Annotated in this window: 41 protein-coding genes (2 of these 41 running past the window's edge); 33 read left to right on the top strand and 8 right to left on the bottom strand. The window is 67.2% G+C overall.

From position 1 onward, the window contains the following. On the top strand, positions 1-206 hold the end of the coding sequence (locus tag ACVOKU_RS04835; protein WP_481559271.1) for a T6SS effector BTH_I2691 family protein. Its footprint begins 2809 nt before the window's first position; 206 of the gene's 3015 nt are visible here — the last part of the coding sequence; its start codon lies beyond the left edge, outside the window; it ends in the stop codon at positions 204-206. After that, positions 206-1147, top strand: a complete 942-nt coding sequence (locus ACVOKU_RS04830; RefSeq protein WP_481559270.1) for a DUF6708 domain-containing protein — start codon at positions 206-208, stop codon at positions 1145-1147. The genes ACVOKU_RS04835 and ACVOKU_RS04830 overlap by 1 nt, the downstream gene beginning before the upstream one ends. A 50-nt stretch (positions 1148-1197) precedes the next feature. Here ACVOKU_RS04830 and ACVOKU_RS04825 read toward each other — a convergent pair whose 3' ends face one another. Then, complete coding sequence (locus tag ACVOKU_RS04825) at positions 1198-1947, bottom strand: hypothetical protein (protein WP_481559269.1); 750 nt, start codon at positions 1945-1947, stop codon at positions 1198-1200. 137 nt (positions 1948-2084) lie between these two features. Between ACVOKU_RS04825 and ACVOKU_RS04820 the strand changes: the two genes are divergently transcribed. From ACVOKU_RS04820 to ACVOKU_RS04795, 6 genes are all read left to right on the top strand, one after another. Continuing rightward, positions 2085-3026 carry a M15 family metallopeptidase gene (locus ACVOKU_RS04820; protein WP_481559268.1) on the top strand — a complete coding sequence of 314 codons (942 nt, stop codon included), beginning with the start codon at positions 2085-2087 and terminating at the stop codon, positions 3024-3026. A gap of 105 nt (positions 3027-3131) precedes the next feature. After that, on the top strand, positions 3132-3392 hold the full coding sequence (locus ACVOKU_RS04815; protein WP_053518398.1) for a PAAR domain-containing protein: 261 nt from the start codon (positions 3132-3134) through the stop codon (positions 3390-3392). 42 nt (positions 3393-3434) lie between these two features. Further along, on the top strand, positions 3435-4868 hold the full coding sequence (locus ACVOKU_RS04810) for a hypothetical protein (RefSeq protein WP_481559267.1): 1434 nt from the start codon (positions 3435-3437) through the stop codon (positions 4866-4868). A gap of 16 nt (positions 4869-4884) precedes the next feature. Beyond that, a complete protein-coding gene (gene tssM, locus ACVOKU_RS04805) occupies positions 4885-8586 on the top strand; it encodes a type VI secretion system membrane subunit TssM (protein WP_193395928.1) in 3702 nt (1233 codons plus the stop codon). Beyond that, positions 8583-9566: a type VI secretion system-associated protein TagF gene (gene tagF, locus ACVOKU_RS04800; RefSeq protein WP_053518394.1), complete on the top strand. Its 984-nt coding sequence runs from the start codon at positions 8583-8585 to the stop codon at positions 9564-9566. The genes tssM and tagF overlap by 4 nt, the downstream gene beginning before the upstream one ends. Before the next feature lie 2 nt (positions 9567-9568). Further along, positions 9569-10354, top strand: coding sequence for an OmpA family protein (locus ACVOKU_RS04795; RefSeq protein WP_262100768.1), 786 nt, complete (start codon positions 9569-9571; stop codon positions 10352-10354). Between the two features lie 56 nt (positions 10355-10410). Here ACVOKU_RS04795 and tssA read toward each other — a convergent pair whose 3' ends face one another. Then, positions 10411-11469: a type VI secretion system protein TssA gene (gene tssA / locus ACVOKU_RS04790; protein WP_074899139.1), complete on the bottom strand. Its 1059-nt coding sequence runs from the start codon at positions 11467-11469 to the stop codon at positions 10411-10413. Between the two features lie 233 nt (positions 11470-11702). Between tssA and ACVOKU_RS04785 the strand changes: the two genes are divergently transcribed. From ACVOKU_RS04785 to ACVOKU_RS04730, 12 genes are all read left to right on the top strand, one after another. Then, positions 11703-14486 carry a type VI secretion system Vgr family protein gene (locus ACVOKU_RS04785; protein WP_481559266.1) on the top strand — a complete coding sequence of 928 codons (2784 nt, stop codon included), beginning with the start codon at positions 11703-11705 and terminating at the stop codon, positions 14484-14486. Then, positions 14483-15379, top strand: coding sequence for a DUF4123 domain-containing protein (locus ACVOKU_RS04780; RefSeq protein WP_481559265.1), 897 nt, complete (start codon positions 14483-14485; stop codon positions 15377-15379). The genes ACVOKU_RS04785 and ACVOKU_RS04780 overlap by 4 nt, the downstream gene beginning before the upstream one ends. Before the next feature lie 10 nt (positions 15380-15389). Beyond that, the gene (locus ACVOKU_RS04775; protein ID WP_481559264.1) at positions 15390-15869 is read left to right on the top strand and encodes a DUF3304 domain-containing protein; all 480 of its coding nucleotides are present in this window, start codon (positions 15390-15392) and stop codon (positions 15867-15869) included. Positions 15870-15974: 105 nt separating this feature from the next. Continuing rightward, positions 15975-17807 (top strand): T6SS phospholipase effector Tle1-like catalytic domain-containing protein, encoded by a 1833-nt coding sequence (locus ACVOKU_RS04770; RefSeq protein WP_229765839.1) that lies wholly within the window; start codon positions 15975-15977, stop codon positions 17805-17807. Between the two features lie 92 nt (positions 17808-17899). Beyond that, a complete protein-coding gene (locus ACVOKU_RS04765; RefSeq protein ID WP_053518388.1) occupies positions 17900-18490 on the top strand; it encodes a hypothetical protein in 591 nt (196 codons plus the stop codon). Between the two features lie 91 nt (positions 18491-18581). Then, entirely contained in the window at positions 18582-19190 is a 609-nt protein-coding gene (locus tag ACVOKU_RS04760) for a hypothetical protein (RefSeq protein WP_481559263.1), read from the top strand. A gap of 126 nt (positions 19191-19316) precedes the next feature. Next, positions 19317-19934 (top strand): decarboxylase, encoded by a 618-nt coding sequence (locus ACVOKU_RS04755; RefSeq protein WP_481559262.1) that lies wholly within the window; start codon positions 19317-19319, stop codon positions 19932-19934. Positions 19935-20056: 122 nt separating this feature from the next. Next, positions 20057-22831, top strand: a complete 2775-nt coding sequence (locus ACVOKU_RS04750) for a type VI secretion system Vgr family protein (RefSeq protein WP_481559261.1) — start codon at positions 20057-20059, stop codon at positions 22829-22831. A 2-nt stretch (positions 22832-22833) separates the two neighbouring features. Further along, positions 22834-23697, top strand: coding sequence for a DUF4123 domain-containing protein (locus tag ACVOKU_RS04745; RefSeq protein WP_481559260.1), 864 nt, complete (start codon positions 22834-22836; stop codon positions 23695-23697). Positions 23698-23713: 16 nt separating this feature from the next. Continuing rightward, on the top strand, positions 23714-24214 hold the full coding sequence (locus ACVOKU_RS04740; protein WP_481559259.1) for a hypothetical protein: 501 nt from the start codon (positions 23714-23716) through the stop codon (positions 24212-24214). Then, positions 24201-25898 carry a T6SS phospholipase effector Tle1-like catalytic domain-containing protein gene (locus ACVOKU_RS04735; protein WP_481559258.1) on the top strand — a complete coding sequence of 566 codons (1698 nt, stop codon included), beginning with the start codon at positions 24201-24203 and terminating at the stop codon, positions 25896-25898. Before ACVOKU_RS04740 ends, ACVOKU_RS04735 begins: the two co-directional genes overlap by 14 nt. Before the next feature lie 55 nt (positions 25899-25953). Continuing rightward, complete coding sequence (locus tag ACVOKU_RS04730) at positions 25954-26730, top strand: CDP-diacylglycerol diphosphatase (protein WP_481559257.1); 777 nt, start codon at positions 25954-25956, stop codon at positions 26728-26730. Here ACVOKU_RS04730 and ACVOKU_RS04725 read toward each other — a convergent pair. Beyond that, a complete protein-coding gene (locus ACVOKU_RS04725) occupies positions 26727-27278 on the bottom strand; it encodes a GNAT family N-acetyltransferase (RefSeq protein ID WP_481559256.1) in 552 nt (183 codons plus the stop codon). The genes ACVOKU_RS04730 and ACVOKU_RS04725 overlap by 4 nt on opposite strands. Before the next feature lie 262 nt (positions 27279-27540). On the opposite strand from ACVOKU_RS04725, the gene ACVOKU_RS04720 reads away from it, so the two are divergent. After that, complete coding sequence (locus ACVOKU_RS04720; protein ID WP_481559255.1) at positions 27541-30267, top strand: TonB-dependent receptor plug domain-containing protein; 2727 nt, start codon at positions 27541-27543, stop codon at positions 30265-30267. Between the two features lie 108 nt (positions 30268-30375). On the opposite strand, the gene ACVOKU_RS04715 is transcribed toward ACVOKU_RS04720, so the two are convergent. Continuing rightward, on the bottom strand, positions 30376-31017 hold the full coding sequence (locus ACVOKU_RS04715; RefSeq protein ID WP_481559254.1) for a hypothetical protein: 642 nt from the start codon (positions 31015-31017) through the stop codon (positions 30376-30378). 99 nt (positions 31018-31116) lie between these two features. After that, the gene (locus ACVOKU_RS04710) at positions 31117-31998 is read right to left on the bottom strand and encodes a LysR substrate-binding domain-containing protein (RefSeq protein ID WP_481559253.1); all 882 of its coding nucleotides are present in this window, start codon (positions 31996-31998) and stop codon (positions 31117-31119) included. Positions 31999-32090: 92 nt separating this feature from the next. On the opposite strand from ACVOKU_RS04710, the gene ACVOKU_RS04705 reads away from it, so the two are divergent. The 6 genes from ACVOKU_RS04705 to ACVOKU_RS04680 all read left to right on the top strand — a co-directional run bounded on the left by ACVOKU_RS04705 (position 32091) and on the right by ACVOKU_RS04680 (position 48891). After that, the gene (locus ACVOKU_RS04705) at positions 32091-32795 is read left to right on the top strand and encodes an ankyrin repeat domain-containing protein (RefSeq protein WP_481559252.1); all 705 of its coding nucleotides are present in this window, start codon (positions 32091-32093) and stop codon (positions 32793-32795) included. A 52-nt stretch (positions 32796-32847) separates the two neighbouring features. After that, positions 32848-34314, top strand: a complete 1467-nt coding sequence (locus ACVOKU_RS04700) for an amidohydrolase family protein (protein WP_481559251.1) — start codon at positions 32848-32850, stop codon at positions 34312-34314. Positions 34315-34907: 593 nt separating this feature from the next. Continuing rightward, positions 34908-44288, top strand: coding sequence for an Ig-like domain-containing protein (locus ACVOKU_RS04695; protein WP_481559250.1), 9381 nt, complete (start codon positions 34908-34910; stop codon positions 44286-44288). A gap of 104 nt (positions 44289-44392) precedes the next feature. Then, positions 44393-45562 (top strand): TolC family protein, encoded by a 1170-nt coding sequence (locus ACVOKU_RS04690; protein ID WP_481559249.1) that lies wholly within the window; start codon positions 44393-44395, stop codon positions 45560-45562. Beyond that, the gene (locus ACVOKU_RS04685) at positions 45543-47708 is read left to right on the top strand and encodes a type I secretion system permease/ATPase (RefSeq protein WP_481559248.1); all 2166 of its coding nucleotides are present in this window, start codon (positions 45543-45545) and stop codon (positions 47706-47708) included. Before ACVOKU_RS04690 ends, ACVOKU_RS04685 begins: the two co-directional genes overlap by 20 nt. Next, complete coding sequence (locus ACVOKU_RS04680) at positions 47701-48891, top strand: beta-barrel domain-containing protein (protein WP_481559247.1); 1191 nt, start codon at positions 47701-47703, stop codon at positions 48889-48891. The genes ACVOKU_RS04685 and ACVOKU_RS04680 overlap by 8 nt, the downstream gene beginning before the upstream one ends. Here the strand turns inward: ACVOKU_RS04680 and ACVOKU_RS04675 are convergent. Continuing rightward, entirely contained in the window at positions 48872-49819 is a 948-nt protein-coding gene (locus ACVOKU_RS04675) for a LysR family transcriptional regulator (RefSeq protein WP_481559285.1), read from the bottom strand. The two genes, ACVOKU_RS04680 and ACVOKU_RS04675, sit on opposite strands and share 20 nt — an antisense overlap. 94 nt (positions 49820-49913) lie before the next feature. Here ACVOKU_RS04675 and ACVOKU_RS04670 point away from each other — a divergent pair, with 94 nt between their 5' ends. Further along, positions 49914-51107 carry an MFS transporter gene (locus tag ACVOKU_RS04670; RefSeq protein ID WP_481559246.1) on the top strand — a complete coding sequence of 398 codons (1194 nt, stop codon included), beginning with the start codon at positions 49914-49916 and terminating at the stop codon, positions 51105-51107. Positions 51108-51129: 22 nt separating this feature from the next. Here the strand turns inward: ACVOKU_RS04670 and ACVOKU_RS04665 are convergent, their stop codons facing one another. Further along, positions 51130-51783, bottom strand: coding sequence for a response regulator (locus tag ACVOKU_RS04665; RefSeq protein WP_481559245.1), 654 nt, complete (start codon positions 51781-51783; stop codon positions 51130-51132). Further along, entirely contained in the window at positions 51776-54805 is a 3030-nt protein-coding gene (locus ACVOKU_RS04660) for a sensor histidine kinase (RefSeq protein ID WP_481559244.1), read from the bottom strand. Before ACVOKU_RS04660 ends, ACVOKU_RS04665 begins: the two co-directional genes overlap by 8 nt. Positions 54806-54901: 96 nt before the next feature. Between ACVOKU_RS04660 and ACVOKU_RS04655 the strand changes: the two genes are divergently transcribed. From ACVOKU_RS04655 to ACVOKU_RS04635, 5 genes are all read left to right on the top strand, one after another. After that, positions 54902-55234 (top strand): hypothetical protein, encoded by a 333-nt coding sequence (locus ACVOKU_RS04655; protein ID WP_481559243.1) that lies wholly within the window; start codon positions 54902-54904, stop codon positions 55232-55234. 78 nt (positions 55235-55312) lie between these two features. Then, positions 55313-55729 carry a helix-turn-helix transcriptional regulator gene (locus ACVOKU_RS04650; RefSeq protein ID WP_065175261.1) on the top strand — a complete coding sequence of 139 codons (417 nt, stop codon included), beginning with the start codon at positions 55313-55315 and terminating at the stop codon, positions 55727-55729. Then, positions 55726-56382 (top strand): hydrolase, encoded by a 657-nt coding sequence (locus ACVOKU_RS04645; RefSeq protein ID WP_262100526.1) that lies wholly within the window; start codon positions 55726-55728, stop codon positions 56380-56382. Before ACVOKU_RS04650 ends, ACVOKU_RS04645 begins: the two co-directional genes overlap by 4 nt. A gap of 2 nt (positions 56383-56384) precedes the next feature. Beyond that, the gene (locus tag ACVOKU_RS04640) at positions 56385-56804 is read left to right on the top strand and encodes a DoxX family protein (protein WP_481559242.1); all 420 of its coding nucleotides are present in this window, start codon (positions 56385-56387) and stop codon (positions 56802-56804) included. A 119-nt stretch (positions 56805-56923) separates the two neighbouring features. After that, positions 56924-57671, top strand: partial view of an amidohydrolase gene (locus tag ACVOKU_RS04635; protein WP_481559284.1) — the beginning only. The gene runs 1100 nt beyond the window's last position; the window shows 748 of its 1848 coding nt (coding positions 1-748); the start codon lies at positions 56924-56926; the stop codon falls past the right edge of the window.

Genomic DNA, 57671 nt, shown 5'->3' with positions numbered 1-57671 from the left:
CCATCCTGCTGTTCACCACCTTCGCCTTTGTCGGCTTGATCATCGGCCTGGTGGTCGCGATCATCACGTTGATTGTCGGCTACTTCAAGCCGACGAAGATACAGAAGTGGCTTGATGCCTGCTATTTCGGAAAGCACAAGAGCAAGAAATTCGAGGGTCTCCAGCAGGAGACAGAAGGCTTGAAGGCACTGAGTGAGGCGGATTGATGTACAGCGGCTGGATGCGCAGTTTCCCGACGGATCGCTTTCTCTCGGCACAGGAGAGCGCCTCGCGTTTCGATCCTCGGATCGCCGAGGATGTCGCACCTGACGAACGTGCGTCGTTGGTTCATTTCAACTCGACCTACATCGATCTGATCGACCGAAGGTTCCGCCTGCGCGGAATGGTCTCGACCACCATGGTCCTGCTGGGGACGCTGGCCCTGTTCCTGTTCGGTTTCTTTCTGCTTTTCACGCTGGTGATCCCGAACCTGGAAGGCGACTTCTGGGACTGGGTGATGTACGCCATGGTCGGCGTGTGCGTGGTCGGTGCCCCGGTGCTGTTCTGGCACACGACGCTGCGCTATGAGTTCTTCACCTATGTCTGGTATCCGACACGGTTCAACCGGCGCAACCGGACGGTCTATTTCTTCACGGGCGGGGAAGAGGGCGCTGTATCCGTCCCATGGGATGAGGCCGTGTTCTACATCGGGCAGGGAACCAGCCAGGTGTTCCTGCGCGACCTGCGCTGCAGCATCCTCGAAGATCGGGTGATCAAGCGCACCTTCGCGGTGGGCCATTACTTCGACGACGAACAGAAGATCCGCGGCATCTGGGAGTTCATTCGCCGCTACATGGAGCAGGGGCCGGCAGAGGTGGTCGATACCATCGAGGGTCGCCAGATGAACCTGTCCGTGACGCCGTCATGGCGCAACTGCTACCTGTTCGTGGTGGCCAGTCTCGGTCCCAGCCTGCTGGGCGCACGCTTCATCCTGATGCCCTTGCTGCTGCCCTTGGTGCTGTGCCGATGGCTGGTCCTTCGATCCTGCCGCGCGCCCGTGTGGCCACAGTGGGTGGAAGACGAGTGCGCAATCGATGCCAACGATCCTCTTCGGCTCGTGGAACCCGAGGTGATGGCGCAGTTCGAGCCTGATCGGCGTCCGCTCTGAGCGGGCCTCTGCGGCAGCTCCCTGCCTGCGTCAGCAGGCAGGGCTGAGGATCACATCGCCGGGCAGGCCGGATCCTTGCCGCTCACCGCCGCACAGATCCTGCGCCGGCAGTCCACGCCTTTCAGTGAGGTGGGGCTGGGACAGCTGCGCAGCTGCGCCTGGATGTTGGATTCGGTCGAGGCGGACTTCTTGCTGGCCACGCGCTCGAACGCGGCGCGCTCGTCTTCGGCGCGTTTGCGCTGGTCTGCTTCGATCTGGGCGATCAGATCATCCATGCTCTGAGGCTGGGCCTTGGCTTTCGCCTTGGCCTTGTCCTCTTCCTTGATGATGCCGAGCAGGGTGCCGAGCAGATTTTCATCGCCCTTGCCTGCGGTACCGGCGGCGCGACTGCTGCGTTCACCCGGCTGGGCGCCCCGTGCCCGTGTCGTTGCAGCGGTGCCGGTGGCTGCGGCAGCGCCTGCAGCAGCGGTTGCCGCGTCAGCGGCAGGCGCGGGCGGGCTCCCGGTGGTGGCCGGCAGCGCCGGCTCAGTCGGAGAAGCGGGTGCATCGACGATCATCGCGGCACCTTCACCCGGTGCCACCGACGGGGCGTCCGGGTGCCCGGTCACATGGCCGGTGTCGGGTGTCAGTGAATACTCGGACGGGTCGCTGTAGTCATTACTACCTGACAGACCCCAGGCGGTCAGCCCGGCGATGACGACCACGGCACTGGCCAATGCCAGCCACAGGACCGTACGGCGTTTGCCGCTGGACGGCGCGCGTGCGGCACGTGGCGACGCGGTTGCCTGCCGGCCCTCCATGTCTGCCAGAATACGGCCCGAATTCGGGGCCTGGCCCTTTGCCTGCGCTCCCCCTGAGAGCAGACTTGGCCGATTGATTCCGCCATTATTCAAGTGCATCCAGCCCTTGGTTTGAGTCGGCAACTGCCGAAGCGAATTTGCGCATTCTTAGTGAAAGCGGTTGGGGCGTCAACCAGATCGCGTGTCAGGGAGGACCGGTGTTGCCAATCGTGGTTGCTGCCATTGCCGTCGTACTGTTGGTGGCCGGCGTGTGCTGGGTGCTGTTGTTCCCCGAGACGGTCGAATCGCTGCGTCAGGCGATCGCGAAGCGTCTGGGCGGATTCCGCCGTCGGGCGGGGCAGGTGGGTGACCGGGTCGGCCACGGCGCCACCCGCGTGCGCAGTGGGGTTCGTGAAGAGGTCGGAGCCGTGCACGGCGCGCTGCGGCGTCACTGGCTCATTCTGGTTGTCGCCGCAGCGTTGCTGCTGATTCCTCCAATTGTGATATTCGTCACGCGGCAGACCGTGGTGCTGGAGGATTTCAGGGGCGATGATCTGGCGGAATCGAGTTCGATGGTCGCCCAGCTGCTACGCGGGGAGCGGCTGACGCCGCCGCCGCCGCCGCCGCCGGAGGTGTTCACCACTGCCGAAGTGCGTCGTCTGCGGCCCGAAATCGTCACGGCTGATCGCAAATGGGATCAGATCGATCCCGATCTGCAGCAGCGCGTGCTGGCCATCTATGAGGTCATGCGACGCCAGTACGGTTACGAAATGGTGCTGATCGAAGGCTATCGCAGTCCGCAGCGGCAGGCCGAACTGATGGCCGGTGGCAAGGCGACCCGGGCCGGTGCGTGGCAGAGCTGCCACCAGTATGGGCTGGGCGTGGACAGCGCACCGATCCGCGATGGCAAGCTGCAATGGGACATGGAAGATCCGTGGACCCGGCGTGGGTACTTCCTCTACGGCGAGCTGGCTGAACAGGCGGGCCTGGACTGGGGCGGAAACTGGCGGAGCATCAAGGACTATGTTCACGTGGAAATGACGGACCGCTGCCGCGCCGCCCGGGTGGCAAAGCGCGAGGAACTGTCCCGTCAAGGGTGATAACCGCACGGCGGTACTGGTATGGTTACGCCGATGGCCTGCGTCGTCGGGGGAACCGGGGGGCGATGGAACGCCGGGTCACACATGGATCAAGGAGCATGATGGATGGCACGACCGTTTATCGTCGTCGGTGACCCGCTCAGCCACGGAGGGACCGTGGTGGCCGGCACCGGACAGACCGACATCAATGGCAGGCCGGTGGCGCGCGTCGGCGATCGTGCGTTGTGCGCCGTGCACGGCGCCACCACGATTGTCAGTGGCGACGCGACAGTGCTCATCGACGGTCAGCCGGTGGCGCGCGACGGCGACCGCACCGCGTGTGGAGCGACGCTGGTCGCTTCGCAGGCCATGACCGGTCTGCGTTGACCTGCACGGTCGACAGGAGCAGCGCATGGAGCAGGGCAACTGATGACAGGATGGCTGGGCAAAGCAGCTTCGGTGGTGATGATCTTCGTCGCCACCTGGGGCGCGACGATTCTCTACTGGCGCAACAGCGGCACGGTACCGACCGGCATGCAGATGCTGGCCTACCTGGGCCTGCTGCCCGTCGGCCTGAGCGGTGCCGGCTTCATGCTGCGTGGCGCCGCGCGCCGTGGCGTCGATGCGGCGCTGGACAAGGCTGCGGCCAACGATGGGGAGCCGGTCAAGGGCAAAGGCGAAGCCGTCGCGACGAAGGTGATGGTGCCGCCATCGGTGGCGTTGATTGCCGGTGGCCTCAGGCTGGGTGTGGATCTGGATGCCCAATCATGGCTGGCTGCTGCCGCTGCGCCGCCGCGTCCGACGCTCGATGGCCGCTTCCGCGACAACTACAACCTGCCGGTGCGCATGAGCGCGGCGCAGGACCTCGATGAGTTCCTGGTGCTGCAGGCCCGTCAGGACGGCATCGACACCGCAGCCCACGAACGGCGTGCGCTTGCCCTGCTGCAGCCGGTGCTGGAGGAACTGCTGGAGGCAGCATCCGCGGTGCTGCCGGAAATCATGGCTTCCGAGGAAGTGGTGGTGGCCGGTCTGCGGCGTCGCGACGAACAGCGCGTGGAGAACGTACTGAGCGTCGAGCTGCTGGTGCCGGGCAGCTGGTCCGATGCGCTGCGGCCCTGGGTGCAGACATGGCTGCTGGAGCAGGCGCGGATGGCAGGCATCGATGCGCGCCGCTTCGATGTCCGGGTCACCTCGCTGGACGGCGCACGCGAGGTGTGGCCGCACCTGCAACGGGTGATCGACGCACTGGATCAGGGGGAGCCACGCTGGCACCTGCTGGTGTCCGCGTCTTCTTCGATCGATCCCGGCATCGTTTCCTCATGGCAGTCCTCCGGTGTGCTGGCAACCGCACAGAATCCGGATGGCCGCATACCAGGCGAAGGTGCCGCCGGCGTCCTGCTGGCGAGTCGGGGCGTTGCCCATGAAGGCGACGCGCGGCTGTGGCGCCCGCAACTGGTACGCGCCGAGCAGATCGAGGCAACCCGGCCGGCCGAACAGCGCCGTCAGCTGGCGACGCTCGCTGCGCAGTGGCAGCAGACGCTGGGCCTGGAGGGCGCACAGGCCCAGTTCGTGCTGCATGATGCCGATCACCGGGGCGATCTGATGGTCGATGCCGCCGCCATCACGGCGTCGCTGGCTCCCGACCTGGACTTCAGTCCGCAGAGCCTAGCGCTGGCGATCAGCGCAGGCGAACTGGGCCCGGTGCTGCCGTTGGCGCAGCTGGCACTGGCCCGCGCACAGCTTGACCGCCAGGCCGAGCCGGTGCTGTTGCTCGGCGTGGCCGACAACCAGCAGCGACTGTTCGGCCTCGTCGACCCTCTTCCTTCCCCGACGCAGGCGGCCGATGCGCCGTCGGCCCCCTGACTTCCTGGATCCCTGCATGAGTTTGAGCAATTTCAGCTACTACCTGCGCGACTACCGTCTCTGGATGGTGCTCGGCCTGGTCGGTGCCGCTGCGCTGGCCCACTACGGTGAGGCCGAAGCACGGCAGATCGGCATCTGGGTGGCCATCGTGCTGGCCGGCCTGCTGGTGCTGGCGCTGCTGGTCTGGATCGTGAAGCGGATCCTGGCCCGTCGCGCGGCCAAGCGCGTGGAGGCGATGGTCAAGGATGAGGCGGACAAGGCGGTAGCCACCGCTCAACCCGCCCAGCGTGCCGATACCGAGGCGCTGCGCACGCGCATGATGGACGCGGTCAAGCAGATCAAGTCCTCGCGGATGGGCGTGCTGAAGGGCAACGCCGCGCTGTACGAGCTGCCGTGGTACGTGATCATCGGCAATCCGGCTGCGGGCAAGAGTACGGCCATCCTCAATTCCGGCCTGCAGTTCCCGTTCGAGGACAACCGCGGCAACGTGGTGCAGGGCATCGGTGGTACCCGCAACTGCGACTGGTACTTCACCACCAACGGTATCGTGCTCGACACCGCTGGCCGCTACTCGGTCAGCGTCGAGGACCGCATGGAGTGGCTGACCTTCCTCGGCCTGCTGAAGAAGAACCGCCCGCGCGCACCGATCAACGGCGTGATCATCGCCGCCAGCCTGGCCGAGCTGTCCGGCAGCAAGCCGGAGTTCGCGATCGAGCTGGCCAAGAACCTGCGCCAGCGCGTGCAGGAAATCACCGAGCGGCTGGAAGTGTTCGCGCCGGTGTACGTGCTGTTCACCAAGGCCGACCTCATCGCCGGTTTCAGCGAGTTCTTCCGCAACCTCGATCCCGGCGAGCGCGAGCATGTGTGGGGTGCGACGCTGCCGTTCGACGTGCATCAGCAGGGCGACGCGCTGGCGGCATTCGACAGCCATTTCGACGAGCTGGCCGAAGGCATCAAGGAAATGAGCCTGACCCACATGGCGATGCAGCGTGGCCGTGAAGTCTCGCCTGGGTTGCTGTCGTTGCCGCTGGAGTTCGTCGGCATCAAGCCGGCGCTGCGCACCTTCATCGCTACGCTGTTCGAGGACAACCCCTACCAGTTCAAGCCGGTGTTCCGTGGCTTCTACTTCTCCAGCGCACTGCAGGAAGGCCGTTCGGTGCATCACGCGTCTGAGCGCGTCGGCCGCCAGTTCAACCTGGAGCGCGGGTCCAATGTCGACGAGGCGCCGACCGGCCATACCGCGTTCTTCCTCAAGGACCTGTTCCGCAAGGTGATCTTCGCCGACAAGGAACTGGTCCGGCAGTATTCCAGCCCGCACCAGAACCGGCTGCGCTATGGCGTGTTCCTGGGCGCAGTGGGTGTGCTGGCACTGGCGCTGGGCCTGTGGACCTGGTCGTACACCACCAATGCCCAGCTGGTGGCCAATGCCACCAAGGACCTGGATCAGGCCGTGCGCGTGCAGAAGGACCGCATGGACCTGAAGTCGCGCATCGACGCCTTGCTTCTGCTGCAGGATCGCATGGAGCAGCTGGACCGTTATGGCAAGGAGGGCGGCATCACCACCCACCTGGGCCTGTACCAGGGCACCGCGATCCGCGAGAAGCTGCTGCGTGAGTACAACCACGGTATGCAGCAGGTGATGCTGGCGCCGACCGTCTCCAATCTGGAGAACTATCTCGGCCAGGTGGTCGCCGAGCGCGACAAGCTCGGCCAGGGCGGCAGCGCTGCTGCCGAGAGCGAGGTGCTGTATCAGAACGCATCGCCGACCAGTACCAACGATGCGTACAACGCACTGAAGACCTACCTGATGCTGGGTAACCCGAAGTACGTCGAAGGTGCTCACCTGTCGCAGCAGCTGACCCTGTTCTGGCGCACCTGGCTGGAGGCCAACCGCGGCCAGATGAGCCGTGAGGAGATGGTGCGCGCGGCCGAGAAGCTGATGACCTTCTACGTGGCGCAGGCGGGCCAGCCCAGCTGGCCGCAGATACAGAACAAGGTCACGCTGGTGTCCGACACGCGCCAGGCGCTGGGGCAGGTGATGAAGGGGCAGCCGGCGATGGAGCGCGTGTACGCGCAGATCAAGGCACGTGCCGGCGCCCGCTTCGGAACCACCACCGTCGACAGCCTGGTGGGTGTGGAGCGCAACGGGCGCCTGATCAACGGCAGCTATGCGATTTCCGGTGCGTTCTCGCGCAAGGCGTGGGAAGAGTACGTAAAGGATGCGATCAAGGAAGCGGCCAATACCCAGCTGAGCACCACCGACTGGGTGCTGGGTACCACCGAGCAGAGCGATCTGTCGCTGGCCGGCAGCCCCGAGCATGTCTCGCGCGAGCTGGTGACCCTGTACAAGAACGACTACGCGCGCGAGTGGAGCAAGTTCGTGCAGGGCCTGAGCGTGGCCGAGTTCAGTACGTTCGACGAGGCGGTGGCCCGCATCAACAAGCTGGGTGATCCCGGCAACTCGCCGCTCCGTGTTCTGCTGGAGCGCATCAACGAGGAGACGGTATGGGACAACCCGCCGGCGCAGGCGCGTTCGAGCAAGGCGCGCAAGGGCTTCGTCGCCTGGTTCCAGCGCACCATCCTGCGCAAGGACCCGGCAGCGACGGCCGCCGCACAGCCGGTGGGTCCGATCGGCAAGGCGTTCGAAGGCATCGCGCGGCTCACCAGTGAGCGCGGCGATCAGCCGGCGGTGATCACGGCCTACTTCGAGACACTGGGCAAACTGCGTGCGCGCCTGAATGCGATCAAGAGCCAGGGCGAAATCGGCGTGGGCACCCGCAAGCTGATGCAGGACACCTTCAGCAATGAAGGCTCCGAACTGAGCGCGGGCCTGGCGCTGGTCGACGAGCAGGTGCTGACCGGGCTGGACGAGAAGCAGCGTGAAGCCCTGCGCCCGCTGCTGCTGCGCCCGTTGACCCAGACCTTCAGCGCCCTGATCCCGCCGACCGAAGATGAGGTCAACAAGACCTGGAAGGCGCAGGTCTACGACCCGTTCAAGGCGCGCATCGGACAGCAGTACCCATTCAACCTCAACTCGGATGTGGATGCCGCACCGAGCGACATCGCGGGCATCTTCGGTGCCAGTGGCAGTATTGCCGCCTTCAACAAGGACGCGCTCGGCACGCTGGTGATCCAGCGCGGTCCGCTGCTGGAGACCCGCCGCTGGGCAGGGCAGGGTGTGAACCTGTCGGCTGAGCTGGTTGCCAACTATGGCAACTGGGTGAGCGGCTCTGCCGCCGGCGCGGCGCAGGACACCACGATCTTCGAGATCCTGCCGTCGCCGGCTGCTGGCGCGCTGGAGTACAGCATCGAGATCGATGGCCAGGTGCTTCGTTATCGCAATACCCCGCCGCAGTGGACCACCATGCAGTACCCGAACGCGGGTCAGGTGCCGGGCGTGAAGATCACGGCGGTGACCGGCGATGGACGTACCGTGGAGGTATTCAGTGCACCGGGCGCGAACGGCTTCAACCGCCTGATGGCCGAAGGCGAATACGAGCGCCTGGATGATTCCAGCCGTATCACCTGGAACGGCAATGGTGTGGCCGTGACGGTGGAAATGCGCATCGTCCGCCGGGCCGGCAGCGGCAGCGAGGGCGGCGGTGACTGGCAGCGCGGCCTGCAGCTTCCCGAGCGGGTGGCCGGTGGTACCCCTGCCGCGCCCGCGCCGGCGGCCACCGCGCCTGCTGCGGCACAGACCACGGGAGGTGCGCAATGAGCCGTGTCGTCAGTGCCGGAGTTTCGTACTTCGGCAAGGTGCCCTCGCGCGGTGATTTCGTCCGTGCGGCCGACAATCACCAACTGCTGGGCTGGCTGGACCGGTGGGCAGGCGAGAGCCTGGAACTGTTGAGCCAGAGCCCGGACTGGAAGCAGCGCTACGACGAGGCACCGGAGATCCACTACGCGTTCCTGGGTTCTCGCAGCAAGATGGTGCTGTGCGGGCACTTCCTGGCCAGCCGCGATTCCTCCGAACGCCGCTTCCCGCTGCTGTCCGCGCTGCGCCTGGATGCGCCGGAACCGTTGCCGTTCATCGGCCGCAGCCCGCTGGCGATGTCCAACGCCTGGTCCGGACTGGCCCGCCTGGCACGCCAGGCCTACCAGGAAAGCGACGCGGCGCAGGCGCTGGCGCAGCTGGCGGACGCACGTTTCAGCATCAGCACCGATCCCGGTGACTACAACGGTAGCTTCCAGGACTTCCTGGAGAGCACCTCCGTGGCAGACCTCGAGTCGCGCCTGCGCGATTCCGGTCACGGCGAGGTGGCGCTGCGACAGGTGCTGCCGGCACTGGGCCTGCTGCTGCAGCCGGTGCTCAGCGGGGGCGATGTCAACATCGACAAGGCGCTGGTGTTCCCGCTGGTCCGTGACCCGGCCTATCGCCCACTGGTGGCGGCTTTCTGGCTGGATCTGCTGTCCAGCTTCGTCTCCCGCGGCGATTTCGAACTGGCGGTGCTGATCCGCAACGACGCTGCGCCGAGCATGATCGTCGGTTTCAACGGCGCCGACCGCCAGGTGCTGCGTGCGGTGCTGGACCCGGCGGAAGCCGGCGACTTCCTGATCCGGATTCAGCATTCGGAGTGGGTGGACGACTATCTGCGCGGCGATTACAACCTCAACCGCTTCGGCAGCTTCCTCGACCGTGACGATCTGGCCCTGGCCACCGCACGCAAGCTGTTCGGCGAGACTTTCCTGGGAACCTGATGATGCGTCTGTGCAACCCTCTCTCCCTTGCGTTGCCGCTGCTGCTCGCAGCCGCGCCGCTGGCCGCGCAGAACGCGCCTGCTGCGGCACAGGCTGCCACCGAACGACCGGTGGTGATCGAAGGCGTGGTGCCTGACCAGGCGACCAAGGCCAAGCTGCTGAACAATCTGCGTGCCGTGTATGGCGCCGAGCGCGTGGTCGACCGCATCCAGGTCGAGACGATCGCGACCCCGCCGAACTGGGGCGATTACGTGGCGGGCATGATCAATCCCGGCTTGAAGCGGGTGTCGCCCGGCAAGCTGGAAGTGAACGGACAGGCAGTGCGGATCACCGGTGAGGTCGGCAACGAAGCGCTGCGGCAGCAGGTGGCCAGCGACCTGAGTCTGGCCAGCAATACCAGTTACACCGTGACCAACGCGCTGAAGGTCGGCTCGCAGCAGAACGTGCTGGACCAGACGCTGGCCAACCGCATCATCGAGTTCCAGAGTGGCAGTGCGCGCCTGACCCCGTTCGGCATGAGCATCCTCGACGAGATGGTCGCCAAGATGGCGCAGATGCCGGACAGCCGTTTCCTGATCATCGGCCATACCGACAATGTCGGGCAGCGCGAATCGAACCTGGCGCTCAGCCACGCGCGTGCGCTGTCGGTGAAGAACTACATGGTGTCCAAGGGCATTCCGGGCAGCCACATGGATGTCGTCGGCAAGGGACCGGACGAGCCGGTGGCGGACAACACCAGCAACGATGGCCGCGCACGCAATCGGCGCATCGAGTTCAAGATCCAGTAAACATGACGGGGATCGGGCCAGACCCGATCCCCGCATGAGCGTGATCCGCAGGCAGATCAGTCTTCTGGATTGACGTCCAGCATCTCTTCCATCTGTTCCAGCGTGCCGTGGTCCTTGATGACGCGCTTGAGCCAGACATGCAGCGGCATCTCGCCCCAGCGTGCGGCCTTCTCGGCGAGATAGGCCACGGGGCTGTGCGGTTCGGTCCGACGGAAGAACTCAGCGACCTGGCGCAGCTGCTGCAGCGCTTCCTTGCGCGAACCGGGTGCACCCGCAGGGCCACGCGGTGCTGTCACCGGGGCCGCTTCGGACGCCGGCGCCTCATGGCCGAACGATGCATCTTCAAAATCGTCTGAGGAGGCTTCGGTTTCGCCATCGAGCAACACCCCGGCTTCGCGTGCGAAGCGCAGCACGGTGCGCTGCAGGTGTTCAAGCTGCTCACGCACCGCGCTGAAGCTTGGGCCATCCAGCCCCAGGCGGTTGTCGACCGCGGCCTGCAGTTCGGCCAGGGCCTGGCTGCAGTCGGGCAGGTCGTCGGCCAGCTGCCGGTAGAACCCGTGCTGGGTATCGCGGCGGGCGGCAGTGAGAATGTCCAGGCCAGGGCGGCCGTCATCCTCTTCGCCGCTGTTGGCACGGGCATGGGCATGCTCGAAGTCGGCGAGGCTGAAACGCCCCTGCGGCGCGACGGCAATCGGCACGGAGCGCAGCCATTGCAGCGAGTTGGTCAGCAACCAGCTCAGGTTGCCGATGCGCTCTTCAAAATCGCCGTCAGGTGCCTGCGGATGCACGTCATCCCAGTAGCGGTCGCACAGGCCGGCGGTGAGCCGGTAGCCAGCGGCGAGGCCCTGGAATCCTTCCAGCTGGGTGGCGGCTTCGCTGAGCCACCCTGCCAGCCGCAGGTCCTTGGTCCGGGTCTGCAGCAGGTCGGTGGCATCGCGCAGCACGCTGCTCCAGTCAGCGTACTTGATGTCGGTCTGCCACGCCCCCTGGTCCAGGGTCGGGTCGTCGGCACGACGGTTTTCGATGATCCGATCGAATTCAGCCGAGAACGACAGGTCTTCACCGGTCGGGGCGTGTTCCGAAATCGGGGCCAGCAGGGCTTCCTGATCCAGCATGGCGGGTCTCGTTGGGGACTGTGGGCGATTCTAGCCCGCCGATGTGAACGCGGTCGCGGGATTGGTCCGTCCAAGCATGCCTGAATACGGAACGCCGTCAGTTATGTGACGAACAACGCACTTCCATGGCGGTAGAGGCGTCGTGATTTTGACGAACACCGCAATCTGGTAGATTTGATGGCTGGAATCCGACGCCGCCGGGTAGGTGCAGGCGTCTTCACACTGGAATTGGCATGGATCAGCTGAACTACGTGATGACCCAGGTTGCCGGGCTCGGTGAGGCGCAACGCCTGTATCGACTGCGGTCCGATGCACTGGAAGGGTGCACGGTGGAGCGGTGGCGCGGCGGTGATGCGCTCGGCCAACATGCCTGGACCGATGTCGATGTACTCGCCACGCGCGCTGATATCGCGCTGGACGCCCTGCCGGGCACGCGTGCGACACTGGTCGCGCAGATGGCCGATGGTGGTCAATGGCAGCGCAGCGGCCTGATCGCGGATGCTTCCTGCCTGGGCGGCGACGGTGGCCTGGTGCGCTACCGGCTGCAGCTGGTGTCGTGGACGTGGTGGCTGCAGCATGCGCGGCACAGCCGCGTGTTTCAGGAACAGGGCGTGCGTGCGGTCGTCGATGCCGTACTGGCAGGGCACGCTGGCATCGCGCGCTGGCGCTTTGCCGAGGGCGTCGATGCCTTCCTTGGCCAGCGCGTGCGCAGCTATTGCGTGCAGTACCGCGAGAGTGACCTGGATTTCCTGCAGCGCGTGCTCGCCGAAGAAGGCCTGGGCTGGCGTCTGTACGCCGATGAGGAAGCGCCATGCGGCAATGGCATGGAGATCTTCGCCGACAGCGTCGCGCTGCCGGAAGATGCCACCAGCGCGGCTGCAGGCGTGCGGTTCCATCGCAGTGACGCCACCGAATCCAGTGACAGCGTGCAGGCCATCGGCCTGCGTCGGCGCCTGGCCAGTACCTCGATCAGCCTGCAGAGCGATGATTACCGCCAGGTACGCGCACTGGTGGCACAGTCGCCGATGGAGGGCGGAGGTGGCCAATCGTCGCGCGAAGACTACGATGCGGTAGGTGCCTACGCCTTCAGTGACAGTACCGCCGGTGCGCGCCAGGCCCGCCTGCAGGCGCAGGCGCGCGAATCCCACAGCCGTGGCTGGCAGGGGTCGGGTACGGTTCGCGGCTTCCAGTCCGGACAATGGCTGCGGCTGCAGCAGGCCCCCGGTGCGACACCGCCTGAGCTGCTGCTGGTGGCCGTCGAACATGCCGGCATCAACAATCTCCCTACCGATCTGCGACGAAGCCTCGATGACGCGCTTGGCGTGGCGCCGATCGATCCGGCCGACGCTGCGCTCTGGCAGCAGGCCGAAGCAACCGGGTATGGCAACCGTTTCGACGCGGTGGATCGCACCCTGCCGTGGCGCCCGCTGCTGCAGGACGGTAGTGGCGCACGGCTGAATCCGCGCCCGACCGTGCCGGGTTACCAGACCGCTGTCGTGGTTGCCGGCGACGGAGGCGCCAGCAAGGACCTGCATGCAGACAGCCATGGCCGCGTGCGCGTGCGTTTCCACTTCCAGGAAGGCGAGGGCGGCGGAGCCAACGACAGCGCATGGTTGCGCGTGGCACAGCGCTATGCCGGACCCGGCGTGGGCAGCCAGTTCCTGCCGCGCATCGGCCAGGAAGTGCTGGTGGGCTTCCTCGACGGCGATATTGATCGGCCACTGGTGCTGGGCACCCTGTACAACGGACGTGGCGAGGCGGGCGTGGCACCGACGCCAGCCGGCGGAAGCGGCCAGAGCGACGTATCGCTGTATGGCCAGGCTGCGGACATGCGCGGCAGCGCGCAGGCCAACCTCAGTGGCGGCCAGGCGCCGGCCTGGCATGCTGCCGGCATGGGGGACCAGGCGCATCGGCAGGGTGGTGCGCTGTGGGGTATCCGCTCGCGCGAGTGGGAAGGCGGGCAGGGCGCCAACCATCTGCTGTTCGATGACTCGAACCAGCAACTGCGCGCGCAGCTGGCCAGCAGCCAGCAGGTGTCACAACTGACCCTGGGGCATCTGCGTCACCAGGCAGACAATTATGTCGGCAGCCTGCGCGGCACCGGTTTTGAACTGCGCAGCGACGCGTGGGGCGCGGTGCGCGCCACGGCCGGTGCCTGGTTCACAGCGTACGGGCATCGGTCGACGGCACCTGCGGGCGAGGCGGTGCAGCCCGCAGCCTTGCTCACGCAGTTGCAGGCATTGGGCGAACGCTTCACCCAGGCCGCGCGCACACACCTGACCAGCCCGTTGGCGTTGCAGGAGGGGGCGCGCGCGCCAAAGCGCTCCGAGCTGGTTCCCGATCAGTCGCCGGTTCCCGCGCTGCTGGCGAGCGTACGCACCACCACGGGCGGTGATGGATTCGATATCGGCAAGAGTGGTGCGACCGAGCGCAAGTCGGATGCAGGGCAGGATCGCGTGCCTCATTCGGGTGATCCACTGCTTGGACTGGCCGCACCGCAGGGACTGGTGCAGGTGGCAGGCCAGGGAGTGCACTGGGGGAGCGGTGAAGGCCTGGTGTTGGCCAGTGGCGGTCATAGCGACACGGTCACCATGGGGCAGACCCGTCTGCATGCGGGGCAGGCGATCGGCGTGCTTGCGTCCGTGGTCGAAGGTGCAGCGGCCGCACCCACCGCGCTTGACGTCGTGGCCGGTACTGAAATGCTCGATATCCAGTCCCAGGCGGATGGGGTGCGCGTGCAGTCGCGTGGCGCTCTGCGCGGGGCCAGCGCGCAGGCGCCGGTGGAACTCGCCGCGGCCAATACGATTCACGTGGCGACGTCCGGGGGGGCCAGCCTGACCATTGCCGGTGGCAACATCACCATCGCCTGTCCGGGCACGATCAAGGTGCATGCGGGCAGCAAGTCATTCGTCGGCCCGGCGCAGCAGGGCTATCCGCTTCCCCAGTTCCCGCGCAGCAGCTGCAAGAGCTGCATTCTCGACGCCATGCGCCAGGGCACGCCGGGAGTGCTGGTGTGAATCGTTACGCTGTGATCGACAGCGCGCAGCGGTCGCACTTCCATGTGCGGCTGGACCGTCTTGGCGCGCGCTATCGCTCGCTGTTCGAAGGCACGGCCGAGGCCGGCCTGCTGGATATTGCCCCTTTGCTGGTGTCCTGGACGGACAGGGACGTGCACGCGCAGCTGGATGCGGAGATCCAGCAGATGGGGGCGCAAAGGCCGGGCGTGACCCTGCTGTGGAGTGCACTGGAACTGGACGATCTCGCGAAGCGGTTGCGTGCTTTCCATCTGGTGAAGGTGCCCGAGAAGGGCGGTCGTGAGATGCTGTTGCGCTGGTACGACACCCGTATCCTGCCTGCACTGCTGGATCTGTTGTTGCCTGCGCAGCGTGCCGCCCTGCTGGAGGGCGTGCAGCGCCTGCAGTACTTCGATCGCTACGGCGATCTGCAGGAATGGCCGCTGGCCGAGATGCTGGCCGGAATGGATGATGCCGGCCTACCTGCGCTTCCGCCATTGCGCCTGGACGAAGACCAGTACACGCGCCTGCTGGACGCGTGCGAGCCGGATGTGGCCATTGCCCAGCTTCGCAGGGTCATCCCCGATGAGATCAAGCGGGTGCCGTATCGATCGCTGTACCCGTTCGTCGTCGACCTTATGCAGGATACGATCGCCCACGGTGTGAACCAGGTGGACGATCACGTGCAGTACCTGTTGCTGGCGTTGTACACCTCCGGCGCGTGCCGCGGCCATCCTGCCGTGCAGGCGCGTTTCGCGCAGCCTGCCGGGAGCTGTGAGGTGCCGTTCGCGGACTGGGCATCAGCACTGCCGGAAGATATCTGGACGACGGGCGTCCCGCTGTGGGACCACACCGCCTCGCCTTTGCAGGCCGAGCCTGCACCCTCGTGGACGTGAAGGAAGAATCATGCGTTTGATGCGGACCCATCTGCTGGCGGCCCTGGCGTTGCTGCTCCTGTTGCCGGCATTGGCGGCCTGCAAGGTACGGACGGCCTCCACGCCGGTGGCCGTGCTCGGCTACAACCATACGGATGCATATATTGCGCAGTTCCTCGTGAATGGCGGCAGTGGCGGGTCGGCCGATTCTCACTCGGAAGGCGGAACTGTCTGCTGCGTCGTGCTGCCTGATCGATGGACGCCGGACATGAAGGTGGAGATCGAATGGACCACGGATCTGGAAACGTTCCAGAAGAAGACCGTTGCGATTCCGAAGTACAACCAGCTCGGAAACCTGGCCGTCCATTTCCTGCGCAATGGCGAGATCAAGGTCTTCGTCACCAATCTTGTGCTCGGTCATCCCGACTATCCATTGACCGGCCCCGAGGCGCCCTTGCGCGAGGGCGAGAATCCAGTCTGGGAGCACCTTCGGCGCCCGACTGAAAAGTGATCACGGGGCCCGGTCGCTCACCGGGCATCCGATCCGAATGCTTGGCGTGGGTGACAAGGACAACGATCCCGGCGGGGACCAGCAGCGAATCCAGGAGACAAGGACATGAGTGGACGCACGGCAACCGGCGCGCAACCAATGCCGGCAGATGGACGCAGAGCGCTGAGCGGCGCCGAAGCGCAGCAGCGGGCGCGGGCCATGGCGTGCATGCGCGAGAAGGGCTCCGAATGCCAGGGCCAGGTGCACGTAGGCATCTACTTCGACGGCACCGGCAACAACCGCGAGTGGGAAGGAACCTTTGTAACCGGCAAGACGCGCTCCCCCAAGACCCAGCTGGCCCGCAACGGTCACAGCAATGTGGCGCGCCTGTACGACGCCGCCCTGAAGGAGCGTGGCAACGGCTTCTTCAGCATCTACGTTCCCGGCGTCGGCACGCCATTCGCCGACGTCGGCGATACCAACCAGGATGGTGACACGCTGGGAGGCGGCGCCGCCCGTTATGGTGCGGACCGCATCCACTGGGCCATCCTGCAGGTCATCAATTCGGTACATCAGTACCTGAACGGTGGTGACTTGATCCAGCCCAACGAAGCCAAAGTACTGGTCGCCTCAATGAGCGAGACGCGACTGCTGGAGGGCATGACGCGACGCGCGATGCTCACGGCAATCGCGCAGCGGTTGGAGCGCGTGGTCAAGGGGCACCAGCGCCGGGTCAAGTCGGTGCACGTTTCCGTCTTCGGCTTCTCGCGTGGCGCGGCACAGGCGCGGGCGTTCGTGCATCGGCTGTATGAGACGGCAGAAGCCTGGGGCAGCGGTTGCGGCTACAACATTGCCGGCATTCCGCTCTACCTGAACTTCATGGGCATCTTCGATACCGTTGCGTCGGTCGGCGTTGCTGCGATGAGCCGCGTCTCGAAGGGCAAGTGGGACTGGGCCGCCGGTGACATGATGAGCATTCACCCCGAAGCGCGCCAGAGCGTGCATTTCGCGGCCCTGCACGAGCAGCGGATCAATTTCCCGCTGGACCTGGCGACCAGCGGGAAGGAGGTGCTTTACCCGGGCATGCACTCGGATGTCGGTGGCGGCTACTCGCCCGGCGGCCAGGGCAAGGACTTCGTTTCCGGTGCCGCGAACGGTACCGCCAAGCTTGCGCAGATTCCGTTGATCGACATGCATCATGAGGCCGTCAAGGCGGGCGTGATAATGAAAACGATCGAGGAACTGGGGGCGCAGCCAGTGCTCGCCATGCATTTCGGCTGCCACCCACAGCTGATCCGCGATTACAACGCCTGGCTGACCGGTCACGGTGTCCCCGGAGGCGCGCACACGCAGCAGATTGCAGGACATTGCCGGCAGTACGTTGCCTGGAAGGGCAAGCGGCTGCCGAATGGTCCACAGAGCGTGCTGCAACAGCCGTTCTTCAAGCAGTCCGATGCCGAGGATCAGGTGGATCTGGCCAATGCGCAGCGCGATTTCGCAAATCTGGTTGGAAAGCTGCGCAGGGGCAAGGAGGAGATGGCGGCCTACCGCAGGCAGCTGGACGAAAGCCAGAAGCGCATGGAGGCGGGTCGCAAGATCGGGCGCCCGGTATTTGAACCTACGCCACGGGCCTCCCAGGCGGCTTACGACTACGCAAAAATCCCGGCCGAGACCAGCACTCTGCTTAACCTTGTGCTGGACGGTGCGCCGGTACCCGATGTGAGTACGGTGCTGTTTGACAACTACATGCATGACTCGCTGGCCGGCTTCTACATCGGGAAGTGGACGGAGCTGAATATTCCTGCCGTCAATACCTACGGCTACCTCCGCTATCGCGAGGTCTTCAGTGTGGCCGGCAGGAGGGCTCAGGAGTGCCGGGATCCGGCTACGCTGCCGCCAGCGAACATCCCCACCATCGGCGGCGCGTTCCAGCAGCTGGGCTCGGCAATGGGCGGGTGAGGCGATGCAGCGTCTGGAATGCCCGTTGCGCTTATGCGCCAATCGGGCGCTTCACCTCTGGGAGGCTGGGAGCCATGCATCAGAGCGGGTCAGTGAATCGTCAGCGCCCCGCTGCGCTGCGTCAGCTGCTCCTGGCCAGCCTTGTGCTGCCGTTGGTGGCATGCCGGCAAACCACCTCACAGGATATCGAGCAGGCAGACACCGCCGGCCGTGCGCAGGCCTCCATCGAGGCAAAGGCAGACGCCCATGCCGCGCAGGCGGAGCCGCCGTTGCCGGGTGATCCGGACAGCTCTGAAACGCTCTTCGACGGATTGCTGGATTGCCAGCCGAAGGGCTGGTACCTCAGCACTGAATCAGGCCAGCCCGCGAATCCTTACCTGGCCCTGCACGCGCCCGAACCCTGCGAACGCGATGAGGAGTTCGGGATGGCGCACTTCTGCGTCAAGGCCGATTTCCATGGCCTGCCGGTCTACAGGGTCGTTGCCCATCTGGGAACCGCACCCACGCCCATCGGCATCATGATCGATCTGCCACTGGACCAGGCGCGTGCGCGACTCCGCATGGCGCTGGGGTCTGAGTTTCCCGATGACGCGCGCAGCCGGCGCGGCGAAAGGCCGATGCTGGGTCCCCAGGTCGGCAACGCGCAGAAGTCGCAGTTGATGTGTGCGCCCGATTGGGCCTGATCAAGATGGGCAGGCGATGGCCCGAACAAGCCAAAGGTTGAGGCTACGTCGGTGGTTCGCGCGCTTCTTGTCGAAGGCCTGGAACGGAGAAATGGTGAAGATCAACACCCGTGTCTGGCGTGGACTGCAGCCTGTGCTGCTGCTCGGCCTTCTTCTCTCGGTCGCCGCTTGCACCGGGAAGCCGAATTCATCGCAGAACCCAGCTGCAGGTGTGCCGCCAACGGGGGCGGCCACCAAGACGAAGGAAGTGCCTGCATCTACAGCGCGAAGCGCACGATATGCCGGCGTCAAGATGCTCTTACCTCATTCCGGCTGCGCGTACGAATACAGCCCGGTGGACTTCTGTGATGCACAGCATCGCGCGCAGATTGACCAGGCCATCCTTACCCAGGTGCCGAACTTCAACCGGCATTACATCCTGGCCCAGTTGGATGAGCGCAAGGAGTACTTCCAGCGCTCCATCGTGCTGATCGACAGCCGCGACGGCACCGTGTATCCGTTGCCCATCGATGCGTTCTCGGGCCCGTTGATGGGCAAGGAGGGCGCGCGTACCTATGGCACGGTGGAGACATCCGTTGAGAGCGACACGTTCTGCGTGAGCGGCGCACTGCTCGTCTACCGGGCATTCGAAGAGGGCCGCTTCTGCTTCGGATTCGATGGTGTCAGATTCACCGGCCACACCACGCAGTACATGCAGTAGCGGCCGCGTTCCCCCGCGATCGCCAGGCCCGGCTGAACGAGCCGCGCTGCCCGACGTGGCAACCGTCGCACCTTCATGGCATCCTCACGAAACTGATTGGCCACCGGCCATCGACGGATGAACGACATGCAGAAGTGGATCGGACGCACCGCCGGCGGGCTTGCGGTGGCGCTGAGCCTGGCGGCGCCGCTGGCACAGGCCGCCGAACCGGCCTTTGGTGGCTGGCGCAACCTCGACTCCCGCGATGGTGCCGAGCCCGCCTTGCGCGACGTCCCGTTCGCACTGCTGCCGATGCCGGTCGCACGCGATGCGCGCTTCTCGGTGTATGACCGCGAGAGCAAGCGGCTGGTGTGCTGCCTGCAGGTGGCCAGCGCCGAACTGGATGACACGGCGCTGCGCAAGGTCTATCAATTACCCGAGCAGTGGGTGACCGACCTGCGCAACGGCCGCAGCACGGCCCGCCCGTGGCCGACGCGGGTGTACGAAATGCGCCGCGTTGGCGAACTGGTCGACTACGGGTTCAGCGATGCGCCGGAGGCCTACAGCGATCTGGGAGGCCTGCTGCTGCCTGCCGACGCGCGCCTGCTGCCCGATGGCAGCGTGCAGGCGGGGGCGACCTACCGTCTGCAGTTCCGCAGCACGCCGCTGGGTGATGACAGCAGCGCGCTGGACCGCTTCACCCTGCAACCGGCACAAGACACAGGCAAGCCGGTGATCGTCGAAGTGTCCTACGGAACCTATTGATCCGGAACGTTAATTCGGCGTGACGGCGGTCGCGTGCGCCGCCGTTTTCCATCTGCTACCGTCGCCCTACAGGGGAAGGACCTGCCCGCCGCATCGCGGAGGGCAGCAACGGTAGGAACGCCATGGAAGCGATTCGCAACCTGATGGTGCAGGCAGCGGGGCTTGATGCCGGCAGCCGCCTGTATCGGTTGGATCTACCCGGCATGCCGGCGGTCGTTGTCGACCAGTGGCACGGGCGCGATGCCCTGTCACAGGGGCGGCAGCTGCAGATCGACGTACTCGCGCTGGACGCATCGCTGCCACTGGCTGACTGGCCGGGGCAGCCCGCATGCCTGCATGCGCGGTTGGCCGATGGCCAGGACTGGCCGCGCCACGGCGTCATTGCCGCTGCGCGATGCGTGGGCAGTGATGGTGGGCTGGCGCGCTACCGGATCACCTTGCGCGACTGGACGTGGTGGCTCGACCAGGCCCGCTGCAGCCGCGTGTTCCAGGAACAGAGCGTGCGCGCGATCGTGGACGCGGTGTTCCAGATGCACCCGCAACATGCGCATTGGCGCTGGAGCGATGAAGTCGACGGGATGCTGGCCGCATCCCGGCCGCGCAGCTATTGCGTGCAGTACCGCGAGACCGACCTGGCGTTCGTGCAGCGTTTGCTCGCCGAAGAGGGGCTGGGCTGGTGCGTGGAGGAGGTTCCCGATGCCCCGGTGGGCCACGGCGTGGTGGTGTTCGCCGATTCGACCCTCCTGCCGGAAGCCGCTGCGTCGCAGTCGGCGGGAGGGATCCGCTTCCATCGTGCCGATGGCACCGAACAGAGTGACGGCGTGCAGCAGCTTGGCCTGCAACGGCGGCTGCAGAGCACGCACGTGCAGCTGCACAGCAGCGACTACCGCAGTGCGCGCTCGCTGGCCGGCCAGTTGCCGGTGCAGGGCAGCGGGCAGGCGCGGCGCGAGGATTATGATCCGGTTGGCGCGCATGCATTTGCCGACGCGGCCGAGCTGCAGCACCACGCTCGTCTGGTCGCCGAGGCACTGGAAGCGCAGGCACTGCAATGGCACGGCCGTGGCAGCGTGCGCAGCGCTGATGCCGGCCAGGTCTGGTCATTGAGCGGAACGCCGGGGGCGGTGCCGACCGAACTGCTGCTGGTGGACGTCGAGCACGCCGGGGTCAACAACCTGCCGGTGGACCTGCGCCAGGCGCTGGCGGCGATGGACGATGCCGCCGCGACGGCGGACACGCTGCAGGTGGCTGCCCAGACGCAAGGCTACGCACAGACATTCGTCGCGCTTCCCCGCGACCGGCGTTGGCGTCCGACGCTATGGGACGGCACGGGTGCGCGACGCAATCCGCGGCCGCTGGCGCCCGGTTACCAGACAGCGGTCGTGGTGGCTGCGCAGGGCGCCGACGGCGCCGAGCTGCACGCCGATGCACTGGGACGGATCCGCGTGCGGTTCCACTTCCAGCAGGAAGAGGGCAGCACGGACAGCGCGTGGCTGCGCGTCGCGCAGCGCTATGCGGGGCCGGGAGTGGGCAGCCAGTTCCTGCCCCGTATCGGCCAGGAAGTCCTGGTGGGCTTCCTCGAGGGCGACATCGACCGGCCGCTGGTGCTGGGCGCGCTGTACAACGGGCGCGGCGAAGGCGGCGTCGCGCCGACCCCGGCGGGCGCCAGCGCGGAGGCCGATACGTCCATGTACGCACAGGCGAGGGATGGCACCGGCAGTGCGCAGGCCAACCTCGGGGGCGGCCAGGCGCCTGCCTGGCACGCGGCGGCGACCGGAGAGCAGGCACACCGCAACGCCGGTGCGCTGTGGGGCGTGCAATCACGGGAGTGGCAGGGGGCCGGCTGGAACCGTCTGCTGTTCGACGACAGCGACCAGCAGCTGCGGGCCCAGCTGGCCAGCAGCCAGCAGGCTTCGGCATTGACGCTGGGACATCTGCGCCATCAGGCGGACAACCATCGAGGCAGCTTCCGCGGCAGTGGATTCGAGTTGCGTAGCGACGCCTGGGGCAGCGTGCGCGGACAAGGCGGGCTCTGGTTGAGTGCCTATGCCCGCCGCAGCGCCGAACCGGCAGGTGCGGCGGCACAGCCTGCTGCGCTGCTGCAGCAGCTGGCCACGCTGGCCCGCAGCCATGCGGCGGCGGCGGGTACGCATCTGACAGTGCGGCCGGCCGCGCATGTCGGCGTGCAATCGCCGCAGCGCTCGCGTTTGGACGGTTCGCAGTCACCGCTGCCGGTGTTGCTGGCCAGCGTACGCAGCACGGTGCCCGGTAACGCGTTGCAGGAAGCGGCCGGGTCGGCGCCGGAACGCAGCGGTGATGCCGGCGAGGGCCGCGTTCCGCATACCGGCGATGCCCTGCTGGGCCTGGCTGCACCTGATGGTGCGCTGATGGTGGCCGGACAGGGGCTGCTTTGGGCGCCGGGCGAGACACTGGCACTGGGCAGCGGCCAGCACGGCGAGGCCGTGGTGTTGGGGCAGGCGCGCTGGCATGGACGGCAGGCCATCGGCGTACTGGCCGCAACACTGGAGGGGGCTGATCCGGGCGAGCCGGCGCTGACCCTGGCCAGCGGCGAACAGGTGCTGGACGTCAAGGCGCAACAGGACGAGGTGCGCGTGCAGTCGCGGCAGTCGCTGCGGGGCACGAGCGCACAGGGTGCCGTGGAGGTGGCTGCGGGCCGGACGGTGCAGGTGGCCACCGCAGGCGGGGCCAGCATCACCCTCAGTGGCGGCAACATCGTGTTCAACGCACCCGGCAGGATCAGCGTGCACGCCGGACGCAAGTCGTTCCTGCCCGGCGATCGCGGCCGTTACCCGTTGCCGGTCTTCCCGCAGTCGGTCTGCAAGGAATGCCTGCTGCTGGCCGCACAGCGTGCAGCCCCGCTGACACCGAAGGGAGGCTGAGCGTGGCCAACGACTGGCAGTTCCCACCGTTCTCGCCACCGCCGTTGGAGGAGGGCACCCAGCGTTACGTTCTGCTTGATGGCGCGCAGTGCGAGCAGCCCCTGCAGCTGCTGCGCGCGCTGCCCTGGGCGCCGCTGCCCCTGTTTGACGGCTTGCTGGCCGATGGCACGGATGACGCCAGCGTGTTCCTCGCACGCCTGCCGCGTGGCCTGAAGCTTGACGGTTTCCTGCAGCGTGCGGCGTCGTACGCGCGTTCTCCGGGCCTGCTCAGCCTGATCGACACGGCATTGCCTGCGGAAGAGCTGCAGCAGCGGCTGCAGAGACGGCTGGACGCCAGCTACCCGAACGGCAAGCTGTTCGTGGCCCGCTTCTTCGACGCGCGGGTGCTGCCATGGTGGGTGCAGGTGCTGGACGCGGCGCAGTGCCGGGCCTTCCTGGCGCTGGGAGAGCGCTGGTGGTACCTGCGCCACGATCTGAAATGGGCGCACCTGGAATTGCAGGACAGCGTGCAGGATCCGCACGATCCTCCCTGGGTGCTGGAGGCGGCGCAGCGGCACGCCCTGATCGATGCCAGCTACCCCTACACGCTGATCGATCACTTCCAGCTCTCCGATCCGGAGCTGCTGGCGCGGCTTCCCCGTGCGCGCTGGTATACCTTCTTCCGACGGGTGGTGGCCACGGCCGCGGACGTCGGCATCGAGGACAGCCGACGGCTGGTGATGGTGTCGACCTGGGCGCTGCTGGCCGGCGTCGATCTTGGCGAGGATCCCGCATGGCGGCTTCGCCTGCAGGACTTCGCGGCGGGGCGGCGCAGCGCCGCCGAGATCGGTGACGAAGTGTGGCCGCTTGAAGAAAGCTGGGACTGAACGGAGCGAGGTCGGAATGATGGGCAACAAGTACCTGTGGTGGAGCGCGCTGGCGATGATCGCGCTGCTGGTGGTGGGCGTCGGCTGCAGCCGGGCGATGGCACGCGGCAAGACGCCGATCATGTCGTTGTTCGCGTTCAACTACAGCCCGTATTACCTCGACGATGTAAGGGTGGATGGGCAGTTTCTGGGCGGAGTCGGTGGATACACCAACGGTGGCTCCGGCATGGCCCCGCGTGCGCCCCGGGGCAAGGGGCCGCACAGCGTGCGCGTGCGCTGGATCGAGGCCAACCGATACGATCTGGCCACCAACCGCTATCTGGATGAAGGGCACCGCGTTCCGCGTCAAGCCGTGGTACCGCTGAAGACGCCCTATCCGCCCAACCCGGCCACCTTGCTGCTGCACTTCTATGCGGACGGCCATGTCGAGGCCGAGCTGCTGGACAAGGGCGTGAACAAGTGGGACGTACGGCGCATGCCAGTGCCGAAGGAGCACAAGGACCATGACCAGTATTGATCCGACCGCGATTCCCGGGCAGGTGGATCTTGAACCGGGCACCCCGGATCCGGTCGCCCAGGCTGAGGGCACGGCACGCACTGCGCGACTGGCCCGCGGCACACGTCCGCTGAGCGATGCCGAGCGCCGCCGTCGCCAGGAGGCGATGTGTGGCACCGTGCCCGACAAGGAAGCGGCCACTACGGGATGCACGCAGAGCCTGCACCTGGCCGTATTCTTCGATGGCACCGGCAACAATCGCGATGAGGAGCTGAACAAGGCCCAGAATGAGCGCGCATTGTCGAACATCGCCCGCTTGTTCATCGCGCACAGGGACGACACACGGAACATAAAACGGCAGTACCTGTCCGGCGTAGGAACACCGTGCCCGGAGGTTGGTGATAAGGGGGGGCTGCTGGGGCTGTCCATCGGCAAGGGCGGGCGCGAGCGCATCGACTTCGCGCTGCAGGCGCTGGACGAGCTGATAGACAGCCAACCCGAGCCGATGCGCATCCTGGTGGTCAGCGTGTCGGTACTGGGCTTTTCGCGCGGAGCGGCTTCGGCACGCGCGTTCGCCCGCGATCTGGCCGCGCGCTGCCGACGCCAGGCCGATGGCACCTGGCTGTACCGCGAGCGTATTCCGCTGCGGATCGGATTCATGGGCGTGTTCGATACGGTGTGCTCGGTGTGGCCCAGCCTGACGGCGGCGGCGGTGAACTATCGCAATGGGCATACCGGCTGGGCTGAAGGCATGACCATACCGGAGATCGTGGAGCAGTCGGTGCATATGACCGCCGCCCATGAACTGCGCGGCCAGTTCCCCCTGGATTCCACCCGCGAGCATGCCCAATACCCCGCCAACACGGTGGAAATATGGTTCCCGGGTGTGCACTCGGACGTGGGCGGTGGCTACGATCCCCAGCACCAGGGGCGCCGGAACAGCATCGCGCGCTTTGCCCTGAACGAGATGTATGACATGGCGCAGGCCGGGGGCGTGCTGCTCAACCCGATCAGTCGCCTGGAAGCGCACGTCAAGGCCGAGTTCGACAAGCAGGATCCGGAACTGCAGGCGGTGTTCAACGCCTATCTGCAGGCGGTGCGGGTCAAGCGCGGGCGCATGGAGGACGTGCAGGCATCGCATATGGAGCTGCTGTATCGCTGGCTGCGCGTGCGCGTGGCACGCGGTGACCAGTTGCCGTCGATGCAGCGGCTTGCTGCACGCGAAGAGGCGCTGCGCGAACAGGTGCGCACCCTGCGCCGACGGCAGTCGCAGCTGCCCTCGCCCTGGGACAACGGCAACCTGCACCTGGCCGATCAGGGCAATGCGGAGAAGACCGCCGAGTGGAACCGGGTGTCAGACGAGCTGAAGGCGCGCGACGATGAGCTCTCCGCGGTACGCAAGCAGCGCCGGGGGCTGGAGAAGGAGAACGACACGCTGCTTGACAAGATCGTCAGCCTGCGACGGCGCCGGGAGCGCGGCAGAACGCTGACCATGGCCGAGCGGGTCACTCTGGAATCCTGGGACAATACGACCCTGCTGCCGCCGGAGGTGGAGACCTTCTTCGACGGGTACGGTCATGACTCGGTGGCGCACTGGTTCATCGGCAACCTGAGCCAATGGCGGGTGCTGTACTTCGGCGCGACCAAGTACACGCCCGGCAAGGTCGAGGAGACGGCGGATACGAGAGAAGCCGTGCCCGGCTGAGGGGCAGGGTACACTGGCCGGCGCAGCCCTTGCCGTGCCGTCGATTGTGAGACCCGTGACCCGCCTGATCCTGTTGTTGTCCTGTTCGCTGCTGGCGGCCTGCGCCAGCGCGCCTGCGCCGGCTCCGGTCCCGTCGGATGCGCTGTGGAGGCTGATCGAGCGCGATTGCCGCGGTGCCGATGTGCCGCGTGGCGCCTGCCTGCAACGGGACGCGACCGCGGCCCGCCGCGATGTGCTCATCAAGGACGCCCATGGCGACTACCAGTTCCTGCTGATGCCACTGGACAAGGTCAGTGGCATCGAGAGCGCTGTGCTGTACCAGCGCGGTGCGCCGAACTACTTCGCAGCTGCCTGGCAGGCCCGCGGGCATACCGAACAGGCGCTGGGCCGCCCCCTGCCGCGCACTGTCGCAAGCCTTGCACTGAACTCGCCGCACGGCCGTTCCCAGCATCAGCTTCACATCCACATCGACTGCCTGCGCGCCGATGTGCTGCAGGCGCTGGACACGCACGCCGCGGCGGTCGGAATGCAGTGGGCGGCGTTGCCCGTGCCGCTGCGTGGCCATCGTTACGTTGCGCGCCTGCTGCCGGGAGCAGAACTGCGTGCCAATCCATTGAACCTGCTCGCCTATGACCTGAGCGGGCTGCCCGATGTCGGCCAATGGAGCCTGGTGGTGGCGGGCCGCGAGAATGTGCTGGGAGGCCCCGGCTTCATTCTGCTGGCGACCCGCCTGGATCCCGCGACCGGCAACGAGGCCAGCGGTGAGGAGCTGCAGGACCATGCGTGCTCGGTACTGACCGGGGCGGATGCCGCGCTGGAGCGGGTCCGCTAGTCCGGGCGGACCTGTTGTCGCCAGCGCGGCGCGGTCAAGGCCAGCAGTTGCCGGTCCTGCCAGCCATCGATATCCAGATGGTGATCACGCAGCAGGCCTTCGTGCTCGAATCCCACCGCGCGCAGTGCATCGACGAAAGGCGTGCTGCTGGCCACCGGAAGCAGGGTGAACACGCGATGCAGTCCGACCTGGTCGAACAGGAAGGGGCACAGCGCCTGCAACGCCTGCGCGGGATGCTCGTGGCTGTGCTGCATTGAACGCAACTCGGCGCATCGGGCGTGGGCGGAGTGCAGCTGGATCTGAAGTTGATCATGCAGCATGCCGTGCCGGTCATCGAACACGCCCAGCAGCAGCTGGTCGTTGTCCTGCTGCAGGCGCGAACGGTGGACGCCCGCCAGGAAGCGCGCTTCCTCGTCGACGCCGGACTGGCGCAGGATGCCGCGGCTCCTTCGGTCGTCGAAGGCGCGCCAGCGTGGCAGATCGGCGCGGTTGAACAGGCGCAGGGTGATCGGGGCCGCCTGCAGCTGCACAAGGTGTTGGCGCAGCACGGGGCGGAGCGGCGGAATCGGAAGGCCGAAAGAACAGGTCGTCATGGCTTGACGATGCCCGTACATGCGCCGCCACACCATCAAGAATGTTGTAAAACGCACGTTGGCAGCGCGCAGCGTCACTTATCAGGTTCCGGCATAAGCCCATCAGGCCTGGTCATTTCCGCTGAAACTGTCCGTTCGGGACACTTTCGTTACGGGATCGTTATGCGTGCACAGGCCGCCGCGTCCCGTCCAATCGTCCAACTCCCCCAGGAAGCCCATGTCCGCCTCTCCCCAGGCGCTGCGCCATCGTCCGCTGGTGCTCGCGCTGTCGTCCCTGATGCTGGCCTCGTTGCCCGCCTTCGCGCAGGAAAGCGCACCTGCATCGCTGCAGGAAGTGAAGGTCACCGGTTCGCGCATTCCGCGCGCCAGCGTTGAAGGGCCGTCGCCGGTGACCGTGATCAGCCGGGAGCAGATCGACGCGCAGGGCTACCGCAATGCATTCGACGCCCTGAGTGCGCTGACCGAGAACACCGGCAACGTGCAGGGCGAGGATTACGGCAATACCTTCACCCCGGCTGCCAACACCATCAATCTGCGCGGTTTGGGGCCGAACCGCACGCTGGTGCTGGTCAACGGTCGTCGCCAGTCGGACTACCCGCTGGCCTACGAAGGCTCGGTCAACGTGGTGAACCTGGCCAACATTCCCAGCGCCCTCATCGAGCGTATCGAAGTGCTCGCCGGCGGCGCTTCGGCCGTGTACGGTTCCGACGCCATCGCCGGCGTGGTCAACATCATTCTCAAGGAGCGCTACGACGGCGTGGACATCAACGTTCGTGCCGGCGGTACCGAGCAGGGCGGGGGAGACAACCAGCGCGTGCAGGTGGTGGGAGGTGGTGCCGGTGAGCGATGGGAAGGCGTGTTCGGCTTCGAGCTGGGAATCCGCAAGGCCATCCACGCACGCCAGCGCGACTTCATGGATTCGCTGGACGATGATCCGCGTGGCACGGTCCCGCAGGCCACTGCCATCGCCTATCGGCGCAATGCAGCCACCGGCAGGAACATCGACCCGGGCAGTGAGGGCTGCGATGCCGCTTCCGGGATCTACGGCGGCAGCGTGTTCCGCGCCACCAATCCGCGCCTGGGCAGCTACTGCGGCAGCAACGAGGCCGCCGCCAGCTACTGGACCGTGCAGACTGAAAAGCGCAACCTCGATGGCTATGGCCTGCTGACCTTCCACCTGGACGAACGGACCGATCTGTTCGCCGACCTGGCCGTGGGCAGCGCCACCATCTACAACAACACCCGTGCCCCGACGTGGACGTCCGCACGCAATTACTTCTACAACCAGAACAGTGGTGAACTGGAGAGCTGGTATCGCCGGTTCGCACCGGAAGAAGTGGGCGGCCTGCCGCGCAACGCCAATCGCTTCCTGGAAAAATCGTGGTCGTTCAACGTCGGTGTACGCGGCCAGCTGGGTGACAGCGACTGGGACTACGAGGCCGTCTACAGCCGCTCGCGCTACGAGAACCGGACGCGGCGGCCGGTGCTGCTGGCGGGAATCAACGAATACCTGCTCGGCCCCACACTGGGCGTGCGCGACGGGGTGGAGGTCTACGCGCCGGATCCGGCACGGCTTTACCAGCCGCTGACGCCGGACGAGTACGGGCAGTTGTCCGGTTACCAGGAGAGCCGCAATGCGGCGTGGCTGCAGACCTTCAGCGCCAGCGTGAACGGCCGACTGTTCGAACTGCCTGGAGGCGACGCGGCGCTGGCGGCCGTGGTCGAGGCCGGCAGCCAGGGGTATCGCAACCGTCCGGACCCGCGGCTGGGAACCGGAGAGTTATGGAACACCACTGCCGGCGTCGGTGCAGGAGGAGAGCGTGATCGCTATGCGGTGGGCGCCGAACTGCAGCTGCCGCTGCTGCCGCGCCTGACCACCACGCTGGCGGGCCGCTACGATCAGTACCGGGCCGCAGGCGAACACATCGGCAAGGCGACGTGGAGCTTCGGCGTGGAGTTCCGCCCGCTGGACACCTTGTTGATCCGTGGCACGGCCGCCACCAGTTTCCGTGCGCCGGACATGAACTACGTGTTCGCCACTGAAACCCGTGGCTACAACCCGGGCATGACCGATTACTGGCGTTGCCGTACCGCCGGTCAGCCGTATGACGACTGCGATTTCAACGGGCTGTCCATCGACTTCAGCAACCGCGCCAATCCGCAGCTGCAACCGGAAACCGCCAAGTCGTACGGCTTCGGTGTGGTCTGGTCGCCGCTGGCAAGCCTGGATTTCAGTGCGGACTACTACGACATCCGCATCGACAACGAGGTGACCAATCTCGACAGCAGCCGCATCCTGCGCGACGAAGCCGATTGCCGCCTCGGCCGTACCCTGGGCGGTGAAGTGCGCGATATCGGTTCGCCGCTGTGCCAGGACGCGCTGGCCCGCGTGATCCGCAATCCTTCCACTGCGGCGGTGCAGCCGGACCAGGTCACCCGGGTGCTGATCAATCCGATCAACGCGGCATCCGAATCCGTGCGCGGCATCGATCTGAAGGGCAACTGGCGTTTCGATGCCGGGCGGGCGGGGCGCTTCACCACGCGTCTGGCCTACACCGTCGTGCTCGAGCACGAGTACCGGCAGTTCGCCGATGACGAGGTGCGTGACATCCGCAATTCCCTCGACGACTGGCAGTGGCGCAGCAAGGTCAACGGCAGCGTGACCTGGAGCCGCGGTGACTGGACCGCGACAGTGTACGGCAACCGCTATGGTTCGCTGCCGAAGAGCGACGGCAGTGGCCGCATCGGACCGTACATGACGTACAACGCGAGCGTGTTCCGCACCTTCGGCGACAACCTGTCGCTGGGTGTCATCGTCAACAACCTGCGCAACAGCCGGCCGCCGGCGGACCGCAACGGGGGGGGCTGGCCGTTCTATCCGGTCGGCAACTACGACCCCTATGGCCGCCAGTTCTGGGTGGAGATGGATTACCGCTTCAACTGAGCAGCGCAGGTGGGGCGCCTCTTCGACTCGCATCTGCGGCGAGCGGAGAGGCGTCGCTTGATGCCTTCACGACGCGCGGACAGTCGTCACCGCCGCCCGCAATCACGCTTACGGCAACGCCTGCACCAGATAGGATTCGATGACGTAGCTGAAAGGTTGCTGCTGGCGGTCGCGCAGCAAGGCGCGTACTTCCAGGATGATGCCGTGGTCACCCTCGCCACGGGGGGGCCAGAAGGTCTGGTCGGCTTCGGTCTCGCGCTGGAAGCCCAGCGGGCCGACCACGCGGCCGAAAGGCTCGTCGGTGCTGTCCAGTATCTGGTTCATCGCCGCACTGAGATGGCCTGGCAGGTACCAGTTGTCGGCCTCGGACAGCACGCGGTTCCCGCACACCAGCTGCACGCGGCGGTAGCGCAGCGCGGCGCTGGAGTCGGCGCCCAGGGCCTGCAGTACCTCGGCCGGGGCCTGCTTGTCATCGCCATGGATGCGCACCGCGCGGACGCGGGCCTGCTGGGCCAGGCCGTGTTCGGCACACCAGCCTTCCAGCGTGGCCGTGGCGCTCTGCCCGGACAGCACCCGCTGATGCAGCCGTTCGACCAGCGCCGCCGGGGCGATCCGCTGCTGGCCAGGCGGGGCCTGCGGCGGCGGAGCGCCGACGGCATCGCTGGCGGACAGGCTGGCGATCGGCGCGGCGGCGAGCAGCGAAGCGGCCTGCCAGCGGCGGATACGATCGTGGCGGTCGGACGGGCCCATGCGGCATCACAGCGGAAACAGGGGTCTATGGTACCCGTTCAGCGCTGTGTACGGCGCACCCGCCGCGCCCCTGCACCCGGCGATATTCATCGAACGGGCTCATACCGGCTCGCGCTGCACCTGCTGCCACAGCTCGCTGGCCAGCGCACGCACGGCCTCATCGGCGTCGCCACGGTGCAGCAGCCCGATCTCGTAGTTGTCGATCACCGGCAGGTTCCGTTCGCCGTCGATGATGCGGTGTCCGCGGCCCACTGCCCGACGCGGCAGCAGGCTGATGCCGATGCCATCGGCAACCGCGCCCTGGATGCCGCTGAGCGATGAACTGGTGAAAGCGATGCGCCAGCGCAGGCCGAGTGCTTCGACCGCCTGGATCATTTCGTCGCGGTACAGTCCGCGCGGCGGGAAGGTCACCAGCGGCACAGGCTCCTGCAGCAGGCAGCCACTGCGCAGGCTGTCGATCCAGTGCATCGGTTCACGCCGGCAATGCACGGCCTGGCGGCTGTTTCGGCGCTGCTTGACCAGGACCAGGTCCAGTTCGCCATGGTCGAAGCCATGGGCCAGATCGCGGCTGAGGCCGCTGCTGATCTCCAGCTTCACCTGCGGATGGCGGCGGCTGAAAGCGGCCAGCATGCGCGTGGTCTGCGCGTTGACGAAGTCCTCGGGCACACCGATGCGGACCGCTGTTTCGACCGTGGCGCCTGCCAATGCCTGCGCCATTTCCTCGTTCAGGTCGAGCATGCGCCGCGCATAGCCCAGCAGCGTGTGGCCGGCGTCGGTGGGCTGCACATCGCGATGGCCACGCTCGAGCAGGCGATGACCGGCCAGCTCTTCCAGACGACGCACCTTCTGGCTGACCGTGGACTGGGTCGAGTGCAGGCGGGTGGCCGCAGTGGTGAAGCTGCCGCAGTCGGCCACCATCACCAGGGCCCGCAGCAGGTCCAGTTCGAACAGTGATCTATTCGATTTTGAACTTTCTTGCATTTGAACATTTCATTTCTGGATACCCGTGGCGACTTCTACCATGCGGCCAAGGCACCGGCAACGTCCGGCCGAGTGATTCCGGAGGGTTCATCATGTACCTGCAACACCGCTGTCTGCGCTGGGCTTCGCCCTCACGGCGCGCGCTTCTGCTGTGCCTGCTGGCCGTGGCACTTCCGGCCTGTGCCGCAGACCCGTCCGGCCAGGCCGACGTGCGGTTGCGGGAGGCCGCCAGCCGCGGCGATGCCGGAGCGGTGCGCCAGGCACTGGCCGATGGCGCGGCATTGGAAGCGCGCGATGCACAGGGCCGCACCGCGCTGCTGCTGGCGACCCATGGCAACCGCGTGGACGCGGCGCGCGTGCTGATGGAGGCGGGGGCCGATGTCAACGCCAAGGACAGGCTGCAGGACAGCGCCTACCTGTACGCCGGCGCGCGCGGACTGGACCGGATCCTGGCCTTGACCCTGAGCCATGGTGCGGACCTGCGCAGCACCAATCGTTATGGCGGCACCGCCCTGATTCCTGCCGCCGAGCGTGGCCACGTCGCCACGGTACGCATGCTGCTGCGTGCGGGCGTGGCAGTGGACCACGTCAATCGACTGCATTGGACGGCGCTGCTGGAAGCGATCCTGCTCGGCGATGGAGGGCCGCGCCACACGCAGATCGTGCAGCTGCTGCTCGAAGCGGGCGCCGATCCGGAGCTGGCCGATGGCGAGGGCGTGACGCCGCTGGCTCACGCGCGCAAACGCGGATTCGCCGCGATCGAAACCCTGCTGCGCCAGCATGGCGCGACACGCTGATATCTGCTCCCTTCCATTCCGCACGCTGGCCGTGCCTACCAGGATGTTGTCCATGTTCTGTTTCCGCCCGTTGTCTCTTGCTGTGCTGTTCGCCTGCGCACCGCTGTCCGCTGCTGCGGCCGAACGTGCCGATCTGCTGATCCGCAATGCCACCGTGGTCGATGTGGAGCACGCCCGCGCGCTGCCGGGGCAGAGCGTGGTGATCCGCGGCGAGACGATCGTTGCGGTCGGCCCTGACGCACGGCTTGAGGGCCAGTGGCGCGCGGACCGGCAGCTGGATGCGCAGGGGAAGTACCTGATTCCGGGACTGTGGGACATGCATGTGCACTTCGGCGGAGGCCCTGCGCTGATCGAGGAGAACAAGGCACTGCTGCCGCTGTACATCGCCCATGGCATCACCACCGTGCGCGACTGCTCGGGTGATCTGCCGCAGCAGGTGCTGCAATGGCGGGGCGAGATTGCCGCCGGCACATTGTTCGGTCCACGCCTGCTCAGCTCCGGCGCCAAGATCGAAGGCATCAAGCCGGTCTGGAAGGGGACGATCGAAGTCGGCAGCCGCGCCGACGCCGATCAGGCGATCACGCGGCTACAGCGCGACAAGGTTGACTTCGTCAAGATCACGGACAGTACGCTGACGCCGGAACTGTTCCTGTACTCGGCTGCCGCCGCGCGCAAGGCAGGATTCAGGGCATCGGGCCATATCCCAATGGCACTGACCGTGGAGCAGGCCGTCGATGCTGGCCTGGCGTCGATCGAACACCTGGACTATGCGTTCAAGGCGGGCAGCAGGGATGAGGCGCGGATTGCAGCCGATTTCGGCGCCGGGCGTATCGATCGTGCAGAAGCCAACCGGCAGCTGGATGCCAGTTTCGACCGTGACACCGCGATGCGCGCGTATCGTGATTTCGCCCGTCGAGGCGTGTTCGTGACGCCCACACTCAACGGCGGACGCATTCTCGACTTCCTCGATCAGGACGATCATGCCCACGATCCCTATCTGGCCTACATCGGCCCCGGCCTGCGTGCCACCTACCAGTGGCGCGTGGAGCGTGCGGCCAAGGCCACGCCGGCACAGATCCAGGCGCGGCATGCGCAGTACCGGCAGGTGGCCGCGGTGCTGCCGATGCTTCAGGAAGCGGGTGTGACGATCATTGCCGGCACCGACGCCGGCTTCCTTAATTCGTTCAACTATCCCGGGATCGGACTGCACCAGGAACTGCAGCTGTTCGTGCAGGAAGGGCTGACACCGCCCCAGGCCCTGTCAGCGGCCACGCGGTCTGGCCCGGCCTGGTTCGGGCAGATGGACCGCTACGGCAGCGTGGCCACGGGCAAGGCCGCGGACCTGGTACTGCTGACCGCCAATCCGCTGCAGGACATCGCCGCGACCGGGAAGATCGACAGCGTGATCCTGCGCGGCCACGTGCATGATCGTGCAGCGCTGGACAAGATGCTGGCCGACACCCGCGCGCGCGTGGCCGCGTGGAACGATGAAGCAGACAAGGCCCGATCAGCGGACTGAACGCAGTCATCGTTGTAGTGATGAGGGGAACGGGGGAGTCGCCACGCGTTGCTGCGGGCACTCCCAACCGTTCCTTCGTTCGTTTTGCGCCGCGCAAAACAAGCCTAAAGCGTCAATTGGCATCGTTTTTTTCCCCGGAAAAACGGCTCTTCAAGCGTAATGACGTGCCAACTGCGTCACAGAGCTTTCAACGACCCACGCAATGAAGGCCGCATGCACGCAATCTGCATGGAACGTTCACTTCGACGCGGTGTATACCCTCCCGCATCGGACGGGGAGCAATGGCCGACGTCCGACGGCCCTGACCGCGTCGCTGAACGCGCGTCGGCGATTCCAGACAAGAGGATTGTCGTTCATGCATCTGCATCTCGCGCCCACGCTGTAGCGCTGCATCGCACCACGACTGGGCGCGTCGCATCGCTGCATCCGGTCGCCTGAAGAATCCGAAGCACGTATCCGGCAGCAGGCGGTGTGCCTGTTGGTGGTGGCTTCGCGCGAAAACATATCCGTTCCGTGCCGCCGTGCCAGCGTGATCGCTGTGCGTGACGTCGTTGTGCGCATGGCGGCGCGCCTGTAGAAGAGAGGAATGTCCCATGGCCATCCGCGTCAAGGTTGTCCCGGCAAGCGAATCGATCACCTCCGATACCGCCGCCACCACCGTCCGCAATGATGTCGTGACGCTGCAGCAGAGCAGCAACGTCGCACTGGACATCGATCCAGATCAGATCGCCGGCTACGTGAAGGACGGCCAGGATCTCGTGGTGCAGCTGAAGACCGGCGAGAACGTCCGCATCGCCAACTTCTATGCCGAGGGACAATCGCCCAGCCATCTGTTCCTGGTGGATGACAAGAAGCTCGTGGCCGTTGATCTGCCGGCGGTGGCCAGCGATGGGCCGTTGGCGGCGAGCTATCTGCCGCAGGAGACGCTGGCTGGATTCGACTCGCTGACGGCAGCGGGCGCGGGCGCGGGCAGTGGCATCAGCGGCGCGATGGTGCTGGGCGGGCTGGCCGCGGTCGGCGCGGCGGTGGCGTTGGCCGACAGCGGCGGCGGTGGTGGTGGCGGATCGGCGAATCCACCGCAGAATCCCCCGGTACCCGATACCACGCCGCCGGCCGCACCCACCGGGCTGGCATTCAGTGCAGATGGCCGGACGCTTACCGGCAGCGGTGAAGTCGGTGCGACGGTGCGCGTCGATACCAATGGTGACGGTCAGCCTGATGCGACCGGAACGGTGGGCGCCGATGGGCGATTCAGTGTCACCCTGTCGCCGCCGTTGACCAACGGCGAGAATGTCAGCGTGACGTTGGTCGATGCCGCCGGCAACGTGAGTGGACCGGGGCAGGCGACGGCCCCCGATACCACACCGCCTGCAGCGGCCAGCAACGTGGTGGTGGCTGACGACGGCAGCAGCATCAGCGGCAGCGGTGAGCCAGGAGCGACGGTGGGCGTGGATACCGATGGCGATGGCCAGCCCGATGCCACCGTGGTGATCGGCGGCGACGGCCAGTTCACGGTGCCACTGGACCCACCGCTGACCCAAGGCGAGACGATCAGCGTGGTGGTGACCGATCCGGCCGGCAACAGCAGTCCGCCGGTCACGGTGCAGGCGCCCGACTATCCCGACGCGCCGCTGGTGAATGCCAGCAATGGCAGTGTGATTTCCGGAACGGCGGGCGCGGGCCTGACCATCCTGCTCACAGATGCCGATGGCAATCCGATCGGCCAGACGGTGGCGGATGCGAGCGGCAACTGGAGCTTCACGCCGCCTGCGGCGCTTGCTGATGGAACCGTGGTCACTGCAGTGGCCCAGAATGCGGCCGGCAACACCAGCCCTGCCACGTCGATCACCATCGATGGCGTTGCGCCTGCCACACCGGTCATCGATCCAAGCAACGGCACGACGATCAGCGGTACCGCCGAGGCCGGGAGCACGGTGACCCTCACCGACGGCAATGGCAACCCGATCGGCCAGGTCACCACCGATGGCGATGGCCACTGGAGTTTCACCCCGGGCACGCCGTTGCCGGACGGCACGGTGGTGAATGCCACCGCGACCGATCCGGCCGGCAACACCAGCGGCCAGGGCAGCACCACGGTCGATGCTGTCGCGCCGTCCACGCCTACCGTGGAGCCCAGCAATGGCGGCACGCTCACGGGCACCGCCGAGCCCGGCAGCACGGTGGTGCTGACCGATGGCAACGGCAATCCGATTGCGGAAGTCGCCGTCGATGGCAGCGGCAACTGGAGCTACACCCCCGGCACGCCGCTGCCCGATGGTACGGTGGTCACGGTGGTTGCCGAGGATGCCGCAGGCAACAGCAGCCCGCCGGCAACGGTCACCGTGGATTCGCAGCCGCCCGCCGCGCCCGTACTCGAGGCCAGCAACGGCACCACGCTCAGCGGAACCGCCGAGCCCGGCAGCACGGTCACGTTGACCGATGGCAACGGTAATCCGATCGGGCAGGTCACCGCCGACGGCAACGGTGACTGGAGCTTCACCCCGGCCACACCGCTTCCGAACGGCACCGTGGTCAACGCCAGTGCCACGGACGCCACCGGCAACACCGGCCCCGGCGCCAGCATCATCGTTGATGCGGTCGCACCCGCCGCCCCGGTCGTCCTTCCCAGCAACGGCACGAGCATCAGTGGTACGGCCGAGCCCGGCAGTACCGTGACGCTGACTGACGGCAGCGGCACTCCGATAGGCCAGACCACCACTGACGGCAACGGCAACTGGAGCTTCACCCCGACCACGCCACTGCCGGACGGTACCGTGATCAATGCCACCGCCACCGACGCGGCAGGCAACACCGGCGGGCAGGGCGGAACCACGGTGGATGCGGTGCCACCGGCCGCGCCTGTGCTGAACCTGAGCAACGGCAGCGCAGTCACTGGCACCGCCGAGCCTGGCAGCAGGGTGATCCTCACCGATGGCAATGGTGATCCGATTGCCAGCGTGACGGTGGATGGAAGCGGCAACTGGAGCTACACGCCCGCCACGCCGCTGCCCAACGGGACGGTGGTCAACGCCGTGGCAGTGGATGGCTCCGGCAATGCCAGCGTCGGCAGCAGCGTCACCATCGACTCGCAGGCGCCGTCGGCGCCCGTGCTCGACGTCAGCAATGGCACCCTGATCGTAGGCACCGCCGAGCCGGGAAGCACGGTGACGCTCACCGACGGCAATGGCAATCTCATTGCGCAGGTCACCGCCGATGGCTTTGGCGACTGGACCTTCACTCCGGCGACGCCGCTTCCTGATGGCACCGTGATCAACGCCACGGCCACCGATGCCAACGGCAACACCAGTGCGCCTTCGTCGATCACGGTCGATGCCGTCGCGCCTGCCGCACCCGTGGTCAACCCGAGCAATGGCATCACGCTCACTGGCACGGCCGAGCCGGGCAGTGTCGTCACGTTGATCGATGGCAGCGGTAATCCCTTCGGTCAGGCCCCGGTCGACAGCAACGGCAACTGGTCGTTCCCGCTCGCTACGCCGCTGCCCGATGGCAGCGTCGTCAGCGCGACCGCCACCGATGCCTCTGGCAATACCAGCGGCGCGACCAGCATCACCGTGGACGCGCTGCCACCGGCGACGCCGGTGCTGAATCCCAGCAACGGCAACACGGTCAGCGGTACCGCCGAGCCCAACAGCAAGATCATCCTTACTGATGGCAACGGTGGTCTGATCGTGGAGGTCACCGTCGATGGCAGCGGCAACTGGAGCTACACGCCGGCCACCCCGCTGCCCGATGGCACCGTCGTCACGGCCGTGGCGGTGGACGCGGCCGGCAATACCAGCCCGCCATCCACCGTCTCTGTCGATGCCAGTGCGCCGCCGGCGCCGGTCATCGATCCCAGCAACGGCACCACCGTCAGTGGTACTGCCGAAGCCGGCAGTACGGTCATCCTGACCGACGGCAGCGGCAATCCGATCGGCCAGGTCACCGCCGATGGCAGTGGCAACTGGAGCTTCACTCCCGGCACGCCGCTGCCGGACGGGACGGTGATCGTGGCGACCGCCACCGATGCCACCGGCAATACCGGCCCGCAGGCGGCCATCACCGTCGATGCGCTGCCGCCGCCGGCCCCCGTGCTCGAACCGAGCAACGGCACGACGATCACCGGCACCGCCGAGGCCGGCGCCACGGTGATCCTCACCGATGGCAATGGCAACCCGATCGGACAGACCACTGCCGATGGCAGCGGCAACTGGAGCTTCACCCCGGCCACGGCACTGCCTGACGGGACGGTGGTCAACGCGGTCGCGCAGGACGCGGCCGGCAACACCGGCCCGCAGGGCAGCACCACGGTCGATGCGGTGGCGCCGCCTACGCCGGTCGTCAATGCCAGCAATGGCAACGTCCTCACCGGTACCGCCGAACCGAACAGCACCGTGACGCTGACCGACGGCGACGGCAATCCGATCGGGCAGGCCACTGTCGATGGCAGTGGCAACTGGAGCTTCAGCCCCGCCACGCCGCTGCCCGATGGCACGGTGGTCAACGTCACCGCGACCGATGCCGCAGGCAACACCAGCGCACCGGCAAGCACCACCGTCGACAGTTCGTTGCCCTCGATTCCGCTGATCGATCCCAGCAACGGCTCGGTGATCAGCGGTACTGCAGATCCGGGCAATACGGTCATCATCACCGATGGCAGCGGCAACCCGATCGGGCAGGTCACGGCTGACGGTGGTGGCAACTGGTCGTTCACCCCGGGCGTACCGCTGCCCGATGGAACCGTGGTCAATGTGATCGCGCGCAGTCCTTCGGGTGTCGACAGTGCGCCGGCGGCCATCACCATCGATGGCGTTGCGCCGCCGGCGCCCGTGATCGATCCCAGCAATGGTGCCGAGATCAGTGGCACTGCAGAGGCCAATGCAATCATCGTGCTGACCGACGGCAGCGGCACTCCGATCGGGCAGACCACGGCCGATGGCAGCGGCAACTGGAGCTTCACCCCGGCCACACCATTGCCCGACGGCACGGTGGTCAACGCCATCGCGACGGACCCGGCTGGCAACAGCAGTGGCCCGGCCAGCATCACCGTGGATGCGGTGGCACCGCCGGCACCGGTCATCAACGCCAGCAACGGCGTGGTGATCAGCGGCACCGCCGAAGCCGGTGCGATAGTGATTCTCACCGATGGCAACGGCAACCCGATCGGGCAGACCACGGCCGATGGCAGCGGCAACTGGAGCTTCACCCCCGCCACGGCACTGCCGGACGGCACGGTGATCACTGCGGTCGCCCAGGATGCGGCGGGCAATACCAGTGGCCCGGCCAGCGCCACGGTCGATGCGGTCGCACCGCCGGCGCCCGTCATCGATGCCAGCAACGGCAGCATCATCAGCGGCACTGCAGAAGCCGGTGCCACGGTGATCCTCACCGATGGCAACGGCAACCCGATCGGGCAGACCACCGCCGATGGCAGTGGCAACTGGAGCTTCACGCCGGGAACGCCACTGCCGGACGGCACCGTGATCACTGCGGTGGCGCAGGACGTGGCCGGCAACAGCAGCGGCTCGGCCAGTACCACCGTTGATGCGGTGGCGCCGCCAGCGCCGGTGATCAACGCCAGCAACGGTGCGGTGATCAGCGGTACCGCCGAAGCCGGCGCGACGGTGATCCTGACCGATGGCAATGGCGATCCGATCGGCCAGACCACCGCCGATGGCAGTGGCAACTGGTCGTTCACGCCCGCCACGCCGCTGCCCGATGGCACGGTGATCACGGCGGTGGCCCAGGATGCGGCAGGCAACGCGAGTGGCCCGGCCACGACGACCGTGGATACGGTGGCGCCGCCGGCACCGGTGATCGACCCGAGCAACGGCAGTGTGGTGAGCGGCACGGCCGAAGCCGGCGCGACGGTGATCCTGACCGATGGCAGCGGCAACCCGATCGGGCAGACCACCGCCGATGGCAGCGGTAACTGGAGCTACACGCCGGCCACACCGTTGCCGAATGGAACGGTGATCACTGCGGTGGCGCAGGATGCGGCGGGCAACGGCAGCGGCCCGGCCACGACGACCGTGGATACGGTGGCGCCGCCGGCACCGACGCTCGATGCGAGCAATGGCAGCGTCATCAGCGGTACCGCCGAAGCCGGTGCGACAGTGATCCTCACTGACGGCAACGGTATTCCGATCGGGCAGACCATCGCCGATGGCAGTGGCAACTGGTCGTTCACGCCCGGCACGCCTCTGCCCGATGGCACCGTCATCAATGCACTGGCGCGCGACGCGGCCGGCAACAACAGCAGCCCGGTCAGCACGACCGTCGATGCGGTCGCGCCCTCGGCGCCGACGCTCGATGCCAGCAACGGCACGGTGATCACCGGCACCGTCGAGCCCGGCGTGAAGGTGATCCTGACCGACGGCAACGGTGATCCCATCGGCGAAGCCACCGCCGATGGCAGCGGCAACTGGAGCTTCACCCCGGCTACGCCGCTGCCCGACGGCACGGTGATCAATGCCATCGCCCAGGATGCGGCGGGCAATACCAGCGGCCCGGCCACCACCACGGTGGATGCGGTGGCGCCGCCGGCCCCGGTGATCGACCCGAGCAACGGCAGCGTCATCAGCGGTACGGCTGAAGCCGGCGCGACAGTCATCCTCACTGATGGCAACGGCGATCCGATCGGGCAGGCGATCGCCGATGGCAGCGGCAACTGGAGCTTCACTCCCGGTGCGCCGCTGCCCGATGGCACCGTGATCAACGCGGTGGCCCAGGATGCGGCAGGCAATACCAGCGGCCCCGCCACCACCACGGTGGATGCGGTGGCGCCGCCGGCCCCGGTGATCGACCCGAGCAATGGCAGTGTCATCACTGGCACGGCCGAAGCGGGTGCCACGGTGATCCTCACCGATGGCAACGGCGATCCGATCGGGCAGGCGATCGCCGATGGCAGCGGCAACTGGAGCTTCACCCCGGGTGCGCCGCTGCCCGACGGCACCGTGATCAATGCCATTGCGCAGGATGCGGCGGGCAACACCAGCGGCCCGGCCACCACCACGGTGGATGCAGTAGCGCCGCCGGCCCCGGTGATCGACCCGAGCAATGGCAGCATCATCACTGGCACCGCTGAAGCCGGTGCGACAGTGATCCTGACCGATGGCAACGGCAATCCCATCGGCGAAACCACCGCCGATGGCAGCGGCAACTGGAGCTTCAGCCCGGCCGCGCCGCTACCCGACGGCACGGTGATCAATGCCATCGCGCAGGATGCGGCGGGCAATACCAGCGGCCCGGCCACCACCACGGTGGATGCGGTGGCGCCGCCGGCCCCGGTGATCGATCCGAGCAACGGCAGCGTCATCAGCGGTACGGCTGAAGCCGGCGCCACGGTGATCCTCACCGATGGCAACGGCGATCCGATTGGGCAGACCACCGCCGATGGCAGTGGCAACTGGAGCTTCACCCCTGGAGCGCCGCTGCCCGATGGCACCGTGATCAACGCGGTGGCGCAGGATGCGGCAGGCAATATCAGCGGCCCGGCCACCACCACGGTGGATGCGGTGGCGCCGCCGGCCCCGGTGATCGACCCGAGCAACGGCAGTGTCATCAGCGGCACGGCTGAAGCCGGCGCCACGGTGATCCTCACCGATGGCAATGGCGATCCGATCGGTCAGGCCACCACCGATGGCAGTGGCAACTGGAGCTTCAGCCCGGCCACGCCGCTGCCCGACGGCACCGTGATCAACGCGGTGGCGCAGGATGCGGCGGGCAATAGCAGTGGCCCGGCCACCACCACGGTGGATGCGGTAGCGCCGCCGGCCCCGGTGATCGACCCGAGCAATGGCAGCGTCATCACTGGCACGGCCGAAGCGGGTGCCACGGTGATCCTGACCGATGGCAACGGCGATCCCATCGGCGAAACCACCGCCGATGGCAGCGGCAACTGGAGCTTCACTCCTGGAGCGCCGCTGCCCGACGGCACCGTGATCAATGCCATCGCGCAGGATGCGGCGGGCAACGACAGCGGCCCGGTCAGCACCACCGTCGATGCGGTGGCGCCGCCGGCACCGGTGATCGATCCGAGCAACGGCAGCGTCATCGCTGGCACCGCCGAAGCCGGTGCCACGGTGATCCTCACTGATGGCAACGGCGATCCCATCGGCGAAACTACCGCCGATGGCAGCGGCAACTGGAGCTTCAGCCCGGCCACGCCGCTGCCCGACGGCACGGTGATCAATGCCATCGCGCAGGATGCGGCGGGCAACAACAGCGGCCCGGCCACCACCACGGTGGACGCCGTAGCGCCGCCGGCGCCGCTGCTCAGCGTGAGTGCTGACGGTGCGCTGCTGAGCGGCACGGCCGAGCCCAACAGCCAGGTCCGGATCGTGGTCAATGGAGACACCGCGAACCCGATCACAGTCAATGTGGATGGCAGCGGTAACTTCAGCCTGCCGTTCGCACCACCGTTGATCGCCGGCGAGCTGATCTCTGCGGTGGCGATCGATCTGGCGGGCAATACCAGCGGTCCGGCGACCATCAATGCCCCCGATCTTGCGCCGCCGGACATCAGCGTGCCGGAGGCCGCCGACACGTGGATCAATGCTGCGGAAATCGGCGACGGCATCCAGGTCGACGTGACCGTTCGTCCGACGATGCAGGTCGGGCAGGTCATCACTGTCAGATTCGCGGGCCAGAACGGCTATGAGGCCGATGTCAGCCACACCCTCACCGCTGCGGACATCGCGGCCGGTTCGGTGACCGTGACCTTGACGCCGCCCGCTGGCATGGGGCCGTTCCCGGAAGGCGCATCGACCATCACCGCCGAAGTCGCCGGTGGCACCGCATCGGCGCCGGAAGGCTTCACCATCGATACGGTTCCACCCGCAACCCCGGTGCTGTCGCTGGTCGGCAATCTGCTGACCATTTCCGCCGAACCGGGCACCGAGTTGACGGTCACGCTGACGGTAGGAGGTGTGACGGCCACGGCGACGGTCACCGCCGACAACAGTGGCCTGGCGTCGCTGAATCTGCTCACCGATCTGGATATCGACTTCACCTGGGACCAGCTGCTCAATGCACAGGTGTCGGTCGTGGGCAGTGATCCGGCTGGCAATCCGAGCAACGTGGCCAGCATCGGCATCGGCACCAGCATCGAACAGCCGGTCACCATCGGCAACTTCGGCGTGGACGTCAGCCTCAACCCTCTCAATCCGCGCTTTGGCTTCAGTGGCACCACCGAGCCGGATTCGAGCGTGGTGATCCGGGTGATCACGCCCGCCCTGAACGTCGAGCTGCTGCCGATCCAGGCCGATTCCTCCGGCAACTTCTCGCTGAACCTGCTCAGTCCGACCATCCTCAGCCAGCTCGGGTTGAACATCACCGATATCCTCAACCTTGGGTCGCAGATATCCTTCAATCTGGTATCTACCGATTCCAACGGCAACGACAGCGCTGCCTACGGCGTCACGCTGAGTCCGAATGGCCTGTCGTTGAACATCGGCCAGATCGATGTCAACGGTACATCCGGGAATGACGTACTGTCCGGCGCCAACGGCAGTTCCGAGCACATCAACGGCGGCGATGGCAGCGATCTGATCTTCAACGTCGGCAGCGGCGATCGCGTGGTCGCCGGCAACGGTGACGATGCGATCCAGGTCACCGCCACCAACTTCGTCAGCATCGATGGCGGGGCTGGTTTCGACACCCTGATCCTGGCCAATGGCATCGACCTGGACTACAACTCGGTCGGTGTGGGCACGCTCAGCAACATCGAGCGCATCGATCTGGGCACGGGAGATTCGGGCAGCGTGCTCACCCTCACGGCGGCGGAGGTGGCGGCGATCACCGATGGCAACGACACGCTGCAGATCACCGGCGAGAGCAACGATGTGCTGAACGTCATTGGTGCGGTCAACACCGGAACCACGCAGCTGATCAATGGCGTGACCTACGACGTGTACACCTTTGGCAGCACCACGCTGCTGGTGGAGGACAATTCGGTGCAGGTGGTGGCCTGATGCCGCAACGGCGGAGCCGAAGGCGGTGGGCGGGAGGAGCGTTCGCGCTCCTCCTGCTGTGCGGCCTGGCGGCGGGGGCCAGTGCGATGAGTGTGGAGCAGGCTGTGCAGACCGGACTGGCGATCCATCCCCGGGTGCGTGCGGCGCTGAGCGAAGCGGAACGGGCAGGCACCGACGTGAAAATCGCACGGGGGGGCTACTTTCCCGCACTGCAGGTCTCCGGCGGACCGCAGGCCGGACACATGTCCGAGATGGTGTACGACGTCACGCTGTCGCAGATGCTGTTCGACTGGGGCCGGACGCGCAGCCAGGTCGAGGCCGCCAGTGCGACCCAGCGCCGCTATCTGGCAGCGCTGGAGGTCGCCCGGGACGACGCAGCGCTGGATATCATCGAGACCTACCTGGACGTGCTGGTCGCCCGCGAAAGAGTGGTGGCCGTGCGTGACTTCCTGCAGCGGATCGAGGGCGTCCGCGGCATGGCCCGCGACCGCAGCGGCAGTGGCTACGCCGACCGCACCGAGCTGGATCGCGCGCAGCTGGAGTTCGCGCGCGGACAGGACCAGCTGGCGTTCGAGGAAGGCGCGTTGCGCGATGCCAACAACCAGCTGGCCCTGCTGCTGGGCCGGGACGCTGGCCCGCTGCAGGCGCCCGACCTGCCTGACGGAAGGCGGGCATGGCAGCATGACGGCCTGGATGCAGCGATCGAGGCCGCGCCGCTGCTGCGGGAATCGCGCGAGGATGCCGCTGCAGCCGAGGCGGAGCTGGCCGAATCACGCGCGGCATTGAAGCCACAGCTCAACGTGGAGGCATCGGCGCTGCGCCGCGAGATCGGCGGGCAGATGGAGAACGACGCGGTGGTTTCGCTGCGCCTGCGCATGGATGTTCTGCGCGGCTTCAGCAATTTCCAGCGGCCGGCGGCAGCCCGGCAGCGACTGGAGGCGGCGCAGTGGAGTGCCGACGCCACCCGTCGTGATCTGCGGCGCAAGATGCGCACCTTGTTCGACAACGCCGATGCGCTGGTACTGCGTGAGCAGGCGCTGCAGCAACAGGTGGAGGAGTCCACGCACGTCGGCGGTCTGTATCACGACCAGTTCCAGGTCGGACGCCGCGACATCATCGATCTGCTCAGCGTGCAGCGCGAGCGCATGGAGGCCGAACGCCAGCTGGCGACTCTGCGCATGGAGCGGGTCCGCATCGATTATCGCGCTGCCGCCCAGATCGGGCAGCTGGGTGAGCTGCTTGGAGGGAGGGCGCATGCAGACGCCGCGCATTGAATCGACCACCACCGGCAGCGGCAACACGCCGCGCGACCCGCTGCAGGATGGCCTGCTGCTGCTGTGCGAGCGGCTGGGCCGGCCACTGGGTGCTGCCGAGCTGGTTGACGGCATTGCTCTGGAGCAGGGGCGGCTGCCATTGCAGCGGGTGCCACGCGCGCTGCGGCGGGCGGACCTGAACGCGCGTGTGGAGGCCTTCGAGCTGACCGACATCGACGCCTATCTGCTGCCGGTCCTGCTGCTGCTGAACAATGGCAACACGCTGTTGTTGACGGCGATCACCGATGACCAGGCGCAGGTGGAGGTGCCACAGGCCGAGGGTGGCACACAGGCCATGCCGCTGCAGGCACTGCAGGCGCTGTACAGTGGTACGGCCGTGTTCGCCAAACCGCGCTTCCGCTCGGATGGCCGGGTCGGCGATTTCGCCGCGGGCCGGGGCGAGCACTGGTTCTACGGGCCACTGCGTCAGCTGTGGCGCTCCTATGTCGAGGTGGGGGCCGCCGCATTCGTGGCCAACCTGCTGGCCATCGCGACGGCGATCTTCGCCATGCAGGTCTATGACCGGGTGGTGCCGGTGGCAGCGTTCGACACGCTATGGGTGCTGGCCAGTGGCGTTGCCCTGGCGGTCATCATCGAAGGGGTGCTGCGCGTCCTGCGCGGGCAGCTGCTGCATGTGCTCGGCAAGCGCATGGACCTGCAGCTGGGAACGCTGCTGTTTGCCCGCGTGCTGGGTACCCGGATCAACGCCAAGCCGGCGTCGATGGGGGCATTCAGTACCCAGGTGCGCGAGTTTGAGGGCGTGCGTGATTTCTTCACCTCGTCCACCGCTGCGCTGCTCAGCGACCTGCCGTTCGTGTTCGTGTTCCTGCTGCTGATCGCGCTGATCGGTGGGCATGTGGTCTGGGTGCCGGTGGTGGCCTGTGTCCTGATGGTGCTGCCGGGCGTGCTCGCGCAGCGCCGGCTGGGTGAGCTGTCGCGGCAGAATCTGCGCGAAGGGGCGATGAAGAACAGCGTGCTGCTGGAGGCCTTTGAACACCTGGAATCAGTGAAGGCCACCCGTGCCGAAGGCCGCAGCCTGAAGCATTGGGAAAGCCTGACGGCGCAACTGGCGGGAACGGCGTTGAAGACAAGTACGCTCACCGCCAGCCTCAGCCATGGCGCGGCCGTAGTGCAGCAGCTTGCCTATGTGGGCGTGGTTGCCTTCGGTGTCTACCGCATCAATGACGGTGCGATGACGGTGGGCGCACTGGTGGCGTGCTCGATCCTGTCATCGCGGGCGATCGCGCCGCTGGCGCAGGTTGCGGCGGTGCTGGGGCGGTGGCAGCACACCCGCGTCGCCATGGAGGGGCTGGACCAGTTGATGGGCGCCGAGCAGGAGCGCCCACAGGGCGCCCGCTTCGTGCACCGGCCGCGCCTGCAGGGTGCCTACCAGCTGCACGATGTCCGCCTGGCGCTGGGCGAAGGGCCGTGGGTGGTCGACGTGCAGGCGCTGTCCATCGCACCTGGGCAGCGGGTGGCGCTGCTGGGCGGCAACGGTGCGGGCAAGTCCAGCCTGCTGCGCGTGCTGTCCGGACTGGTGACACCGCAGCAGGGACGCCTGTTGCTGGACGACGTGGCGTTGGCACAGATCGATCCCGGTGACCGCGCACGCAACATCGGCTATCTGCCGCAGGACGTGGCGCTGTTCCATGGCAGCCTGCGCGACAACCTCAATCTGGAAGGTGCCGCCTGGCGGGACGAGGAGCTGCTGGAGGCGCTGGATGCGGTGGGCATGGGGCCGTTCGTGCGCGGCAATCCGTTGGGGCTGGACCAGCTGGTGATGGGCAACGGCAGCCTGTCCGGTGGCCAGCGCCAGGCCATCGGCCTGGCCCGGGTGATCCTGCAGGATCCGCCTGTCGTGCTGCTGGATGAGCCCACTGCCGCCTTCGACCAGCAGAGCGAGACCCATGTCATCCAGTTCCTGCAGCGTTGGCTCGGCCAGCGCACGCTGGTACTGACCACCCACAAGCGCAGCATGCTGGCCCTCGTCGAGCGTGCCGTGGTGATGCGCAACGGCAGGATCATCATGGACGGCCCATTGGAGCAGGTGGTGCAGGGCAACCAGGTGCAGCCGATCGCCGCGGTCGCAGGGGGACATCATGGTTGAGCGGCAGAAGCGTTCGCAGCGCCTGCGGTGTGAGCTTGCCGATCCACTGCTGGCGTCCACTCATCCCGTATACCGGCCGCTGTTGTGGGTGCTGCTGGCGACGGTGGCCATCGCCGTGGGCTGGGCCGCGCTTGCGCAGCTGGACCAGGTGACCCGTGGCGAGGGCAGGGTGGTCCCGTACAGCCGCATGCAGAAGATCCAGAGCCTGGAGGGCGGCATCCTCGATCGCCTGCTGGTGAAGGAGGGAGATCTGGTCGAAGTGGGCCAGCCGCTGGTGCGGCTGGAGGAAACCCACTTCCGCACCAACTACGAGGAATCGGCCAACCAGTCGCAGGTGCTGCGGGCCGCAATCGCGCGACTGGATGCGGAGGTACTGGGCAAGGGTGCCATCGAGTTCCCGGACGACATTCCAGCCGGGAGCGCGCTGGCACGTTCGGAGCGGGAGCTGTACCAGTCCCGCCGTGCGACATTGCAGCAGAGTTCTGCAGCCATCGGCCAACAGCTGTCGATCGCGCGCGACCAGCTGAGGATCGTGCGGCCGCTGGTCGCGCGCAACGCCGTCAGCCAGATGGAAGAGTTGAAGCTGACCCAGGAAATCGCCACGTTGACCGGCAAGCTCAGCGAGCTGCGCAACACCTATTTCCAGGAAGCCTATACCGAACGCTCCAAGCTGAAGGCGGAGTTGTCCGCACTGGAGCCGATCGTGCACCAGCGGCAGGACCAGCTGCGGCGCACCGAGATCCTGTCGCCCGTGCGTGGGCGGGTCAACACGGTGCTGATCAATACCCGCGGTGGCGTGATTCCTCCCGGCGAGCCGATCATGGAGGTGATTCCGGTGGAGGAACGGCTGCTGGTGGAAGCCCGCGTCAAGCCGCGCGACGTCGCGTTCCTGGTGCCGGGCATGCCGGCCAAGGTCAAGATCACCGCCTATGACTACACCATCTACGGCGAACTCAGCGGCACCGTCGAGCAGATCAGTGCCGATACCATCGAGGAGGATACGCCGCGGGGCAAGGAATCGTTCTACCAGGTGCTGATCCGCACCGATGGCAGCCAGCTGCGGCGGCACGGCGAGGCCCTGCCGATCATTCCCGGCATGGTGGCGGATGTGGACATCCTGACCGGCAAGCGCAGCGTCCTGAACTACCTGCTGCGACCGTTGATCAAGGCGCGCTTGAACTGAGACCGGGAGTCGGCCGCATGCCATGCAGCTGCGGCAGGGCGGTCTTCATCGCATCGATGAAGGCGCGCAGCCGCGCCGGCTGCTGGCGCGCGGCAGGAAACACCACATGCACCGGCAGGGGTGGCGCTTCCCAGCCCGGCAACAACTGGACCAGGCGGCCGTGCGCCAGATCCTCGGCGACCAGCCAGGCCGATACCACCGCCGCACCCAGGCCCGCCCGCGCCGCCTGCTGGACCACGAACAGGTTGTCACTGAGCAGGCGCGGCGTGATCGACAGTGTGTGCAAACGCCCGCGCGCGTCGTGCAGCTGCAGGCGCTCGCGGTAGTAGGTGACAAGGGAGATCCAGGGCAACGCCTGCGCCTGTGCAGCGGTGGTCACCGCATCGGGATCGACCAGCGAAGGCGCGGCGACCACGATTCGTGGGACTTCGGCCAGCGGCAGCGCGACCATGCGTGGCTCGTCCACCGGGCCGACCCGCACCGCACAGTCCACGCCCTCGGCAATGAAGTCCGGGCGCCGGTCTTCGAGGATCCACTCCAGGCTCAACTGTGGATGCCGGGCGAGGAAGGCGAGCATGGTCGGCAGCAGCTGTGCCTGTCCAAATGCATGCGGCACCATCACCCGCAGGCGCCCACGCAGCACGTCGGGTTGTCCCTGCAGTTCGGCCTGGAGGGTTTCCCATTCCTCCACCACCCGCTGCGCGTGGCGCTGGCAGCGCATGCCCTCCTCGGTCAGCTGCAGGCCATGCGTGGACCGGTGCAGCAGTCGCAGGCCCAGCTGCCGTTCCAGCGCCTGCAGTCGGCGGCTCACGGTGGGCTGGGTGGTACCCAGCTGCGCGGCGGCGGCAGACAGGCTGCCGGCGTCGACGATGCGCAGGAAGGTGAGCAGCAGGTCGAGCCGGTCGGCGCCCGGGGCCATCTCCATCATACGCACCATGTATGAAAATTATTCATTTGATCCTACTACAGACGTGAAGCGAATAGGCGCAGGCTACGCCCATCCCCCCTGACTGGAGTTGCCGATGTCCACCCCCACGCTTTCCGTGACCGCCCCACCGGTCGTGGCACCTTCCACCTCCCTGGTACTGGCGATGGCGGCCGGTGCCGGGTTTTCGGTGGCATCGCTCTATTACAGCCAGCCGATGCTGGGACTGATCGCCCAGGACCTGTCCGCGGGCGAGCGCGCGGCAGGTCTGGTGCCGACCCTGACCCAGCTCGGCTATGCGCTGGGCATCCTGCTGCTGGCGCCCTTGGGGGATCGTTTCGACCGCCGGTCGCTGATCCTGCTGAAGTCCGCGCTGCTGTCGGTTGCACTCGCCGCAGCGGCCGGGGCGGGGCACCTGCCGGGCCTGCTGATGGCCAGCCTGCTGGTCGGGTTGATGGCAACGCTGGCCCAGGACATCGTGCCTGCCGCTGCGGCGCTGGCTCCGGATGCGCAACGCGGGCAGGTGGTCGGACGGGTGATGACCGGTCTGCTGCTGGGCATCCTGCTGTCGCGCGTGGTCAGCGGGATGGTGGCCGAGGCCTGGGGCTGGCGCACCCAGTTCGTACTGGCAGCCGTGTCCGTGGCGGCGATGGGGGCGGTGATGGCACGTGCACTGCCTCGCTTCGCACCCACCAGCACGTTGCGCTATCCGGCGCTGTTGGGCTCGTTGCTGTCGCTGTGGCGGGAGCAGCCGCAGCTGCGCCGGGCGGTGGCGAGCCAGTCGTTGCTGGCGGTGGGTTTCAGCGCGTTCTGGTCAACCCTGGCGCTGATGCTGCATGCGCGCCTGGGGCTGGGCAGTGCTGCCGCGGGCGCCTTCGGTATCGCCGGTGCGGCGGGCGCGCTGGCGGCGCCGTTCGCCGGTCGCTTCGCCGACAGGCTGGGCAGCCCCGCAGTGGCACGCCTGGCGATCATGGTGGCACTGCTGGGCTTTGCACTGCTGCTCGCCGAATCGTGGCTGCCCGCAGCGGCACTGCTGCCACTGCTGGTGGCCAGCGCACTGCTGTTCGATTTCGGCTTCCAGTCGGCCCTGGTGGCCCACCAGACACTGGTGTATGGCCTGGCGCCATCCGCACGCAGCCGCCTCAATGCAGTGCTGTTCACCGGCATGTTCATCGGCATGGCCGCCGGAGGGGCACTTGGCAGCCTGGCATTGGCGCAGTGGGGCTGGCTTGGGGTGGCGTGGCTGGCGACGATCTGCGCCGGTGGCAGCCTGCTGATCCGCCTGCGCTGAGCGGTCCACCCGGAGCCGCGCGTCAATCGTGGCCGCTGTCGTCCAGGCTGATGATGCCGCGGCGCAGGGCCTGGGTGACCGCATGGGTGCGGTCGCCGACGCCCAGCTTGTCCATCAGGCTCTTCATGTGCGCTTTCACCGTCTGCTCCGAGATCTGCATGCGTTCGCCGATACGCTTGTTCGAGAGGCCGCCGGCCACATGCCGCAGCACCTCGGTTTCGCGCGGCGAGAGCCGGTCTTCCACCACGTGCGCGGCGATGCTGGCGGCCACCGCGGGTGGAATAGGCGCACGGCGACCACCGGCCACCATGCGGATGGTGTCGATCAGTTCATGGCGCAGCATGTCCTTGAGCAGATAGGCGCTGGCACCGGCCTGCAGGGCGCGCACCGCGCGCACGTCGCCGCGGTAGGTGGTCAACACAATGATGCGGGCACGCGGGTCGAGCGCGCGGATCCGTACGATGGCCTCGACACCGTCCAGCCGGGGCATCTGCAGGTCCATCAGCACCACGTCCGGCTGCAGATGCTGGTACTGCGCGATGGCTTCTTCGCCGTCGGCAGCTTCGCCCAGCAGGCGCAGATCCGGCTGGGCGCCGAGCAGGGCCGCCAGGCCGTCGCGCAGCAGCGGGTGGTCATCGACCACCAGCACGCCGATGGGAGGGGAGAGATCAGTCATGGTCAGGTCTGCTCCAGGGCCAGCGCCAGCGCGACGGCCTTCGGTGATAGAGGCGGCGCGCGGGGACCGACAGCGCCACTTCGGTGCCCAGGCCGGGCCGCGTCCACAGCTTCAGCGCCGCGCCCAACCGCTGCGCGCGCTCGCGCATGCCCTGCAGCCCCCAGTGGCCGGCACCGGCATGGTCGTCGGCGATGCCGACGCCGTCATCGCGTACATGCAGCAGGAAGCAGCGGGCACCGTAGGACAGCTCGACCTCGATGGCGCTGGCCTGCGCATGCCGCAATGCATTGCGGATCGCCTCGCGGCCGATCAGGAACACTTCCTCGGCAGCATCCGGCTGCAGGCGGGGCGGGGTGCCTTCCACGGTCAGGCGCAGGGGGTTGGTGCCCTGGCCGGCATACTCGGCGTGCACATCGGCCAGGGCCGAGGCCAGCTCACGACCTGCGAAGGGACCGTCGCGCAGGGCGTTGACCCGTTCGCGGCCCTCGGCCAGATTGCGTTCGGCCAGCTGCATCGCCGATTCCAGCTGGCTGCGCACGGTTTCCGGCGTCTGTGGTGACTGGCTGATCGCGTGCAGGCGCAGGATCAGGCCCTGGCTGCCCTGCAGCAGCGTGTCATGCAGGTCACGTGCGATGCGCTCGCGTTCGCCGTTGCGCTCCTGCAGCCGGGCCCGGAACAGCGCGGCCAGCTGTCCGCTGCGGATCCGTACGGCCATCATCAGCACCGCCAGCACCAGCAGCGCGCACAGCAGCTTGAACCAGACGGTCTGCATGAAGGTCGGTGCGATGCGGAAGCTGCGATGCGCCGGCACCCGGCTCCAGATGCCGTCTTCGTTGGCAGCCTCCACCTCGAAGCGGTAGCTGCCGGGGGCCAGGTTGGTGTAGTAGGCGCGGGTACTGCTGCCGGCGTCCTGCCAGCCCTCGTCGACACCCGACAGCCGATAGCGGTAGCGGTTGCGCTCGGGCCGGGCCAGTGAAAGGGCCACGTAGTCGATCTGCAGCTGGGTGGTGCCGGCGGGCAGGCGCAGATCGTCACGCAATGGTTCGTGCACGTTTCCGTACAGCACATCGCCGATGCGGACGCTCGGCGCCATGCTGTTGACGTGCGTACGGGTCGTGTCCAGCCATGCCAGGCCCTGGTTGGTGGCCAGCCAGAGCAGCCCGTCACCGGCCAGCACCGCCGTGGAGATCGGACCGCTCTGCAGGGCGACCCCCGGCATGCCGTCCACGGCATCGAACAGGCGCGGCGTCACCGGCAGGCCGGCGCGCAGCGCATGCCGCAGATGCGCGCTGTCCAGGCGCACCAGGCCGCGGCTGCCGTTGAGCCAGAGCCGGCCCTGTGCATCGGCCACCATGCCGGTGATGCCTTCAAGCACACCCGCAAGATCAGTGCGTACCGGCATGAAACGTCCGCCGCCCAGGCGTGCGGCCAGGCCCGATTCTCCGGCGACCAGCAACAGATCGCGCTGCTGCAGCAGGGCAGTCACCGGCCCCACCGACAGCCCTTGCGCGGCACCGAAGGTCTCGATCGTGCGATCACCCAGATGGCGCAGGCGGCCATCGGCATAACCCAGCAGCAGCTGGCCGTTTTCGTCCAATGCCAGGGAGGAACAGGCCTGCTCGGGCAGGCGCGTTTCGCGCTGCCAGCGGCCCTGCGTGTAATGCAGCACGCCGCGCTCGCCGGTACAGACCCAGGCCTGCTCGTCATCGGGAAACAGCAGCGCGTGCAGTGGCTGGCCGGTGAACGGCGCCGGCAGTGCGATCCGTGTGGTCCGGCCGTCACGCGTGCGCGCGAGATTGACCCAGTCGAACTGCCAGATCGGCGAGGGCGCGCCGCGTGCAGCGGCTTTCAGTTGCGCGCCACTGCCGTCGAGCAGCTCCCGGCGCAGGTCATAAGGCGCCAGATCCTCGCCGTAGCCATACACGCGGCCATCGCTGGCACGGACCAGCGAGCGATACGGATCGGCAGGACCGGCCGACAGCGTCCTCACGCTGCGCGCGCGGAAGCGGTTGAGGCCGAGATTGGTGCCGACCCAGATATTGCCTTCGCGGTCGGCCATGATCGGCACGGCCGACGTTGCGGTCAGGCCATCCGGTGAATCGAAACGTTCCATGCGTACGGCACGCTTGCCATCGAACGTGACCCTGGCGACCCCACCGTGCGGGCTCATCGTCGCCCACAGCGCGCCATCAGCGGTGAACTGCAGCCGCGCAGCGACCAGCTCCGGCAGGCGGCGTGCCTCGCGCTCGTGCTGTGGCAGCACACCCTCCGCGTTGGCCAGCGGCGAGGTGCCGCGCACGCGGTCGGCCAACCACACCTCACCCAGCGGGCTCTCCACCAACGTGGCCATCTGCGAGACAGCGATGCCGGTGTCCTCGAAGCGGACGGCACCCGGCGCGCGTTTCCAGATCTTCAGGTCGGCCAGCACCCAGAAGGTATTGCGGCTGTCCTGCAGGACCCACTGCACGCGCCGCTCGGGCAGGCCTGCGCTGGCCGGTGGCGGTCGCCAGCGCTTGCCGTCGAACCAGCGCAGCCCGCCGTTGATGGCGGCCCAGCGGCGCCCCTGCTGGTCGCGGCTGAAGCGCGGCACCACCCCGACCGGAACCCCTTCCGCGCGCCCGAAGTTGCGCAGCCGGCCATTGGCGAACTGGCTGATGCCCGCCTGGAAATAGCCGATCCACAGCGCATCGCCATCGCCCGGCACCACGGTGACCATGTTGGTGGAGGGAAATCGGCTGCCGGGCGGTGCGGGCTGCCGCTCGAAGCGACGCCCGTCGAAGCGGTACAACCCGGAGCCGGTCGCCAGCCAGAGCAGGCCGTCGCGATCCTGGGCGATGTCCCAGATGTCGCCGGGTGCGCCCTGGCCCACCCGCCAGGCGGTGTGCTCGTAGCCGGGCAGCCCGCTGCTCACTGCCGGGCGCTGCACGGCGTGGGCAGGCAGGGCGATGCACAGCAGCAGGCACATCAGCAACGCCGTCAGGCGGCGCAGGGAAGGGAAGGGGCGGCCATGCATGCAGCGCATTCTCGCAGGTGCGGGGCAGTGCAGGGTGACCCGAACGGGGTAGGCGCCTGCCGCGGCGCTCGGCTATCACGCCGGCATGGACCGCGGAGATTCTCCATGCAGCGCCTGTTCGTGATGTTCCCTGACCGCGGTCCCGGCGCCGGCCTGTTGTGGCTGCGGCTGTGCGTGGTCGCAGCGCTGTGCGTGCGCCCGTCCGACGCGGGCTGGCTGACGGCCGCCTGCCTGCTGGTTGCCCTGTCGCTGCTGCTGGGAGTGCTGACGCCGCTGTCTGCGCTGCTGGCCGTGCCGTGCCTGCTTTGGCAGAACGTGCCGTGTGCCCTGGCGTTGCTGCCGCTGGCCCTGCTGGCACTCGGACCGGGTGCCTATTCGCTGGACGCGCGGCTGTTCGGACGACGTGTGCTGGAGCGACGGTCTCCCCCATTCGGGTAGGTGCTGCCCTCGTCCGTCGGGGGTAGGGCATCGTGCCGGCGCCCCGCACCATGGGGCACCCCGTCGTGGCATCCCTCCATGGCTACCGTATCCCGCCCTGTTCCGACCGTCGCGGCGCTGCCGCCCCGACAGGCTGCCGCTCTACAGCGTGCGCTGCATTACATCGATGAACATCTGTCACAGCCGATGCGGGTCACCGAGCTGGCTGACGCGGCCTGCGTGAGCCGCTTCCATCTGGTGCGGCTGTTCCGCACCGGAACCGGTGCGAGCCCGCTGCGCTACGTGCGCCGCCGCCGTATCGAGCGTGCCCGCCAGCTGCTGCCCGTCGTGCAACTGCCGATGTCCTGCCTGGCGCAGCAGCTGGGCTTCTTCGACCAGAGCCATTTCGTCCGCAGCTTCCGCGCGGAGACCGGCTGCAGCCCCGGCCAGTACCTGGCTGGAGATGCAGCCCTGTCCCTTCCCCCTGCCCTTGTTCGCAACGGAGTCCATCCATGAGCCTCGCTACCGCAATTCCTGCCAAAGGCCTGCTATCGCCCACCGATCACGCACTGGTCCTGATCGATTTCCAGTCGCAGATGGCATTTGCAACCCACACGATCGACATCTCGGCGCTGCGCAACAACGTCGCGCTGATCAGCAAGGGCGCGCAGGGTTTCAATGTGCCCGTGGTGCTGACCACGGTCGCGGAGACCTCGTTCTCCGGCCCGATGTTTCCGGAGCTGCCGGTGATCTTCCCCGGGCAGAAGGTGTTCGATCGCACCTCCATGAACACCTGGGAAGACCCGCCGGTGATCGATGAGATCAACCGCATCGGCAGGCGTCGCCTGGTGATGGCCGGGCTGTGGACCAGCGTGTGCATCGTGGGGCCTGCGCTGTCAGCGCTGGAGCAGGGTTTCCAGGTGTACGTGATCACCGACGCCTGCGGCGATGTCAGCGTGGAAGCACACGAGCGCGCGGTCGCCCGCATGGTGCAGGCCGGTGCGGTGCCGATGACCAGCGTGCAGTACCTGCTGGAGCTGCAGCGCGACTGGGCGCGCGGCGAGACCTATGGCCTGACCACCGGCATCGCCCGCGATCACGCGGGCGGTTACGGCATCGGCATCCAGTACGCCAAGACCATGTTCGGCGCCCAGGAAGGCGGGCACTGACCATGGACCCGGGGCTCGACCTGGCGCTGCTGATCCTGCGCGTGGCGGCGGGCGGCTTCCTGCTGCCCCACGCGCTGGGCAAGCTGTTCGGCTGGTTCGGTGGCCCTGGCCTGGACGGCTTTGCGGCCGAACTGCGTGGCTTCGGCCTGCCGTCGGCGGCGCCTCTGCCATTGCTGCTGGCCGGGCTGCAGGTGCTGTCCGGAATGGCCGTACTGCTGGGCTGGCAGACACGCATCGCTGCGCTGGCCGCAGCGGCGTTCATCGGCTTCACCGTGCTGCTGGCCGTGCCCAAGGGCTGGTTCTGGATGCGCGCCGGCGCCGAGTACCCCCTGATGTGGACCCTCGTCCTGCTGGCCATCGCGCTGGCCGGGCCGGGAGCCTGGGCGCTGGACAGCCCCGTATTTCCCGGAGACATCGCATGAACCACGAGCCACTCGATCCCGGCCGCCGCAGCGTCGTGCTGGGCACCGGCGCTGCCGTGGCGCTGGGCCTTGCCGGACAGGCCGGCGCCGCCCTCGATTCCACCCCCAAGGAGCGCCGCATGCACACACTGGTCATCCGCAACGCCCGCATCACCACGCTCGATCCACACCGTCCGCATGCGCAGGCGCTGGCCGTACAGGAAGGGCGCATCGTCGCCGTAGGCAGCGATGAAGAGATCATGCGTGGCTGGGGAAACGAAGCCACGCTCATCGACGCACAGGGCAGGCGACTGGTGCCCGGCCTCAACGACAGCCACACCCACCTCATCCGCGGTGGCCTGAACTACAACCTGGAGCTGCGCTGGGACGGGCTGCGTTCGCTGGCCGATGCAATGGCGATGCTCAAGGTACAGGTCGATCGCACCCCGGCGCCGCAATGGGTACGCGTGGTGGGGGGCTTCACCGCCGCGCAGTTCCACGAGAAGCGCCTGCCGACCCTGCAGGAGCTCAACCAGATCGCACCGGATACGCCGGTGTTCCTGCTGCACCTGTATGACCGCGCGCTGCTCAACGGCGCGGCACTGCGTGCATGCGGCTATACCCGCGAAACGCCGGACCCGCCCGGTGGCCAGATCGTGCGCGATTCGCTGGGCAATCCCACCGGCCTGCTGCTGGCCAAGCCCAATGCGTTGATTCTGTATGCGACGCTGGCCAAGGGGCCACGCCTGCCGGTCGAGTACCAGGCCAACTCCACCCGTCACTTCATGCGCGAGTTGAACCGGCTCGGCATCACCTCGGTGATCGATGCCGGGGGAGGCTTCCAGAACTATCCGGAGGACTACCAGGTCATCGAGCAGCTGCACCGCG

It is taken from the genome of Stenotrophomonas sp. STEN147, from assembly GCF_056757995.1.
This window is presented reverse-complemented; position numbering and strand designations above follow the sequence as displayed.

What these genes read in the sequence shown, in the direction of transcription:
- ACVOKU_RS04830 (WP_481559270.1), top strand. Translation starts at nt 206, where the DNA reads ATGTACAGCGGCTGGATGCGCAGTTTCCCGACGGATCGCTTTCTCTCG.
- ACVOKU_RS04825 (WP_481559269.1), bottom strand. Translation starts at nt 1,947, where the DNA reads ATGGAGGGCCGGCAGGCAACCGCGTCGCCACGTGCCGCACGCGCGCCG.
- ACVOKU_RS04815 (WP_053518398.1), top strand. Translation starts at nt 3,132, where the DNA reads ATGGCACGACCGTTTATCGTCGTCGGTGACCCGCTCAGCCACGGAGGG.
- ACVOKU_RS04810 (WP_481559267.1), top strand. Translation starts at nt 3,435, where the DNA reads ATGACAGGATGGCTGGGCAAAGCAGCTTCGGTGGTGATGATCTTCGTC.
- tssM (WP_193395928.1), top strand. Translation starts at nt 4,885, where the DNA reads ATGAGTTTGAGCAATTTCAGCTACTACCTGCGCGACTACCGTCTCTGG.
- tagF (WP_053518394.1), top strand. Translation starts at nt 8,583, where the DNA reads ATGAGCCGTGTCGTCAGTGCCGGAGTTTCGTACTTCGGCAAGGTGCCC.
- ACVOKU_RS04795 (WP_262100768.1), top strand. Translation starts at nt 9,569, where the DNA reads ATGCGTCTGTGCAACCCTCTCTCCCTTGCGTTGCCGCTGCTGCTCGCA.
- tssA (WP_074899139.1), bottom strand. Translation starts at nt 11,469, where the DNA reads ATGCTGGATCAGGAAGCCCTGCTGGCCCCGATTTCGGAACACGCCCCG.
- ACVOKU_RS04785 (WP_481559266.1), top strand. Translation starts at nt 11,703, where the DNA reads ATGGATCAGCTGAACTACGTGATGACCCAGGTTGCCGGGCTCGGTGAG.
- ACVOKU_RS04775 (WP_481559264.1), top strand. Translation starts at nt 15,390, where the DNA reads ATGCGTTTGATGCGGACCCATCTGCTGGCGGCCCTGGCGTTGCTGCTC.
- ACVOKU_RS04770 (WP_229765839.1), top strand. Translation starts at nt 15,975, where the DNA reads ATGAGTGGACGCACGGCAACCGGCGCGCAACCAATGCCGGCAGATGGA.
- ACVOKU_RS04760 (WP_481559263.1), top strand. Translation starts at nt 18,582, where the DNA reads ATGGTGAAGATCAACACCCGTGTCTGGCGTGGACTGCAGCCTGTGCTG.
- ACVOKU_RS04755 (WP_481559262.1), top strand. Translation starts at nt 19,317, where the DNA reads ATGCAGAAGTGGATCGGACGCACCGCCGGCGGGCTTGCGGTGGCGCTG.
- ACVOKU_RS04750 (WP_481559261.1), top strand. Translation starts at nt 20,057, where the DNA reads ATGGAAGCGATTCGCAACCTGATGGTGCAGGCAGCGGGGCTTGATGCC.
- ACVOKU_RS04740 (WP_481559259.1), top strand. Translation starts at nt 23,714, where the DNA reads ATGATGGGCAACAAGTACCTGTGGTGGAGCGCGCTGGCGATGATCGCG.
- ACVOKU_RS04735 (WP_481559258.1), top strand. Translation starts at nt 24,201, where the DNA reads ATGACCAGTATTGATCCGACCGCGATTCCCGGGCAGGTGGATCTTGAA.
- ACVOKU_RS04720 (WP_481559255.1), top strand. Translation starts at nt 27,541, where the DNA reads ATGTCCGCCTCTCCCCAGGCGCTGCGCCATCGTCCGCTGGTGCTCGCG.
- ACVOKU_RS04715 (WP_481559254.1), bottom strand. Translation starts at nt 31,017, where the DNA reads ATGGGCCCGTCCGACCGCCACGATCGTATCCGCCGCTGGCAGGCCGCT.
- ACVOKU_RS04710 (WP_481559253.1), bottom strand. Translation starts at nt 31,998, where the DNA reads ATGCAAGAAAGTTCAAAATCGAATAGATCACTGTTCGAACTGGACCTG.
- ACVOKU_RS04705 (WP_481559252.1), top strand. Translation starts at nt 32,091, where the DNA reads ATGTACCTGCAACACCGCTGTCTGCGCTGGGCTTCGCCCTCACGGCGC.
- ACVOKU_RS04700 (WP_481559251.1), top strand. Translation starts at nt 32,848, where the DNA reads ATGTTCTGTTTCCGCCCGTTGTCTCTTGCTGTGCTGTTCGCCTGCGCA.
- ACVOKU_RS04695 (WP_481559250.1), top strand. Translation starts at nt 34,908, where the DNA reads ATGGCCATCCGCGTCAAGGTTGTCCCGGCAAGCGAATCGATCACCTCC.
- ACVOKU_RS04685 (WP_481559248.1), top strand. Translation starts at nt 45,543, where the DNA reads ATGCAGACGCCGCGCATTGAATCGACCACCACCGGCAGCGGCAACACG.
- ACVOKU_RS04680 (WP_481559247.1), top strand. Translation starts at nt 47,701, where the DNA reads ATGGTTGAGCGGCAGAAGCGTTCGCAGCGCCTGCGGTGTGAGCTTGCC.
- ACVOKU_RS04675 (WP_481559285.1), bottom strand. Translation starts at nt 49,819, where the DNA reads ATGATGGAGATGGCCCCGGGCGCCGACCGGCTCGACCTGCTGCTCACC.
- ACVOKU_RS04670 (WP_481559246.1), top strand. Translation starts at nt 49,914, where the DNA reads ATGTCCACCCCCACGCTTTCCGTGACCGCCCCACCGGTCGTGGCACCT.
- ACVOKU_RS04665 (WP_481559245.1), bottom strand. Translation starts at nt 51,783, where the DNA reads ATGACTGATCTCTCCCCTCCCATCGGCGTGCTGGTGGTCGATGACCAC.
- ACVOKU_RS04660 (WP_481559244.1), bottom strand. Translation starts at nt 54,805, where the DNA reads ATGCGCTGCATGCATGGCCGCCCCTTCCCTTCCCTGCGCCGCCTGACG.
- ACVOKU_RS04655 (WP_481559243.1), top strand. Translation starts at nt 54,902, where the DNA reads ATGCAGCGCCTGTTCGTGATGTTCCCTGACCGCGGTCCCGGCGCCGGC.
- ACVOKU_RS04650 (WP_065175261.1), top strand. Translation starts at nt 55,313, where the DNA reads ATGGCTACCGTATCCCGCCCTGTTCCGACCGTCGCGGCGCTGCCGCCC.
- ACVOKU_RS04645 (WP_262100526.1), top strand. Translation starts at nt 55,726, where the DNA reads ATGAGCCTCGCTACCGCAATTCCTGCCAAAGGCCTGCTATCGCCCACC.
- ACVOKU_RS04640 (WP_481559242.1), top strand. Translation starts at nt 56,385, where the DNA reads ATGGACCCGGGGCTCGACCTGGCGCTGCTGATCCTGCGCGTGGCGGCG.